The organism is Sphingomonas montana (assembly GCF_001956315.1).
GTDB classification, from domain to species: Bacteria; Pseudomonadota; Alphaproteobacteria; order Sphingomonadales; family Sphingomonadaceae; genus Sphingomonas_R; species Sphingomonas_R montana.
Window position 1 is genome coordinate 342,104 of the sequence record NZ_MOLY01000046.1, and the last position, 55,379, is coordinate 397,482.

51 protein-coding genes and 4 tRNA genes (2 of these 55 running past the window's edge) are annotated in these 55,379 nt (G+C 67.9%); 27 read left to right on the forward strand and 28 right to left on the reverse strand.

Annotation, left to right across the window (positions count from 1 at the left end; all coding sequences use genetic code 11):
• A protein-coding gene (locus BKY59_RS16685; RefSeq protein ID WP_129586445.1) for an amidase crosses the window boundary here: on the reverse strand, nt 1–1,476 show its 5' portion. The gene continues 69 nt to the left of window position 1, outside the view; 1,476 of the gene's 1,545 nt are visible here — the first part of the coding sequence; the start codon lies at nt 1,474–1,476; the stop codon falls past the left edge of the window.
• A 111-nt stretch (nt 1,477–1,587) separates the two neighbouring features.
• Between BKY59_RS16685 and BKY59_RS16690 the strand changes: the two genes are divergently transcribed.
• Both BKY59_RS16690 and BKY59_RS16695 read left to right on the forward strand, forming a co-directional pair.
• On the forward strand, nt 1,588–1,797 hold the full coding sequence (locus BKY59_RS16690; protein WP_076073250.1) for a hypothetical protein: 210 nt from the start codon (nt 1,588–1,590) through the stop codon (nt 1,795–1,797).
• A gap of 172 nt (nt 1,798–1,969) precedes the next feature.
• Entirely contained in the window at nt 1,970–2,818 is an 849-nt protein-coding gene (locus BKY59_RS16695; protein ID WP_076073251.1) for a hypothetical protein, read from the forward strand.
• On the opposite strand, the gene BKY59_RS16700 is transcribed toward BKY59_RS16695, so the two are convergent.
• Nucleotides 2,737–4,830 carry a histidine kinase dimerization/phosphoacceptor domain -containing protein gene (locus BKY59_RS16700; RefSeq protein ID WP_240500158.1) on the reverse strand — a complete coding sequence of 698 codons (2,094 nt, stop codon included), beginning with the start codon at nt 4,828–4,830 and terminating at the stop codon, nt 2,737–2,739. The genes BKY59_RS16695 and BKY59_RS16700 overlap by 82 nt on opposite strands.
• Before the next feature lie 227 nt (nt 4,831–5,057).
• Between BKY59_RS16700 and BKY59_RS16705 the strand changes: the two genes are divergently transcribed.
• Nucleotides 5,058–5,594: a biliverdin-producing heme oxygenase gene (locus BKY59_RS16705; RefSeq protein WP_076073252.1), complete on the forward strand. Its 537-nt coding sequence runs from the start codon at nt 5,058–5,060 to the stop codon at nt 5,592–5,594.
• Between the two features lie 336 nt (nt 5,595–5,930).
• On the opposite strand, the gene BKY59_RS16710 is transcribed toward BKY59_RS16705, so the two are convergent.
• The 3 genes from BKY59_RS16710 to lon all read right to left on the reverse strand — a co-directional run bounded on the left by BKY59_RS16710 (nt 5,931) and on the right by lon (nt 8,913).
• Nucleotides 5,931–6,005, reverse strand: a tRNA-Val gene (locus BKY59_RS16710).
• A gap of 114 nt (nt 6,006–6,119) precedes the next feature.
• Complete coding sequence (locus BKY59_RS16715) at nt 6,120–6,395, reverse strand: HU family DNA-binding protein (protein ID WP_076073253.1); 276 nt, start codon at nt 6,393–6,395, stop codon at nt 6,120–6,122.
• 115 nt (nt 6,396–6,510) lie between these two features.
• Complete coding sequence (gene lon, locus BKY59_RS16720) at nt 6,511–8,913, reverse strand: endopeptidase La (protein WP_076073254.1); 2,403 nt, start codon at nt 8,911–8,913, stop codon at nt 6,511–6,513.
• 135 nt (nt 8,914–9,048) lie between these two features.
• Here lon and BKY59_RS16725 point away from each other — a divergent pair, with 135 nt between their 5' ends.
• The gene (locus BKY59_RS16725) at nt 9,049–9,306 is read left to right on the forward strand and encodes a hypothetical protein (protein ID WP_076073255.1); all 258 of its coding nucleotides are present in this window, start codon (nt 9,049–9,051) and stop codon (nt 9,304–9,306) included.
• A 128-nt stretch (nt 9,307–9,434) separates the two neighbouring features.
• On the opposite strand, the gene clpX is transcribed toward BKY59_RS16725, so the two are convergent.
• The 5 genes from clpX to BKY59_RS16750 form a co-directional block, all read right to left on the reverse strand.
• Nucleotides 9,435–10,703 (reverse strand): ATP-dependent Clp protease ATP-binding subunit ClpX, encoded by a 1,269-nt coding sequence (gene clpX, locus BKY59_RS16730; protein ID WP_076073256.1) that lies wholly within the window; start codon nt 10,701–10,703, stop codon nt 9,435–9,437.
• 538 nt (nt 10,704–11,241) lie between these two features.
• Nucleotides 11,242–11,889: an ATP-dependent Clp protease proteolytic subunit gene (locus tag BKY59_RS16735; RefSeq protein WP_076073257.1), complete on the reverse strand. Its 648-nt coding sequence runs from the start codon at nt 11,887–11,889 to the stop codon at nt 11,242–11,244.
• 60 nt (nt 11,890–11,949) lie between these two features.
• The gene (locus BKY59_RS16740) at nt 11,950–12,924 is read right to left on the reverse strand and encodes a glycosyltransferase family 2 protein (RefSeq protein WP_076073351.1); all 975 of its coding nucleotides are present in this window, start codon (nt 12,922–12,924) and stop codon (nt 11,950–11,952) included.
• A gap of 125 nt (nt 12,925–13,049) precedes the next feature.
• Nucleotides 13,050–14,660, reverse strand: coding sequence for a trigger factor (gene tig / locus BKY59_RS16745; protein ID WP_076073258.1), 1,611 nt, complete (start codon nt 14,658–14,660; stop codon nt 13,050–13,052).
• A 63-nt stretch (nt 14,661–14,723) separates the two neighbouring features.
• A tRNA-Leu gene (locus tag BKY59_RS16750) sits at nt 14,724–14,808 on the reverse strand.
• Nucleotides 14,809–14,943: 135 nt separating this feature from the next.
• Between BKY59_RS16750 and BKY59_RS16755 the strand changes: the two genes are divergently transcribed.
• Together BKY59_RS16755 and BKY59_RS16760 are read left to right on the forward strand one after the other, a co-directional pair.
• Complete coding sequence (locus BKY59_RS16755; protein WP_076073259.1) at nt 14,944–15,144, forward strand: hypothetical protein; 201 nt, start codon at nt 14,944–14,946, stop codon at nt 15,142–15,144.
• Nucleotides 15,141–16,055, forward strand: coding sequence for an aldose 1-epimerase family protein (locus tag BKY59_RS16760; protein WP_240500159.1), 915 nt, complete (start codon nt 15,141–15,143; stop codon nt 16,053–16,055). Before BKY59_RS16755 ends, BKY59_RS16760 begins: the two co-directional genes overlap by 4 nt.
• 169 nt (nt 16,056–16,224) lie before the next feature.
• On the opposite strand, the gene BKY59_RS16765 is transcribed toward BKY59_RS16760, so the two are convergent.
• The 6 genes from BKY59_RS16765 to BKY59_RS16790 form a co-directional block, all read right to left on the reverse strand.
• On the reverse strand, nt 16,225–16,704 hold the full coding sequence (locus BKY59_RS16765; RefSeq protein ID WP_076073260.1) for a YaiI/YqxD family protein: 480 nt from the start codon (nt 16,702–16,704) through the stop codon (nt 16,225–16,227).
• Between the two features lie 26 nt (nt 16,705–16,730).
• Complete coding sequence (locus tag BKY59_RS16770; protein ID WP_076073261.1) at nt 16,731–17,747, reverse strand: sulfate/molybdate ABC transporter ATP-binding protein; 1,017 nt, start codon at nt 17,745–17,747, stop codon at nt 16,731–16,733.
• Nucleotides 17,747–18,556 (reverse strand): sulfate ABC transporter permease subunit CysW, encoded by an 810-nt coding sequence (gene cysW, locus BKY59_RS16775; protein WP_076073262.1) that lies wholly within the window; start codon nt 18,554–18,556, stop codon nt 17,747–17,749. Before cysW ends, BKY59_RS16770 begins: the two co-directional genes overlap by 1 nt.
• The gene (gene cysT, locus BKY59_RS16780; RefSeq protein ID WP_076073263.1) at nt 18,556–19,383 is read right to left on the reverse strand and encodes a sulfate ABC transporter permease subunit CysT; all 828 of its coding nucleotides are present in this window, start codon (nt 19,381–19,383) and stop codon (nt 18,556–18,558) included. The genes cysW and cysT overlap by 1 nt, the downstream gene beginning before the upstream one ends.
• A gap of 148 nt (nt 19,384–19,531) precedes the next feature.
• Entirely contained in the window at nt 19,532–20,557 is a 1,026-nt protein-coding gene (locus tag BKY59_RS16785) for a sulfate ABC transporter substrate-binding protein (protein WP_083672213.1), read from the reverse strand.
• 71 nt (nt 20,558–20,628) lie between these two features.
• Nucleotides 20,629–21,102, reverse strand: a complete 474-nt coding sequence (locus BKY59_RS16790) for an RrF2 family transcriptional regulator (RefSeq protein ID WP_076073264.1) — start codon at nt 21,100–21,102, stop codon at nt 20,629–20,631.
• Between the two features lie 120 nt (nt 21,103–21,222).
• Here BKY59_RS16790 and BKY59_RS16795 point away from each other — a divergent pair.
• Both BKY59_RS16795 and BKY59_RS16800 read left to right on the forward strand, forming a co-directional pair.
• Nucleotides 21,223–21,299: transfer RNA gene (locus BKY59_RS16795), tRNA-His, on the forward strand.
• Nucleotides 21,300–21,419: 120 nt separating this feature from the next.
• Nucleotides 21,420–22,469 (forward strand): Leu/Phe/Val dehydrogenase, encoded by a 1,050-nt coding sequence (locus tag BKY59_RS16800; protein WP_076073265.1) that lies wholly within the window; start codon nt 21,420–21,422, stop codon nt 22,467–22,469.
• 228 nt (nt 22,470–22,697) lie between these two features.
• On the opposite strand, the gene BKY59_RS16805 is transcribed toward BKY59_RS16800, so the two are convergent.
• The gene (locus BKY59_RS16805; RefSeq protein ID WP_083672214.1) at nt 22,698–23,639 is read right to left on the reverse strand and encodes a DMT family transporter; all 942 of its coding nucleotides are present in this window, start codon (nt 23,637–23,639) and stop codon (nt 22,698–22,700) included.
• Nucleotides 23,640–23,730: 91 nt separating this feature from the next.
• Here BKY59_RS16805 and ccmC point away from each other — a divergent pair, with 91 nt between their 5' ends.
• The 8 genes from ccmC (at nt 23,731) to BKY59_RS16845 (ending at nt 30,416) form a co-directional block, all read left to right on the forward strand.
• The gene (gene ccmC / locus BKY59_RS16810; RefSeq protein ID WP_076073267.1) at nt 23,731–24,450 is read left to right on the forward strand and encodes a heme ABC transporter permease CcmC; all 720 of its coding nucleotides are present in this window, start codon (nt 23,731–23,733) and stop codon (nt 24,448–24,450) included.
• Nucleotides 24,447–24,629 (forward strand): heme exporter protein CcmD, encoded by a 183-nt coding sequence (locus BKY59_RS16815; RefSeq protein WP_076073268.1) that lies wholly within the window; start codon nt 24,447–24,449, stop codon nt 24,627–24,629. Before ccmC ends, BKY59_RS16815 begins: the two co-directional genes overlap by 4 nt.
• Nucleotides 24,626–25,081 carry a cytochrome c maturation protein CcmE gene (gene ccmE / locus BKY59_RS16820; RefSeq protein WP_076073269.1) on the forward strand — a complete coding sequence of 152 codons (456 nt, stop codon included), beginning with the start codon at nt 24,626–24,628 and terminating at the stop codon, nt 25,079–25,081. Before BKY59_RS16815 ends, ccmE begins: the two co-directional genes overlap by 4 nt.
• Nucleotides 25,078–27,003, forward strand: coding sequence for a heme lyase CcmF/NrfE family subunit (locus BKY59_RS16825; protein WP_076073270.1), 1,926 nt, complete (start codon nt 25,078–25,080; stop codon nt 27,001–27,003). Before ccmE ends, BKY59_RS16825 begins: the two co-directional genes overlap by 4 nt.
• Entirely contained in the window at nt 27,000–27,530 is a 531-nt protein-coding gene (locus BKY59_RS16830; RefSeq protein WP_076073271.1) for a redoxin family protein, read from the forward strand. Before BKY59_RS16825 ends, BKY59_RS16830 begins: the two co-directional genes overlap by 4 nt.
• Entirely contained in the window at nt 27,527–27,937 is a 411-nt protein-coding gene (locus BKY59_RS16835; protein ID WP_076073272.1) for a cytochrome c-type biogenesis protein, read from the forward strand. Before BKY59_RS16830 ends, BKY59_RS16835 begins: the two co-directional genes overlap by 4 nt.
• Nucleotides 27,934–28,563: a tetratricopeptide repeat protein gene (locus BKY59_RS16840; protein WP_076073273.1), complete on the forward strand. Its 630-nt coding sequence runs from the start codon at nt 27,934–27,936 to the stop codon at nt 28,561–28,563. The genes BKY59_RS16835 and BKY59_RS16840 overlap by 4 nt, the downstream gene beginning before the upstream one ends.
• A 605-nt stretch (nt 28,564–29,168) precedes the next feature.
• Nucleotides 29,169–30,416 (forward strand): S41 family peptidase, encoded by a 1,248-nt coding sequence (locus tag BKY59_RS16845; RefSeq protein ID WP_076073274.1) that lies wholly within the window; start codon nt 29,169–29,171, stop codon nt 30,414–30,416.
• A gap of 158 nt (nt 30,417–30,574) precedes the next feature.
• On the opposite strand, the gene BKY59_RS16850 is transcribed toward BKY59_RS16845, so the two are convergent.
• Complete coding sequence (locus BKY59_RS16850; protein WP_076073354.1) at nt 30,575–30,790, reverse strand: DUF3072 domain-containing protein; 216 nt, start codon at nt 30,788–30,790, stop codon at nt 30,575–30,577.
• A gap of 242 nt (nt 30,791–31,032) precedes the next feature.
• On the opposite strand from BKY59_RS16850, the gene BKY59_RS16855 reads away from it, so the two are divergent.
• From BKY59_RS16855 to BKY59_RS16870, 4 genes are all read left to right on the forward strand, one after another.
• Complete coding sequence (locus BKY59_RS16855) at nt 31,033–32,976, forward strand: potassium transporter Kup (RefSeq protein WP_076073275.1); 1,944 nt, start codon at nt 31,033–31,035, stop codon at nt 32,974–32,976.
• 175 nt (nt 32,977–33,151) lie between these two features.
• Nucleotides 33,152–33,721, forward strand: a complete 570-nt coding sequence (locus BKY59_RS16860) for a nucleotidyltransferase family protein (RefSeq protein WP_076073276.1) — start codon at nt 33,152–33,154, stop codon at nt 33,719–33,721.
• Between the two features lie 24 nt (nt 33,722–33,745).
• Nucleotides 33,746–34,300 (forward strand): PRC-barrel domain-containing protein, encoded by a 555-nt coding sequence (locus tag BKY59_RS16865; protein WP_240500160.1) that lies wholly within the window; start codon nt 33,746–33,748, stop codon nt 34,298–34,300.
• Nucleotides 34,297–34,806 (forward strand): 2'-5' RNA ligase family protein, encoded by a 510-nt coding sequence (locus BKY59_RS16870; protein ID WP_076073277.1) that lies wholly within the window; start codon nt 34,297–34,299, stop codon nt 34,804–34,806. The genes BKY59_RS16865 and BKY59_RS16870 overlap by 4 nt, the downstream gene beginning before the upstream one ends.
• Before the next feature lie 223 nt (nt 34,807–35,029).
• Here BKY59_RS16870 and BKY59_RS16875 read toward each other — a convergent pair whose 3' ends face one another.
• Both BKY59_RS16875 and BKY59_RS16880 read right to left on the reverse strand, forming a co-directional pair.
• Complete coding sequence (locus BKY59_RS16875) at nt 35,030–35,437, reverse strand: DUF3775 domain-containing protein (protein WP_076073278.1); 408 nt, start codon at nt 35,435–35,437, stop codon at nt 35,030–35,032.
• Between the two features lie 123 nt (nt 35,438–35,560).
• A tRNA-Met gene (locus tag BKY59_RS16880) sits at nt 35,561–35,637 on the reverse strand.
• Nucleotides 35,638–35,792: 155 nt separating this feature from the next.
• Here BKY59_RS16880 and BKY59_RS16885 point away from each other — a divergent pair.
• Together BKY59_RS16885 and BKY59_RS16890 are read left to right on the forward strand one after the other, a co-directional pair.
• A complete protein-coding gene (locus tag BKY59_RS16885; RefSeq protein ID WP_083672215.1) occupies nt 35,793–38,045 on the forward strand; it encodes a S9 family peptidase in 2,253 nt (750 codons plus the stop codon).
• 190 nt (nt 38,046–38,235) lie between these two features.
• Complete coding sequence (locus BKY59_RS16890) at nt 38,236–38,907, forward strand: DUF1013 domain-containing protein (protein WP_076073279.1); 672 nt, start codon at nt 38,236–38,238, stop codon at nt 38,905–38,907.
• Here the strand turns inward: BKY59_RS16890 and BKY59_RS16895 are convergent.
• Complete coding sequence (locus BKY59_RS16895) at nt 38,891–39,247, reverse strand: hypothetical protein (RefSeq protein ID WP_076073280.1); 357 nt, start codon at nt 39,245–39,247, stop codon at nt 38,891–38,893. The two genes, BKY59_RS16890 and BKY59_RS16895, sit on opposite strands and share 17 nt — an antisense overlap.
• A gap of 60 nt (nt 39,248–39,307) precedes the next feature.
• On the opposite strand from BKY59_RS16895, the gene BKY59_RS16900 reads away from it, so the two are divergent.
• Entirely contained in the window at nt 39,308–40,090 is a 783-nt protein-coding gene (locus BKY59_RS16900; RefSeq protein WP_076073357.1) for a transglutaminase-like domain-containing protein, read from the forward strand.
• 125 nt (nt 40,091–40,215) lie between these two features.
• On the opposite strand, the gene BKY59_RS16905 is transcribed toward BKY59_RS16900, so the two are convergent.
• Both BKY59_RS16905 and BKY59_RS16910 read right to left on the reverse strand, forming a co-directional pair.
• Nucleotides 40,216–41,016, reverse strand: coding sequence for a DUF1206 domain-containing protein (locus BKY59_RS16905; protein WP_076073281.1), 801 nt, complete (start codon nt 41,014–41,016; stop codon nt 40,216–40,218).
• Between the two features lie 61 nt (nt 41,017–41,077).
• Entirely contained in the window at nt 41,078–41,677 is a 600-nt protein-coding gene (locus BKY59_RS16910; RefSeq protein WP_240500166.1) for an arylesterase, read from the reverse strand.
• A gap of 71 nt (nt 41,678–41,748) precedes the next feature.
• Between BKY59_RS16910 and BKY59_RS16915 the strand changes: the two genes are divergently transcribed.
• Together BKY59_RS16915 and BKY59_RS16920 are read left to right on the forward strand one after the other, a co-directional pair.
• A complete protein-coding gene (locus BKY59_RS16915; protein WP_076073283.1) occupies nt 41,749–42,441 on the forward strand; it encodes an ABC transporter ATP-binding protein in 693 nt (230 codons plus the stop codon).
• Between the two features lie 142 nt (nt 42,442–42,583).
• Nucleotides 42,584–45,079: an ABC transporter permease gene (locus BKY59_RS16920; protein WP_076073284.1), complete on the forward strand. Its 2,496-nt coding sequence runs from the start codon at nt 42,584–42,586 to the stop codon at nt 45,077–45,079.
• 214 nt (nt 45,080–45,293) lie between these two features.
• Here BKY59_RS16920 and BKY59_RS16925 read toward each other — a convergent pair whose 3' ends face one another.
• The 3 genes from BKY59_RS16925 to BKY59_RS16935 form a co-directional block, all read right to left on the reverse strand.
• Complete coding sequence (locus BKY59_RS16925) at nt 45,294–46,829, reverse strand: efflux transporter outer membrane subunit (RefSeq protein ID WP_076073285.1); 1,536 nt, start codon at nt 46,827–46,829, stop codon at nt 45,294–45,296.
• Nucleotides 46,822–50,001, reverse strand: a complete 3,180-nt coding sequence (locus tag BKY59_RS16930; protein ID WP_076073286.1) for an efflux RND transporter permease subunit — start codon at nt 49,999–50,001, stop codon at nt 46,822–46,824. Before BKY59_RS16930 ends, BKY59_RS16925 begins: the two co-directional genes overlap by 8 nt.
• Before the next feature lie 101 nt (nt 50,002–50,102).
• Entirely contained in the window at nt 50,103–51,263 is a 1,161-nt protein-coding gene (locus BKY59_RS16935) for an efflux RND transporter periplasmic adaptor subunit (RefSeq protein ID WP_076073287.1), read from the reverse strand.
• Nucleotides 51,264–51,420: 157 nt separating this feature from the next.
• Here BKY59_RS16935 and BKY59_RS16940 point away from each other — a divergent pair, with 157 nt between their 5' ends.
• Complete coding sequence (locus tag BKY59_RS16940) at nt 51,421–52,062, forward strand: TetR/AcrR family transcriptional regulator (protein WP_076073288.1); 642 nt, start codon at nt 51,421–51,423, stop codon at nt 52,060–52,062.
• Between the two features lie 127 nt (nt 52,063–52,189).
• Here the strand turns inward: BKY59_RS16940 and BKY59_RS16945 are convergent, their stop codons facing one another.
• The gene (locus BKY59_RS16945) at nt 52,190–52,675 is read right to left on the reverse strand and encodes a Ros/MucR family transcriptional regulator (protein ID WP_076073289.1); all 486 of its coding nucleotides are present in this window, start codon (nt 52,673–52,675) and stop codon (nt 52,190–52,192) included.
• A 455-nt stretch (nt 52,676–53,130) separates the two neighbouring features.
• Here BKY59_RS16945 and dgcA point away from each other — a divergent pair, with 455 nt between their 5' ends.
• The gene (gene dgcA, locus BKY59_RS16950) at nt 53,131–54,114 is read left to right on the forward strand and encodes an N-acetyl-D-Glu racemase DgcA (protein WP_076073290.1); all 984 of its coding nucleotides are present in this window, start codon (nt 53,131–53,133) and stop codon (nt 54,112–54,114) included.
• A 274-nt stretch (nt 54,115–54,388) separates the two neighbouring features.
• Here the strand turns inward: dgcA and BKY59_RS16955 are convergent, their stop codons facing one another.
• Nucleotides 54,389–55,379, reverse strand: the 3' portion of a protein-coding gene (locus BKY59_RS16955; protein ID WP_076073291.1) for a D-amino acid dehydrogenase. It continues 284 nt past the right edge of the window; only the last 991 of its 1,275 coding nucleotides appear in the window; the start codon falls outside the window, past its right edge; the stop codon is at nt 54,389–54,391.

Consider the following 55,379-nt stretch of genomic DNA (forward strand, 5'->3'; position numbering starts at 1 on the left):
GTCGCGGAAACTGGGCGTGACCCGGAGCCGGCTGGCCTGTTCGTAGGCGTAGCCATAGCCGATCAGCCGGGCTTCCGACCAGGCGGGGCCGATGAAGGAGAGGCCGACGGGCAGGCCGCGGACCGCGCCCATCGGGACGGTGAGGTGCGGGTAGCCCGCAACCGCCGCCAGACCGCCGGCACCACCGCCGGAAATCTGATCGCCGTTGACCGTATCGATCAGCCAGGCCGGCGGCATGGTCGGGGCGACGAGCGCGGTGACGCGGTTGGCGGCGAGCAGCGCGTCGATCCCGTCGCGGCCCGCGATCCGCAGCGACAGCGCGCGCGCCGCGACATAGGCGGGGTCGGCCAGGCCCCGCGTCTTCTGCGCTTCCAGGAAGCTTTCCTGACCGAACAGCGCCATTTCCTGGGGCGCATGTGCGGTGTTGAATGCGATGACGTCGGCCAGCGTGCGGGTCTTCACCGCGGCCGGCGTGGTGGCGAGATAGGCGTTCAGGTCGACCTTCAGCTCCGTCATCAGGACGCGGTTTTCGGCCGGGCCGATCTTTTCGCGATCCTTAAGCGCGGCGATGTCGACCAGCGTCGCACCCTGCGCGCGCAGCAGGGCGAGCGCGGCGTCGAACAGCCGATCGACCGGTACGGACCAACCGGTGGCAAAGCGCAGCACGCCGATCCGCACGCCCTTCAACGCCGCCGGGTCCAGCGCGGTGGTGTAGTCGGCGCGGCGACGGTCGGCCTGCGCGGTGGCGGGGTCGGCCGGGTCGCTGCCGGCGATGGCGGTCAGCACGCGCGCGGCGGTGGCGACATCGCGGGTCATCGGACCGGGGGTATCCTGGCTGTGGCTGATCGGCACGATGTGCGTGCGGCTGACCAGCCCGACGGTGGGTTTCAGGCCGACGATGCCGTTGATCGCGGCGGGGCAGGTGATCGATCCGTCCGTTTCGGTGCCGATCGCGGCATCGACCATGCCGGCCGCGACGGCGGCGCCGCTGCCCGATGACGATCCGCAGGTATTACGATCAAGCGCGTGTGGGTTGCGCGTCTGGCCGCCGACCGCGCTCCACCCCGAAATCGACGCGTTGGACCTGATGTTCGCCCATTCGGACAGGTTGGTCTTCCCCAGGATCACCGCACCGGCGGCGCGCAGCGCGGCGGTGACGGGGGCGTCGCGGTTCGTGACGTTGTCGATCAGGGCCAGGCTGCCGGCGGTGGTCGGCAGCGGGCCTTTCGCCTCGATATTGTCCTTCAGCAGGATCGGCATGCCGAACAGCGGGCCGCGCGCACGGCGCATCCGATCCAGCGCGCGGGCCTGATCGCGGGCGGTGGGATCGATCGCGAGCACCGCGCCGATCCGTGGGTTGAGCCGTTCGATCCGGGCGATCGCGGCGCGGACATTGTCCTCCGCCGATTGCGCGGCGGCGGGGCCGAATACGAGGGATGCGGCCGCGATCAGCAGCATCGGCAGCACATGGTTCATTGGGTCCCCCGCCAGGATGGTCGTCGCGGCGCATCATGACGCGGCGATCGGCGGAAAGCGAGCGGAACGGCGGGCGCGTGGCGGCGTTGGCGGCGGGACAGGAGAATGGCCATGGAAGATCCCCGCCCCGCGCAGACCCCCGAGCGCGAACTGGCCAGGCCGGCCGACGCGACCGCCGCGCGCACCCGGCCGATCGACGCCGCCGAACCGCGGGCCGGCGATGCCGAGGATGCCCGCCGCGCCGCGCGCGAGGCCGACGACGCGACCCGCGAGATGGCGAGGCGCGGCTTTGGCAGCCACAAGGGTACGGAAGCAGATTGATCGCTCGACGGAGGCGATGAGCGGGTCCCCGGTGTCGCCTGTTCAACCTGCCGGGGTTTGTCGACAGGCTTCAAGGAATGATGCGTGGCGGGACGTGCTGGACGTTCGGGTAACAGCGCGCCAACATGGGCTGGCGGACGGTAGTCATCGTCCGCGTCAAAAGGGTGCGGGAATGGAAGCAGTCGACTGGCGGGTGGTCATGCCCGGAATGCGCGCGCTGGTCCGTGCGCCGGACGCGATCCGCACGATCCAGGTCTATGGCCAGCGGTGCAGCGGCACCAACGCACTGATCCGGCTGATCGAATCCAACCTGCCGGCCGACACCTTTACCGAAGCCTATGGGTTCAAGCACTGGTTCGTGCCGCCGCAGACGCTGTTCCAGCCGTCCACCCTGGTCCTGGTGATCGCGCGCGATGCGGTGACATGGTTGCAGAGCGTGCACCGGCAGCCGTGGCACCTGGACCCGGCGACCAAGGACATGCCGTTCAGCGACTTCATCCGCGCGGAATGGGCCAGCTACTGGTACACCGATTTCTGGGGCGTGGACGCCGCCCACCCGATCCACGCGACCGAGATGATGCACGAGCGCGATCCAGAAACGGGGGCGCGGTTCGGCAATGCGATGCGCAAGCGGACGGCCAAGCTGGCGCACTGGGCCGGGCTGCACCGCAGGACGCACAACCTCTGCCTGATCGACCAGCACCGGTTGCAGGCCGAGCCGGAACGCGTGATCCGCGCGCTGGCCGCGATGACCGGATTGACGATGGCCGCCGGGTTCGTGCCGGTGGACAGTTACAAGGGCAACGGCATCCGGCCGTACCGCCCGCATGCCTACCCCCCGGTATCGGCCGCAGACCGGGCGTTCATCGCCGACAATCTGGATGCCGGGGTGGAGGCGCTGTATGGCCTCGAACTGCCGTCGGTAGCCGAAGACTGCGTCTATGGTTCGCCGATGGGGGCGGAGACGACGACGCGGAGCCCGGGGGCGTTGTCGGTTTCCTCGATGGTGCCCGAAAGCTGATCGACCATCGCGGTCAGCATGCGGGTGCCGAACCCCTTGCCGGACAGCGTCTTGCCGCGCCCCTGATCGGCGACGACCAGGCGGAAGCGGCTGCCATGCTGTTCCAGCCCGATCATGATCGGGCCGGCTTCGCCGCCATAGGCATATTTGTTGGCGTTGATGATCAGTTCGGTCAGGATCAGCCCGACCGTCACCGCCCGGTCGGTCGCGACCAGCACGGGCGCAAGGTCCAGCCGGATCCGGTTCGCATCGCCGTCACCGCCCATCGATCCGCTGATTTCGCCGCACAGATCCTCGACATAACGCGCCAGATCGACGGTTTCGATCCGGTCGTCACTGTAGAGCCGGCGGTGGACCAGCGCGACCGCGGACAGCCGGCGCTGCGCCTCTTCCAGATGACCGCTCAGCACAGGATCACCGACCGCGCGCCCCTGCAACCGCAGGAAGGCGGAGACCAGTTGCAGGCTGTTCTGGACGCGGTGGTTCACTTCCTTGAGCAGATAGTCCTTCTGCAGGAGCAGCATGTCCTTTTCCGCGACGGTGGCGACCAGATCGGCGTTCAGATCGCGCAGCCGGCGGTTCTGGCGCGATTCGGTGAGCAGGCGGCGCAGCCGACCGGCTGATTCGACCTCCGCGAAGGTCCACGGGCGGGCGCGGCCGCGGACCGCTTCGCGCCATGCGGCGAAGGAGGCGCGCGGGGCCAGGATGCCGCTGCCGTCCGTGCCGACCGCCTTGTGCGGGTTGCCGGCCCAGTTCACGACCTCCACCTTTTCCGCGCGGAACCATAGCAGCATGATCGGGTGTTCGGTGGCGATGGTGATGGCCAGCAGCCCGCTTACCCCGTCCGCCCCCGGGACGCCGGGTAGCTGGTTCGCCAGATGATGGGTGGCGAAGGTGGCCGCGGCCGCCCGATCGCGCACATGGTGGGCGAGCGTGCGGACCGTGTCGGCCGGCGGGCAATGGCCGGACCGGACGATGTCGGGCCCCTGGACGAGGGCGAACCCGTCCGCATCCAGCATGCGGCACAGGTCCGGAGCGGCGGATGCGAGCATGGCGTCGATCGCGCCGTCACCGCCCAGCCGCGCGGCGATCAGATCCTCCACCGACCGCAGCCGGATCCGCTCGCGGTAGGTTTCGGCTTCTTCCTTCGCGGTGATCTGCCGCGCCAGGCCGCTGGCAAGGGCCTTGCAGGACAGCCGGATGTCGCGCGCGATATGCTTGGGCGCGCGATCATGGCAGGCGATCAGGCCCCACAATTGCCCGTCGCGCACGATCGACACCGATGCCGAGGCGCGCACGCCCATGTTGCGCAGATATTGCAGGTGGATCGGCGAGACGGAGCGCAGCGCGGAATCGCTCAGGTCCAGCCCGGCGGCGGTTGCCGGGCGGAGCGGCGCGGGGTGATATTCGATGTCCGGGATCACCCGCACGCGGTTGCGGACGTACAGGGCGCGGGCCTGCCGCGGGATGTCGCTGGCCGGAAAATGATGGTTGAGAAAACTGTCGAGCGCGGGATCGCGGTCCTCGGCGATCACCACGCCGGTATCGTCATCCAGGAAACGGTAGACCATGACCCGTTCGAACCCGGTCATTTCCCGGAATGCGGTGGCGGCGCGGTCGGCCAGATCGTGCAGGCTGGCGGCCCGTTCGAACGCCGCGCCGGCGGTATCGAGCGCGCTCAGCAGGTCGGCCGCGGTCTGTGGCCGGTCGGGGGCATGTTCCAGTTCGACGACCAGATAGTTGCCCGCATGATGGGCGCAGACGTCGAAACTTTCGGTCATGCCCGCGCGCGGCGGTACGATCAGCGGCGTGCCGGCCGACTGGATGGTGGCGGCGGCATCCGTCCCCAGCAGGTCCGCGATGGTGCAGCCGAGCCAGTCGCCGGCCAGCCGCCCTTCGATATCGCCCGCGCCGGCCACGATCGTGAACGTCTCAGGCTCGGCCAGCAGCAGCAGGCCGTGCGGCTGGATCGATCCCGGGATATGGATCGGTTCACGTTCACATGCCGTCACGTCGCTGCCAAGGGTCGACGCGGGGGCCGTCGTCGTCAGATCTTGGTCGGTCGTGGGCAATGCGGTCTCCCCGTCGTTTGTGCGTCTTCCTGCCGCCAAAAGCGGAGGAATCCAAGGGAAAAGGCGCGAAGTGACCGGTCCGCGGCGCGGGGCGGCCATGGCCCCGCCCGGCGAAGCTGTTAGGAGGCGACTTTCCACCGACTGCGATCCGCGAGCGCCCGAACCCCATGCCGACCCTCCACCCTGTCCGGCTCTTCCTGCGCGCCGAGACCGCCGCCTGCCACGAACGGGTGGACCGCGCGTTTTCGCGCTTCGACCTGACCGACAGGGGTGCCTATGCGGCGTTCCTGACGGCGCATGCTCGCGTGCTGCTGCCGCTGGAAGCGGTGCTGGATGCCGCGGCGCTGTGGCCGGCCTGGACGGGGCGGGGCGATCTGCTGCGTGGCGATCTCGCCACGCTAGGTCATGTGGTTCCGGCGGGGGAGACGGTGATTGCGGGCGGCGCGGCGGCCCGGTGGGGGATGCTGTACGTGCTGGAGGGATCGCGGCTGGGCGGCGCGATGCTGGCCCGGCAGGTCGGCCCCGGACTGCCGGCGGCCTATCTGGCGGCGGCGCATCGCGGGGGCAGCTGGGCGCGGTTCGGCGATGCGATCGAACAGGCGGGCGTTGCGGCGGAAGTCCGCGGCGATGCGGGATGGCGCGCGGACCTGCTGTCCGGGGCGGAACGGGCGTTCGCGCTGTTCGAGGGGGCGGTTCGGGACTGAGGCGCGCAGGGTTGGCGCGACATAGCTTTGGCCTGAGCCGCTGCGGAAGTGTCGATCCGGGGGCGCTGTTGGCTGTCTCGGCTGGGCTCGACGGGGTCCCTCGACTGCGCGCGGGATAGGCGGTGCTGAAGCATAACGCATCAGGCGGATTTACTTGCCCCACAATTCCGTCCGGTGCGAGCCGGTCGGGAACCTCGCGCAGGGTTTTCGACAGGCTCGAACCAAACGGGGCGGGGAAGGGGTGATCGAGGGGTTGTGGGTGGTGGCCTGGCCGCGTCGGGTATAGCCGTGCGGAACGGGGCTGGCAGTTAGGTTACATCCGATGCGGTAGGGGCGTGGTGGGCGCGGCAGGGATTGAACCTGCGACCCCACCCGTGTGAAGGGTGTGCTCTACCACTGAGCTACGCGCCCACGCCCGGTACCGGCGGCACTGCTTGGCCGGTGGAGCGCGATTAGGGGGTCGATCGCGGCTTGTCCAGCCCCTGTGCCGGGTGGACGGCGATCGCGGCGCGGCCGACCGACGGTTCAGGCGTTGACGGCGTCTTTCAGGCCCTTGCCGGGCTTGAACTTCGGCTGGCTGGACGCGGCGATCTTCATCGGTTCGCCGGTCCGCGGATTGCGGCCGGTGGACGCCTTGCGCTTCGACACCAGGAAGGTGCCGAACCCGACAAGGCGGACCTCGTCGCCGCGCGCCAGCACGGCGCTCATGGTGTCGAACACCGCGTCGACCGCCTTGACCGCGTCGCCGCGGGTCAGGCCGGATGCCTCGGCAACGGCACCGATCAAGTCTTGCTTGTTCATCGCTTACATGTCCCCCTGGGAGCCGCGGTGCGTTGAGTCGCGCACCGCGATCAATCCACTATCTAACAGACGCATGACGATGGCTGTCAAACCACCGCCGTACGATTTGCGGCGATCAGTGACGGACGGACGGTTCGGGCGTTACGCCCGGCACCGGGGTGGGTGGCAAGGCGGCCAGTTCGTCCGCCTCGGTCCATTCGATCGGCACCAGCTGTTCGGTCAGCGCGAGCGCCAGCACCTCGTCGACATGCGACACCGGAATGATCTTCAGCGACGTCGTGATGTTCGCCGGCATCTCGGCCAGGTCCTTCTCGTTTTCGGCCGGGATCAGGACGGTGGTGATCCCGCCGCGCAAGGCCGCGAGCAGTTTCTCCTTCAGCCCGCCGATCGGCAGGACGCGACCGCGGAGCGTCACCTCACCCGTCATCGCCACGTCGCGGCGGACCGGAACGCCGGTCAGGGTGGAGACCATGGCCGTCACCATTCCGATGCCGGCGGACGGACCGTCCTTCGGCACTGCGCCCTCGGGCAGATGGATGTGGATGTCCTTGCGGTTGAACAGCGATGGCTTGACCCCGTAGCTGGGCGCGCGGGCGCGGACGAACGACCACGCGGCCTGGACGGACTCGTTCATGACCTCGCCCAGCTTGCCGGTCGTCTTGATGAGGCCCTTGCCCGGCGTGGTGACCGATTCGATCGTCAGCAGCTCGCCGCCCACCTCGGTCCAGGCGAGACCGGTGACCGCACCGATCTGGTCCTCTTCCTCGCCAATGCCGAAGCGGTATTTCCGGATGCCGGAGAATTCGGCAAGATTGTCGACCGTGACCTCGATCCGCCCGTCCTTCTTCTCGAGGATGCGGCGGAGCGCCTTGCGGGCCACCTTGGCAATCTCGCGCTCCAGCGTGCGGACGCCGGCTTCGCGCGTATAGTAGCGGATGATATCGCGCAGCGCGGGTTCGGTCAGGACGAACTCGCTGGCTTTCAGGCCATGCGCATCGATCTGCTTTTCGAGCAGATGCGCCTTGGCGATCTCGACCTTCTCGTCCTCGGTATACCCTTCGAGCCGGATGATCTCCATCCGGTCGAGCAGCGGCTGCGGCAGGTTGAGCGAGTTCGCCGTGCAGACGAACATCACGTCCGACAGATCGATGTCGATTTCCAGATAATGATCCTGGAACTTGGCGTTCTGTTCCGGGTCGAGCACCTCCAGCAGCGCGGAGGCGGGATCGCCGCGGAAATCCTGGCCGAGCTTGTCGATCTCGTCGAGCAGGAACAGCGGGTTGGACGCGCCGGCCTTTTTCAGGTTCGTGACGATCTTGCCGGGCAGCGAGCCGATATAGGTACGGCGGTGACCACGGATCTCGGCCTCGTCCCGCACGCCGCCGAGCGACTGGCGGATGAACTCACGCCCGGTCGCCTTGGCGATCGAACGGCCGAGCGACGTCTTGCCGACGCCGGGCGGGCCGACGAGGCAGAGAATCGGCCCCTTGAGCTTGTTGGTACGGGCCTGGACAGCAAGATATTCGACGATCCGGTCCTTGACCTTTTCAAGGCCGAAATGATCGTTGTCGAGGACGGCCTGCGCCGCTTCGATATCCTTCTTCAGCTTCGACTTCTTGCCCCATGGAAGCCCCAGCAGCACGTCGAGATAGTTGCGGACGACGGTCGCCTCGGCCGACATGGGGGCCATGCCGCGCAGCTTCTTCAGCTCCGCAGTCGCCTTGGTCTTGGCTTCCTTCGACATCTTCATGCCGGCGATCTTGGCGGCCAGTTCGGCAACCTCGTCGCCGCCATCCTCGCCGTCGCCATTACCCAGCTCGCGCTGGATCGCCTTCAGCTGTTCGTTCAGATAATATTCGCGCTGGGTCTTCTCCATCTGCCGCTTCACGCGGCTGCGGATCTTCTTTTCGACCTGAAGGACGCCCAGTTCACCTTCCATGAAGGCGAAACCCATCTCGAGCCGCTTCGTCGGATCCATCTCGACCAGCATCGCCTGCTTGTCGGCGACCTTGATCGTGACGTTCGCGGCAACCGCATCGGCGAGGCGGAACGCATCTTCGATCTGTCCAAGCTGGACGGCGGTCTCGGCCGGGGTCTTCTTGTTGAGCTTTGCGTAATTTTCGAACTGGTCGACCACCGATCGCATCAGCGCGGTGACCTCCGCACCCGTCGCCTCGACATCGGCAAGCGTTTCGACCGTCGCGGTCAGATGATCGCCGCTGTCGTCCAGATTCGTGATCGTCGCACGTTGGCGCCCCTCCACCAGCACGCGGACGGTGCCGTCGGGAAGCTTCAGCAGCTGAAGCACGGTGGCGGTGACGCCCAGATCATAAAGCTGCGAACGGTCCGGATCGTTCTCGGCGGGATCGAGCTGGGCCACGAGGAAGATCGCCTTGTCGGCGGCCATGGCGGTTTCGAGCGCAGCTACCGACTTGTCGCGGCCGACGAACAGCGGGACGATCATGTGCGGAAAAACGACGATATCACGAAGGGGGAGGACGGGAAGGGTCTCGGTCATGAAAGCTCCGGTGGCCACGCGGGACTGCGGCCTGTTGAGCAAGATATGGGCATATGCGATTGCACAATCAATGAATGCTACGGATGCGCAACGACGCGATGCGACGACTTTCGTCGGTCACGCGTTGGGGGGCGCATGGACAAGAACACACAGGATATCGTCGCCCTCGCCGCCGCGCGGACCGGGGAGATGTGCGCCGTCTTCATGATCGGGGACGGGGTGCTGGGGATGCTGCAACCCGATCGACACCTAGCGCTGTGGGAGTCCGACGTGGGTATCGTCGACGGGCTGACGCGGCCGTTCCAGGGACGGCCGGGGCGGCGGCGAGTCTATGGTGCGGTGCAATTGCTTGCGGGCGTCTGGCTGGCCTCGCGGATGCGGGTTTCGCGGTAGCGGGTAGAAGGTTTGTCGGTTTCGCTCGGGATGGATGCCAGTATCCCGACGTATGCCGGGGCCCAGGTGAAGCGGTCTTACCCAGGCCCCGGCTTGCGCCGGGATACTGACAGCGGTTGAAGCGCGGCTCAGGCTGCTGGCTGGGCTTCCTTGCCCTTCTTGGCGAAGACGCGGACCGGCTCCTTGCGGCCCTCGACCACGTCCTTGTCGACGCGGATCTCATCGACGCCGTCCATGCTGGGTAGGTCGAACATCGTGTCGAGCAGAATGCCCTCCAGGATCGAGCGAAGGCCGCGTGCGCCGGTCTTGCGTTCGATCGCCTTCTTGGCGATCGACACCATCGCGTCGTCGGAGAAGCCGAGCCGGACATCCTCCATGTCGAACAGCTTCTGATACTGCTTTACCAGCGCGTTCTTCGGTTCACCCAGGATCTTGATGAGCGCGGGCTCGTCCAGATCCTCAAGTGTCGCGATGACGGGCAGACGGCCGACGAACTCCGGGATCAGCCCGAACTTCAGCAGATCCTCGGGCTCGCACTGCTTGAGTGTCTCGCCGACACGGCGTTCCTCCGGCGTGGCGACATAGGCTCCGAAGCCGATCGACTTGCCCTGCAGGCGGTCGCCGATGATCCGTTCCAGGCCGGAGAAGGCCCCGCCGCAGATGAACAGGATGTTCGTCGTGTCCACCTGCAGGAATTCCTGCTGCGGATGCTTGCGGCCACCCTGCGGCGGCACCGAGGCGGTGGTGCCCTCCATCAGCTTGAGCAGCGCCTGCTGGACGCCTTCGCCCGACACGTCGCGCGTGATCGACGGGTTGTCGGCCTTGCGACTGATCTTGTCGATCTCGTCGATGTAGACGATCCCGCGCTGCGCCCGCTCGACGTTGTAGTCGGATGCCTGGAGCAGCTTCAGGATGATGTTCTCGACATCCTCGCCAACATAGCCGGCCTCGGTCAGCGTCGTCGCATCGGCCATGGTGAACGGCACGTCGAGGATCCGGGCGAGCGTCTGGGCAAGCAGCGTCTTGCCGCAGCCCGTCGGGCCGACGAGCAGGATGTTCGACTTCGACAGTTCGACGTCGGCACCCTTGCCGCCGTGGTTCAGCCGCTTGTAGTGATTGTGGACCGCGACCGACAGGACCCGCTTGGCGCGCTTCTGTCCGATGACATAATCGTCCAGCACGTTGCAGATTTCCTGCGGGCTGGGGACGCCGCCGTCCTTCTTGCTCACCAGTGCCGACTTCGTCTCCTCGCGGATGATGTCGTTGCACAGTTCCACGCACTCGTCGCAGATGAAGACGGTGGGGCCGGCGATGAGCTTGCGCACCTCATGCTGCGACTTCCCGCAGAACGAGCAGTACAGGGTGCTCTTCGAGTCGCCACCGCTAAGCTTGGTCATGAACACATTCCTTTGAACCCTCGCGGGCTTGAATCCAGGCAGATTAACCGGCCTCGGGGGCTCCGGGCAATCGGAAATGGGGCAAAGCCGTCGGGACAGGGATATTGGCGTGCGACGCGCCGCTTGCAAGCGGCCAAGGTTGCGCCATCCGGTGGACCCCCTGTTCCCGTCGTCGGGGCGAAGCCGGGGCACGGGGACGCACACATCCGATTGCCCCGTGAAGGCACTGACCGTGCCCGCACACATGATCCCGATGAGCCCAGCGATCGACCGTGGCGCTGGCACCTGTCGGGTGAGGCGTGACACGATCGTTCACCCAAGTTCATACCGACCAACCCGGCCGACATTTGTGCTGGTGGGTGCTGACCGAATGCTGGCGCACAGAATCCGACAGCGACTGCCCGGTCATGTCGACGGCGGTGAAGTGGCCGGTCGCCGAACGAAACAGCCTGCCGCACGTCATCGCGTGCGACAGGCTGGCTTGGACCGACGGCGGCACCGGGCTGATTGCCCTCCATGCCGCCGATCCTCCGGCGCGTCAGACGGCTGGCGGGGTTTCGCCGTCGGTGGGTATCGGGCGCTTGTCGAACACGGCGTCGATCAGGCCGAACTTCAGAGCCTCGTCCGCTTCGAGGAACTTGTCGCGATCCATGGCATGCTCGATCTCCTCGATCGGCTTGCCGGTATACTTGGCGTACAGCGTGTTGAGCGCGTGCCGCATGCGCAGGATCTCACGCGCCTGGATCTCGATATCCGCGGCCATGCCCTGTGCACCGCCCGACGGCTGATGGATCATGATCCGGCTGTTGGTCAGTGCCGAGCGCATGCCGGGTTCGCCGGCCGCGAGCAGGAAGCTGCCCATCGATGCGGCTTGGCCGATGCAGACGGTGCCCACCCGCGGGCGGATATACTGCATGGTGTCGTGGATCGCGAGACCCGCCGTCACCACGCCGCCCGGCGAGTTGATGTACATATAGATGTCCTTCTTCGGGTTTTCCGACTCGAGAAAGAGCAGCTGTGCGGTGATGAGCGAGGCCATATGGTCCTCGACACCGCCGGTGATGAAGATGATCCGCTCGCGCAGCAGGCGTGAATAGATGTCGAACGAGCGTTCGCCGCGGTTCGACTGTTCGATGACGATGGGAACGAGGCCGCCGATGATGTCGGCGTGGTCGGGATATGCCATGGGGGTATTCGGTCCTTCTGCCCTGCGCTGCGTGCAACATCGGCGTTACGCGGGGAAGGTTCAAGAGGCGGGTGCAGACCGCTTACCGGGGGGCGCTCCGTTACCCGGACCCGGAACGGCGAGGTAGGCGAGCCGCCGCATCTCGCGCCGCCCGCGCACGACGGTATCGAGGATGACGCCGCAGAAGAAGGTCAGTACCGCGACGATGCTGAGCCCGGTCGAGAGGATGGCGGTGGGCAGGCGCGGCACCAGCCCGGTTTCCATGTAAGTCAGCACGAGCGGGATCGCGAGCAGGACGGCGAGCGCGGCCAGCGACGCGCCGATGCCGCCGAAGAAGAGCACGGGCCGTTCGATCCGGAACAGCGTGAGGATGGTCGACAGGATGCGCCACCCGTCGCGGTAGGTGGCGAGTTTGGATTCGGAGCCTTCGGGCCGCGCGCCATAGGCGGTCATGACTTCCGCCACCGGCATACGCAGCTCGAGTGCGTGGACGCTGATCTCGGTTTCGATCTCGAACCCGGCGCTCAGGACGGGGAAGCTTTTCACGAACCGCCGGGAAAAGACGCGGTAGCCAGACAGGATGTCGCCGAAGCTGCGCCCGAAAAGCCGGGCGAGCATGCCGGTAAGGACCGCGTTGCCGAGCCGGTGGCCGCGGCGATAGGCGGCCTCCACCTCCGACCGGCGCGCGCCGACGACCATGTCGAGCCGTTCGTCGAGCAGGCGCTGGACCAGTGCGGGGGCGGCGGCGGCGTCGTAGGTCTCGTCACCGTCGGCCATGACGTAGATGTCGGCATCCACATCGGCGAACATGCGGCGGACGACATGGCCCTTGCCCTGCATCCGTTCAACGCGGACCTCCGCCCCCGCCGCGCGCGCCACGGCGGCGGTGCGATCGGTGCTGTTATTGTCGTAGACATAGACCGTGGCGGTGGGCAGCGCGGCGCGGAAGGCGGCAACCGTGCGGGCGATCGCCGCTTCTTCGTTGTAGCAGGGCAGGATCACAGCGATGCTGGGGGCGGAGGCCGTAGCGGACATGTCTTCACCCATAGCCGCTGTTGGTTAAGGACGCACAGTCCCGTGCGTGTGCGCGACCGGTAACTTCCGTCCCCCGCCTCGTCATCCCGGATCAAGTCCGGGATGACGGGGGATGAGGGAGTGGATCAGCCTTCGGTCGGCTCGGTGGTTTCGGTCGCTTCGGACGCTTGGGCCTTCGGCTTCTTGGCGCGCGGCTTCTTGACCGGGGCGTCGGCGGCGACGGTGCCTTCGGCGTCTTCGGCCGACTGCGGCGCAGCTTCGGTCACCTGGGTTTCGGCGGCGACCGGAGCGCCGGCGTCGTTATGGTCGTGATCGCCGTGATCGTGGCCATGGTCATGGTCATGCCCGGCGTCGTCATGGTCGTGATCGCAATCCGGGCCGTGGACGTGCGGCTGGCCAAGATTGTCGGCGTCCGCCTCGATCTCGGACTCCAGTTCGGCACGTTCGACGGTGCGGTCGGTGATCTCGGCGCGTTCGAACAGGAAGTCGACGACCTTGTCCTCGTACAGCGGGGCGCGCAGCTGGGCTGCGGCCATCGGGTCCTGCTGGACATACTGGATGAAGCGCTTCTGGTCCTCGCCGCGATACTGCTGCGCGGCCTGGGCGATCAGGCGGTTCATCTCGGGCTGGCTGACCTCGACACCGTTGCGCTGGCCGATTTCCGACAGGAGAAGCCCGAGGCGGACGCGGCGGACGGCGATGGCGCGGTAGTCCTCGCGGTCGCCTTCCAGCTCGGCGCGGGCGGCCTCCGGGTCTTCCTCGTGGCTCGCTTCATGATCGAGCTGACGCCAGATCTGCTCGAATTCGGCCTCCACCATCGATGGCGGCACGTCGAAGTCGTGAGCGTCGGCGAGCTGGTCGAGCAGCTTGCGCTTCATGTGGGTGCGGGTGAGGCCGTTCAGCTCCTGCTCGACCTGACCCTTCAGCAAGCCACGCAGCTGTTCCATGCTCTCGAGCCCGAGCGACTTGGCGAAATCCTCGTCCGCGGCGGCTTCCTTGGGGACCTGGATCTTCGTGACGGTGACGTCGAAGGTCGCGGGCTTACCCTTGAGGTAGGCGACATTATAATCGTCCGGGAAGGTGACGTTCAGCGTGCGGCTCTCGCCCGCCTTGACGCCTTCGAGGCCGGATTCGAAACCAGGGATGAGCCGGCCGGAGCCGAGTTCGACCGACATGTCGGACCCGGTGCCGCCGTCGAACGGCTCGCCATCGACCTTGCCGACGAAGTCCATGACGACCAGGTCGCCCTCGACCGCGGGGTGGCCTTCCATCGCGTCGTCGAAGCTCTTCTGCTGGCCGGCAAGGCGGCGGACCTGCGCGTCGATCTCGTCGTCGGTCGGCTCGACCGTCAGGCGTTCCAGCTTCAGCCCTTCGATCTGCGGTTCCGGCACGTCGGGCAGGATTTCGAGCGTGACGTTGAGCGCGGCATCCTTGCCGGGTTCGTAGCCATCGACCAGTTCGACCGCGGGCTGCATCGCCGGGCGAAGGCGCTGTTCGGCCATCAACGCCTGCACGCCGTCGCGAACGGCGGCGTCGAGCGCCTGCTGTTCAAGCGCCGGGCCGTGCATCTTGCGGACCAGGTTGGCGGGCACCTTGCCGGGGCGGAAGCCGGGCATGCGGATGGTGGGGGCGGCCTGCTTGATCTCCGCATCGACCCGCTTGGCGATGTCGGCGGCGGGGATGGTGAGCGTGTAGGCGCGCTTGAGGCCCTCGTTCAGCGTCTCGACAGTCTGCATCGATGTTCTCGTTCTTTCTCGGAATGTCGTCCGGGGAGGCACTCCACCCGTACGGGGCGGAGATGGTGCGGGCGAAGGGACTCGAACCCCCACATCTTGCGATACTTGGACCTAAACCAAGCGCGTCTACCAATTCCGCCACGCCCGCATGAGGCCCGGTCGGCGGGGCATATAACAGGGAAGGCCTGCCAAGCAAGCACGCAGACTCCGGTGGGTGCCGACGTGGACCCGGCGGGCGGGCGGTGCGTTCGGGTAGGGCAAGTATCCAACGAGGAGACAGACCATGGCGACCGATCCGAACCAGACGCCGGACAGCCCGCCCGCCGGCCCCGACGACGCGCCAGACCAGTTCGCGCCCGGAGCGACGCCGAAGCAGGACGATCCCGACGCGGGGCAGTCGCCGATGGAGGATCCGGGCAGCGACGGCGGTACCGGTGGTACGGGCGGCACGACCGGTCCGCAGGATCACGACGTCACATCGTGACGGCGGCAGAGCAGGCGGCCGGGCAGTCGGACGCCGGCGACGTGGTGATCGCATCGTCCGGGCTGGTCGTCACGATCAGTCCGGACGGCGCGGAGTTGCAACGCATCGTCGACGACGCCGGCCGCGACCTGTTGTGGGATGGCGACCCCGCGTTCTGGACCGGGCGCGCCCCGTTGCTGTTCCCGATCGTCGGGGGCCTGGAGGGCGGTACGTACCGGGTCGACGGCGCGCGCTACGCCTTGCCGAAGCATGGCTTTGCCCGGACGAGCCGGTTCGAAACGATGGAATGCGGGGCGGATTTCGCCCGGTTCCGGCTGACCGATTCGGATGCGACGCGGGCGGTCTATCCGTTCGCGTTCATGCTCGACATCCTGTTTACGGTGGCGGGCGACCGGCTGGACATGGTCGCGACGCTGACCAACCCTGGAAAAGTCGTGTTGCCGGCGTCGTTCGGCTTCCATCCGGCATTGCGCTGGCCGCTGCCCTATGGGGCGGGCCGGGCGGATCATGTCGTGCGGTTCGACCGGCCGGAGCCGGAACCGGTGCGCACCGTGACGCCGGCCGGGCTGATCGCGGCGGAGCCGCTATCTTCTCCGGTCGAAGGGAATCTACTGGTGCTGCGCGACGAGCTGTTCGCGGTGGATGCGGTGATCTTCGACCGGTTGCAGAGCAGGGGCCTCTGGTACGGCAGCGCGGGCGGGACGGGCGTGCGCGTGGATTTCGAAGACATGCCGGACCTGGGCATCTGGACCAAGCCGGGGGCGGGCTATCTGTGCATCGAGCCGTGGCAGGGAATGGCGGACCCGGATGGATATGCGGGGGATTTTCGCGAGAAGCCGGGGGTGGTCGAGGTCGCGCCGGGTGGATCGCGGCAGTTTGCGATGCGTATGGAGTTCGGGGTGCGTGCCTGAGCGGCGTTTAGCGGGGGCTGTTGGTTTCTCGACCTTGCTCGAAGGTCCCTAGACTTCGGTCGGGACGGGCGGGGCGGATTTTTCCGGTTTTGTTTAGTTCGAGCTTGGTGAAAACTCCGCACGGAGTTCTCGCCGGGTTCGAACCAAACGGGGTGAGGCGCAAGACGGTTTAGATTGCGGGTGGCGCGGGAATGGTCGGCGGTGCCGCTCGCTGCTGCCGCTTCAGCTTCACCACCGCGCCGTCGAGTGCCTGGAGGAAGGCGGAGCGGTCGCGGGGCGAGAAGGGGGCGGGGCCGCCGGTGACGCTGCCCATGGCACGAAGGTCCGCCATCAGCGCGCGCATCGCGACGGCGCCGCCGATGCGGGCATGGTCGAACGGGCGGCCGTCCGGCCCCATGACGACAGCGCCGGCCTTTACGCAGCGTTCGGCCAGCAGGATGTCGGAGGTGACGACGATGCTGGTCGCGTCGCTACGGTCGGCGATCCAGTCGTCCGCCGCGTCGAAGCCGTCGCCGACGATCACGCGGGCGAACCCGGGTTCGACGGGCACGCGCAGCATCTGGTTGGCGACGACGCGAACGCCGACGCCGTGACGGCGCGCGACGCGGTAGATTTCGTCCTTTACCGGGCAGGCATCGGCGTCGACCATGATGCAGGGCCGGGGCAGAGCCTCCGTCACGCCGGAAAGAGGCGGAACCGGGTGGGCGCCAAGTGGACGGTATCGCCAAGCGCGGCTGGCGAGGGCAGATCCGCCTCGAACGGCTTGTCGATACCGGCGACCTGCACCTCGACCCGCGTCAGGCCGTTCTTCGGCCGGGCGAGCAGCACGGTGGCGGGGATGCCGCCATCGGCCAAGACGACGTCATGTGGCCGGAACCAGGCGTGGGCCGCACCGTCCGCCACTGCCACGGGGCCGAGGTCGATCGTGCCGTACCAGGCGCGACCGGCGCGGACCGCGACCGGCAGGCAATTCGATTCGCCGACGAAACCGAACACGAAGGCGGAGGCCGGTCGGTCGTAGATGTCGGCGGGGGGTGCGACCTGTTCGATGACGCCATGGTCCATCACGACGACGCGGTCGGCGAGTTCGAGTGCCTCCTCCTGATCGTGCGTCACGAAGATCGACGTGAGGCCAAGCCGGTCGTGGAGGCCGCGCAGCCAGCGGCGGAGATCTTTGCGGACCTTGGCGTCGAGCGCGCCGAACGGTTCGTCGAGCAGCAGGAAGCGCGGTTCGACCGCGAGTGCGCGGGCGAGCGCGACACGCTGGCGCTGGCCGCCCGACAGTTGCGCGGGGTAGCGGCCGCCGAGGCCGGGGAGCTGGACGAGATCGAGCAGTTCGGCGACGCGGCGGGCGATCTCCGCCTTGGCCGGGCGGTCGCGACGCGGGCGAACGGTGAGGCCGAACGCGATGTTGTCGGCGATCGTCATGTGGCGGAACAGCGCATATTGCTGGAATACAAAACCGACGCCGCGTTCGGCCACCGGGCGGCCGGTGACGTCCTCGCCGTCGAAGGCGACCGTGCCCGCATCGGGAAACTCCAGCCCCGCGATGATCCGCAGCAGCGTGGTCTTGCCGGAGCCGGAGGGGCCAAGCAGCGCCAGGAACTCGCCCGGTTGCGCGTCGAGATCGATGCCGTGCAACGCGGCGAAACTGCCGAACGTCTTTCGCACGCCGGTAACGGTGATGCCCATCAGTGTCCGATCCCCTGGATCTGGTCGCCGTAGCGCCATTCGAGCAGCGTCTTCACCACCAGAGTGACGAGCGCGAGCACCGCAAGCAGCGATGCGACCGCGAAGGCGCCGACGAAATTATATTCGGTGTAGAGGATTTCGACATGGAGCGGCATCGTGTTGGTCAGCCCGCGGATATGGCCCGACACGACCGATACCGCACCGAATTCGCCCATGGCGCGCGCGTTGCAGAGCAGTACACCGTAGAGCAGGCCCCAGCGGATATTGGGCAGCGTGACATGCCAGAAGGTCTGCCAGCCGGTGGCACCCAGCGAGATGGCCGCTTCCTCGTCGTCGCGGCCCTGTTCCGCCATCAGCGGGATCAGTTCGCGTGCGACGAAGGGGAAGGTGACGAAGATCGTCGCGAGCACGATGCCGGGGACGGCGAAGATGATCTCCACCCCGTTCGCCTGAAGCCAGGGGCCGAACCAGCCGTTGATGCCGAACAGCAGCACGTAGATGAGCCCCGCTACGACCGGCGAGACGGAAAAGGGGAGGTCGATCAGCGTGATGAGCAGGCCCTTGCCGCGAAATTCGAACTTTGTGATGCACCAGGCCGCGACGATGCCGAACACGATGTTGGCCGGCACGCTGATCGCCGCGACGAGGAGGGTCAGGCGCATCGCGGCCATGGCGTCCGGTTCGGCAAGCGCGCTCAGGAAGGTCGGGACGCCCTGCCGGAACGCTTCGACGAACACGGCGACGAACGGCATCAACACGAACAGGCCGAGGAAGGCGAGCGCGGCGGCGATCAGGGCAGCGCGGGTCATCAACGCTCCATGCGGCGGCGGCGCCAGACCTGCAACAGGTTCACGGCGAGCAACATCGCGAAGGCGAGCAGCAGCATGACCGTCGCGATCGCGGTGGCGCCGGCATAGTCATATTGTTCGAGCTGCGTCACGATCAGCAGCGGGGCGATCTCGGTCTTGTACGGCAGGTTGCCGGCGATGAAGATGACCGAGCCATATTCGCCGACGCCGCGCGCGAAGGCGAGCGCGAAGCCGGTCAGGAGCGCGGGGCCGATCGCGGGCAGGATGACGCGGCGGAAGATGGTGAAGCGGCCGGCACCGAGCGAGGCGGCGGCCTCCTCCAGATCGCGTCCGACATCCTCAAGCACCGGTTCGACCGAGCGCACGACGAAGGGGAGGCCGACGAAGACGAGCGCGATCGTAACGCCGAGCGAGGTATAGGCGACCTTGATTCCGAGCGGGGCGAGATACTGGCCGATCCAGCCGTCCGTCGCCCAGAGTGCGGTGAGCGCGATGCCAGCGACCGCGGTGGGAAGCGCGAAGGGCAGGTCGACGATCGCCGACACGAACCGCCGGCCGACGAAGCGGTAGCGGACAAGCACCCAGGCGACGAGCATGCCGAACACCGCGTTGACCGCGGCGGCGGCGAGTGCCGCGCCAAAGCTCAGCCGGTAGGCGGCGACCGCGCGTTCGGAAAAGGCGACGCGCGCGAAGTCGGCGGGCCCCATGCCGGCGGATTTGAGGAACACGGTCGACAGCGGGATCAGCACGACGATCGAAAGATAGGCGAGGGTCAGGCCGAAAGTCAGGCCGAAGCCGGGCAGGACCGAGCGCTTGAGGCGGGTCATGTTGCTGGCCAGCGTCTGTGGTCGGTTCTCGACGGGCGTGTGTCGACTACGCTCGACACTGCTCGAACCGAACGGGGTGTGTGGGGTAACGCCACAAACCCAAAGCCGTTCGGTTCGAGCCTGTCGAGAATCCTGGGCATCTGGACGTTCAGCGCCCGTTCGGGCGGTAGATGGCGTCGAAGGTGCCGCCGTCGGCGAAGTGGGTCGCCTGCGCCTTGCGCCAGCCGCCGAAGTCGCCGTCGATCGTCAGCAGCTTGGTCTGCGGGAATGTGGCGGCGTAGCGCGCGGCGACGGTCGCGTCGCGCGGGCGGTAGTGTGCCTTGGCGATGAGATCCTGCGCGGCGGGGGTGTAGAGGAAGTCGAGATAGGCCTTGGACACAGCGGCGGTGCCGTGGCGCTGCGCGTTGGCATCGACCACTGCGACGGGCGGTTCGGCCAGGATCGAGACGGTGGGCACGACGATGTCGAACTTGCCGCGGCCCATTTCATCGCGCGCGAGCATCGCCTCATTCTCCCACGCGAGCAGCACGTCGCCCAGACCACGTTCCGCGAATGTGGTGGTGGAACCGCGCGCGCCGGAGTCGAGCACGGGCACGTTCTTGTAGAGCCGCGTGACATAGTCGCGTGCGGCGGCATCCGACCCACCCGTCTTACGGCCGTAACCCCAGGCAGCGAGGTAGTTCCAGCGCGCGCCGCCCGACGTCTTGGGGTTCGGCGTGATGACCGACACGCCGGGCTTCACCAGATCGGCCCAGTCGCGGATCTTCTTCGGGTTGCCCTTGCGGACAAGGAACACGATCGTCGAATAATAAGGCGCGCTGTGGTCGGGCAGTTTCGCCTGCCAGTCCTGTGCGAGCAGCTTGCGGTCGGCAAGAATGTCGATGTCATAGGCGAGCGCCAGCGTGACGACGTCGGCCTCCAGCCCGTCGGCGACCGAGCGCGCCTGCTTGCCGGAGCCGCCATGGCTCATGCGGATCGACAGCGGCTTGCCGGTCTTGGCCTTCCAGTCGGCGATGAAGGCGGCGTTGATGCCGCGGTAGAGTTCGCGCGTCGGATCGTAGCTGACGTTCAGCAGTGTCGTGCCGTCCGCAGTGCCGCCGCCGGAGCAGCCGGGCAATGCGGCGAGCGCTGCCAGCGTCAGCGCGATCGTCAGGCTGCCTTTGATCGGTCGCATCTTCGAAAATCCCTTTTCGTGCTGTTATTCCGCGCACGCGCCGCTTGGCCAACAGGCAAAACTGTCAGCGATCAAACCATAAGCTTTTCGATGGGCGTTTGATCCGCTGCCGACGGATCCCCCGCAAGCTGATCCACCGCCAGCCGATCCGACAGCCGGATGCGATCGAGGATGTTGGCGGTTTCGTCGCGCACGGTGAGCATGACGGCGCGCAGGCGGCACCCGGCCTCGTCCACGCAATTGACGCAGGGTTCGTGGTTCAGCCGGCTGGCGCAGGGGACGAGCGCCAGCGAACCGCGCGTCAACCGGACGATATCGCCATAGGTTATGTCCTGCGGCGGGCGGGCGAGCCAGTAGCCGCCGACCTTTCCGCGCATCGTTTCGACCAGACCGGCGCGTTTCATTTCCGACAGGATGACGGTCAGGAACTTGGCGGGAATATTCTGCGCCGCGACGATTTCGGTCAACTGCACCGGGCCTTCGCCATAGCGGTCGGCAAGATGCTGGAGCGCGCGGGCGGCATAGCGAGTACGTTGGGACAGCATGTGCTTGTCTATCTAGGCGGTCGGCTTTGGTAAGCCAAGCGGCCAGCTTGCGTTTCGCGAGCGGCAGATGTAGGGCGCGTGGACGGCAGGCTGCGATCATGCGGTCCTGCCGGCGATGTGGCGGCCATAGCTCAATTGGTTAGAGCGCCGGTTTGTGGTACCGGAGGTTGCGGGTTCAATCCCCGTTGGCCGCCCCATTTTCCCCGATATCGTTCCAATATCAGGCGTCCCGATCCGCGCGATTTTGGGCTGGTATCGCGTGCGTCCGAACATTATTGCCGGTGTCCGTAATAAAATGTCGCGTGAGGATATCGGCCATGACCGCCCCCTGGGATTATCTGGATTATGACGACCATGAAGGTCTGCATTTCTTCCGGGATCGCGCGAGCGGGCTGACGGCGGTCATCGCGATCCATTCCACGACGCTCGGCCCCGCGGCGGGCGGCACGCGCTACTGGCAGTATGATGACCCCGAACTGGCGGTGACCGACGTGCTGCGCCTGTCGCGCGGCATGAGTTACAAGAACGCGATGGCGGGCCTGCCGCTGGGCGGGGGCAAGGCGGTGATCCTGGCGGATGGTGCGGCGGGCGCGGGCAAGTCGCCCGAACTGCTGGCGGCGTTCGGGCGTGCGGTCGATTCGCTGGACGGACGCTATGTAACCGCGGAGGATGTCGGTATCTCGCTGGCCGACATGGTCGCGGTGCGCGGGCAGACGCGGTTCGTGTCGGGCCTGCCCGCCGAAGGCGGGGCCGCGGGCGGCGATCCGGGGCCGTTCACGGCGCAGGGCATCTTCCTGGGGATCGAGGCGGCGGTACGGCGGCGGCTGAAGCGCGACCTGGACGGCGTGCATGTCGCGATCCAGGGCGTGGGGTCGGTCGGTGGCGGGCTGGCGCGGCGGCTGGCGGCGCGTGGGGCGAAGCTGACGCTGGCCGATGTCGACGCGGGGCGTGCGGCGCGGCTGGCGGACGAACTGGGCGGGCGTACGGTGGCGGCGGCGGACATCCTGCGCGTCGAGGCCGACGTGGTGAGCCCGAACGCGCTGGGCGCGATCCTGGACGACGCGACGATCGCCGCGCTGTCCGCGCCGATCGTGGCGGGCGGTGCGAACAACCAGCTGGCGACGCCGGCGGACGGCACGCGGTTGCAGGCCCGCGGCATCCTGTATGCGCCCGACTATGTCATCAATGCCGGCGGCATCATCAGCGTGGGCGTCGAATATCTGGGGCAGGGCGACCGCGACGCGGTGGAAGCGCGGATCGCGCATATCCCGGATCGGCTGAACGCGATCTGGGACGAAAGCGATGCAAGCGGCGACAGCGCAGCGGCGGTGTCCGACCGGATGGCGCAGCGTCTGATCGGGCGGTAGTTTTTTTGCTGCTTTATCCCGGATCAAGTCCGGGATGACGGTGTGCTTTCAAATGCTGTCATCCAGCACCGTCTATCCCGAGCGCAGTCGAGGAACCCTTCGAGCGTAGTCGAGAAGCCGAAGTTGGCCCCTCGGCTGCGCTAGGGAGAGTGTGCCTCGACTGCGCTCGGCATGGACGAGGTTTGGGTTTGAGTATTATCATCCGGCGTTGCGGATTAGCAGCAGATGTTAGAGGTTTGGCCCTGCGGCAATGACCATCCGTCGCAGATAATGTTCGCGCCACGCGGTCAGCAGTCCGCCGGTCACCACCAGCGCCGCGCCCAGCAAGGTCGTCGCGACGGGCGCGTGGGCGAAGACGAGCCAGCCGAACAGCGTGGCCCAGAGAATCTGGATATAGTCGAGCGGGGCGACCACGGCAACGGGGGCGTGCTGCAGCGAGGCGGTCATCATCAGCTGTCCGCAGATGCCGACCATGCCGGCAGCGACGAGCAGTGCCCAGGTCGTGCCGTCGTGGCGTTGCCCGAACCAGGGGAGCGCCATGAGGCCGGCGACGGTCGTGGCAACGGTGAACCAGAACACGATCGCGGCGATGCCCTCGCTCTTGCCGATCTGGCGCAGCGTGGTGGCGACGCCGGCCTGGCCCACCGCGGCGGCGACCGCGACCGCGACGCCGGCGATCGGAAGCCGGTCGCCGCCCGGCTGCATCACGATCAGGACGCCGGTGAAGCCCATCGCGACCGCGACCCAGCGGTAGCGCCCGACGCGTTCGGACAGGACGAACACGGACAGGATGGTCGCGAACACCGGGGCGGCGAACGTGATGGTCGTCGCCTCCGCCAGCGGCAGCATGATGAGCGCCTGGAAGGTGAGGACCATCGAGACGAGGCCGATGGCGGAGCGGGTGAGGTGGGCCAGCGGCCGCGCGGTGCGGAGCGCGCCGAGGCCGGGGCCGAGCAGGACCCATGCCATCAGGACCGGCAGGCCGAAGCCGTTGCGGTAGAGGATCATTTCCGGCGCGGTGACGCCGCGTTCGCTCGACAGCTTGAGCGCGACCGCCATGATCGCGAAGCAGGATGCGGAGCCGAGCCGGAGCGCAATGCCGAGCAGCGGGCGATCGGCGGCGGGCGCGGTCGTCTTCGGCGTTGCGGGCAATGGGGCGGGGTTCGGCATGTCGGGCGGCGTCTAGGCGGGCGACTCCCCGCGCGGCAAGCGCGATCGGTTCTTTCGCGGGCGGCCAACAGCCTCTATGCAGGCATGAAACATGCACGCTTTCGCCAACCCGACAAAATTCCTGGCAATCGCCCGGCCGGTGACGCCGTGGGCGTTGTGGGGCGGTGTGCTGCTTTCGCTGGTCGGGCTGGCGTGCGGGCTGTGGCTGACGCCGGCGGACTATCTGCAGAAGGACAGCGTGCGGATCCTGTACGTCCATGTGCCGGCCGCGTGGCTGGGGATGGCGGGCTGGACCGGGATCGCGGCGGCCAGCCTGATGCAGCTGGTGTGGCGGCATCCGCTGGCGGCGGTCGCGGGGCGCGCGCTGGCGGTGCCGGGCGCGGTGTTCGCCGCCCTGTGCCTGGCGACGGGGTCGATCTGGGGCCGGCCGACCTGGGGGACGTGGTGGGAATGGGACGGGCGGCTGACGTCGATGCTGATCCTGTTCTTCCTGTACCTGGGCTATATCGCGCTGGCGCAGGCGAATGCCGACCGCGGGGCGGGCGGGCAGCGTGTGGTCGCGATCTTCGGCATCGTGGGAGCGGTCAACATCCCGGTCATCCGCTATTCGGTGGTGTGGTGGAACACGTTGCACCAGGGGCAGAGCATCGGGCTGACCCGCACGACGATCGACGCATCGATCCTGTGGCCGCTGCCGATCGTGGTGCTGGGGTTCACGATGCTGTTCACCGCCGTGGTGCTGATGCGGATGCGGACGATGCTGGCGGACGGCAAGGTCGAGGCGCGGTTGCGGCGGATGGCGCGGGCATGAACCACTGGCCGTTCGTGATCGCCGCCTATGCCATCGTCCTGGCCGGGACGGGCGGGCTGTGCGTGTGGGCGCATGCGGCGATGCGCCGGGCGGAACGGCGCGCGGATGCGGTGACGTCCCAGCCCAGGCAGGCCGGCCAGTCCAGGCAGGCCGATCAGTCCAGGCAGGCCGAACGATGAAGGCGAAGCATCAGCGGCTGACGCTGGCGGTGCTGGCGATCGTTGCGGTGGTCGGTGCCGCGCTGCTGGCGATGTCCGCGCTGAAGGATCAGGCGGCCTATTTCTACACGCCCACGGACGCGGTGCGCGACGGCGTGCAGCCGGGGCGCGCGGTGCGGCTGGGCGGGATGGTGGCCGACCGGTCGATCGTGCGCGAACCGGACGGGGTGACGGTTCGCTTCGTCGTGACGGACGGCGCGCAGACGGTGCCGGTACGCTACACCGGGATCGTGCCGGACCTGTTCAAGGAGAATAGCGGCGTGGTGGCGGAGGGGGCGTTCGTGCCCGGCGGCGGGTTCGTCGCGACGAACATCCTGGCCAAGCATGACGAACGCTACATGCCGCCGCAGGTGGTGGGCGAGATGCACAAGTCGGAGAGCATCGCGCCGGCCAAGCCGGGTGGGCGGACATGATCGCGGAGTTCGGGCTGGCGGCGCTGTGGATCGCGGCGGCGCTGTCCGTGCTGCAGCTGGGGCTGTCGGCGCTGGGGCTGACCGGCGCGCGCGATGCGTTGCTGCCGCCGGTGCGCGCGGTGGCGGTGGCGCAGGGGGTGATGAGCGCGGCCGCGTTCGTGGCGCTGATCTGGCTGTTCGTGCGGGTCGACCTGTCGGTCGCGCTGGTCGCGGCGAACGACCATAGCGAGAAGCCGCTGCTGTACCGGTTTTCGGGGACCTGGGGAAACCACGAAGGGTCGATGCTGCTCTGGGTGGCGGTGCTGGGCATGGCCGGGGCGGCGGTCGCGCTGATCGAGCGGCGGTTGCCGGAACGGACGCTGGTCGCGACGCTGGGCGCGCAGGCGTTCATCGCGATCGGGTTCTTCGCGTTCCTGCTTTTCGCGTCCAACCCGTTCGCACGGCTGGATCCCGCGCCGGCGGAGGGGCTGGGGCTCAATCCGTTACTGCAGGATCCGGGTTTGGCGTTCCATCCGCCGACGCTGTATTTCGGCTATGTCGGGTTGTCGGTTGCCTTCTCGTTCGCGGTCGGTGCGCTGGTGACGCGCGACGTGGGGCCGGCGTTCGCGCGCGCGATGCGGCCGTGGGTGCTGGGCGCGTGGATATTCCTGACACTGGGCATCACGGCGGGGAGTTACTGGGCCTATTACGAACTGGGCTGGGGCGGCTGGTGGTTCTGGGACCCGGTCGAAAATGCATCGCTGATGCCCTGGCTGGCGGCGACCGCGCTGCTTCATTCGGTGACGGTGCTGGCGACGCGCGACGGGTTGCGCGCTTGGACGATCATGCTGGCGGTGATCGCATTCTCGATGAGCATGGTGGGGACGTTCCTGGTACGGTCGGGCATCCTGACCAGCGTGCATGCGTTCGCGGTCGATCCGACGCGCGGCGGGTTCATCCTGGCGTTGCTGGCGATCTATATCGGCGGGGCACTGGCGCTGTTCGGCTTACGCGTCGGCACGGTGCGCGAGGGGCAGCGGTTCGACGCAGTCAGCCGGGAGGGTGCGCTGGTGGCGAACAATCTGCTGCTGTCCGCGATCCTGGGTGTGGTGCTGATCGGGACATTGTATCCGCTCGGCGTGGAGGCGCTGACAGGGGGCAAGCTGTCGGTCGGGCCGCCATATTTCAACGCGGCGGCGGGGCCGTTGGCGCTGGTGCTGGTCGCGCTGATGGGGGCGGGGCCGCTGGCGCAGTGGCGGCGGGATGACGGTTTTGCGGTGTTCAGGCGGATGGCGGTGCCGATCGTAGTCGCGGTAGTGGCGATCATTGCCGTGCGGATGAGTGCGCCGTCGATTCGGGTGTTGCCGCTGCTCGGGCTGATGGTCGCGGCGGGGGCGGCGGTGGCGAGCGTCGCGCCGTTGTGGAAGCGCAAGCTGCTTCGCACGCCGCTGTTCACTTATGGCATGGTGGTCGCGCATCTCGGCATCGCGGTGGCGCTTGCCGGCATGGCGTCGGAGGCGGCGTTCACGCAGGAGACGCTGGTCGCGGCGCGGCCGGGCGAAACGCACCGGGTCGGGCCATGGTCGCTCCGGTTCGACGGGGTGGAGCCGATCGCGGGCGAGAACTGGACCGCGATCGAGGGGACGCTGACCGTGCGGCGCGGCGGCGATGCGGCTTATGTGATGCGTCCGCAGGCGCGAGCCTTCTCCGCGCCGCCGACCGAGACGAGCGAGGCGGCGATCCGCACCGTGATCGACGGGCAACTCTACGTCGTGCTGGGCAAGGCGGACGCGCAGGGGCGCTGGCAGTTGCGGCTGTGGTGGAAACCCTATGTGACGCTGATCTGGCTGGGCGGCGGGTTGGTCGCGCTGGGCGGGGTGCTGTCACTGATCGGGCGGGTGCGGCGCGAGCGGCGGGCGCGGGTGGCGGAGGCCTACGCATGACCAAGGCGGGCGTACGCTGGCTGTTGTGGGTGCCGCTGGTGGCGTTCCTGCTGTTCCTGGGGCTGGTCGCCGGCGGGCTGCTGCGGCCGGCGGACCGGACGATCGTGTCGCGGCTGGTGGGGCAGCCGATGCCGGCGATCGCGTTGCCGGCGGCGTCGGCGTCGCGGCCGGGGCTGCATGCGAAGGCGGGCGGGGCGCGGCTGGTGAACGTATTCGCCAGCTGGTGCGTGCCGTGCGCGGCGGAGGCGCCGCAGCTGGCGGCGCTGGCCAGGGCGGGCGTCCCGATCGACGCGATCGCGATCCGCGACACGCGGGCGGACGTCGACCGGTTCCTGGCGCGCTACGGCAATCCCTATCGCGCGATCGGCAGCGATGCGGACAGCCGCGTGCAGATGGCGCTCGGGTCGTCTGGCGTGCCCGAGACGTTCGTGGTGGACGGCCGCGGCATCATCCGGGCGCAGAAGATCGGCGATATCCGGCCGGAAGACGTGGCCGGGCTGATCGCCGCGGTGCAGGCGTTGCGATGAGGCGGGTGCTGGCCATCCTGCTGCTGGTCGCGCCGGTCGCCGCAGAGGCGCAGTCGGCCGTGCCGCCCGCGGCGTTGAGCGATACGCAGCTCGCCGATCCCGCGGCGGAGGCACGCGCCAATGCGCTGATGCAGACCCTGCGCTGCCTGGTGTGCCAGGGGCAGTCGATCGCGGACAGCGATGCCGACATGGCGGGCGACATGCGCGCGCTGGTCCGGCGGCGGATCGCGGCGGGGGAACGGCCGGAGGATATCCGCGCCTGGCTGGTCGCACGCTACGGCGACTGGGTGAGTTACGACCCGCCGCTGAGTGCCGTCACCTGGCCGCTCTGGGCGTTGCCGGTGTTGCTGGTGATCGCGGGTGCGATCGTGGCGCGCGGCAGTTTCCGGCGTCGGGGGCGGCCATGACGGGGTGGCTGATCATGATCGTGCTGGCCGCGGCGGTCGGTGTCGGGCTGGCGCGGTTCGGGCGGTTTCCGCGGGGGGCGGTCGAACTGCTGGGGGCGGCGCTGCTGCTCGCGCTGGCCGGCTATGCGTGGCAGGGCAATGCGGGTCTGGCGGGGCGGCCGACGCCGCCGCGCACCCAGCCGGCGGGGCCGGACCGCGATTACGGCGCGTTGCGGGAGACGATGTTCGAACGGTTCACCGGCGACGCGCAGGTGCTGACGACGGCGGACGCGTTCCAGCGGCAGGGACTGGATCTCTACGCGATCGGTGTGCTGCGATCGGCACTGGTGCGGCGGCCGCGCAGCGCGGACCTGTGGACGGGGATGGGTAACGCGTTGGTGGCGCATGCCGACGGGCTGGTGACGCCGGCCGCGGAACTGGCGTTCGCGCGCGCGACCAAGGCATCGCCGCTCCATCCGGGGCCGCCCTTCTTCCTGGGGCTGGCCTATGCGCAGGCGGGGCAGCTGGAGGAGGCGCGGGCGGCATGGGCGGGGCTGCTCGCGCGGACGCCGCCGGACGCACCGTGGCGGGCGGACCTGGCATTGCGGGTCCGGGCGGTGGATAGGTTGCTTGGCGATGTCCGATGACGCTGATCGCACGTTCCGGTTACTCCGTCTGGATCGGTCGATTTCGGGAAAGCCTTGCCGTGAGGGCCTTTCCCGGCAGACGCTGCCCGTGCGTTGTCCGGCATAGGTTTCCGATCGGGAACGTAGCATCAGAGCCTGGGTTCTCACGGCACGCTTGACGCAGCAGTAAGTTGCCCAGCAGATCATCACAGGATAGTGATTACCCGACGAACGGGAAGCGTGGCATCGGCTATTGCCAGCGCATGCTTCGTTTTAATAGTCATCGTTTTGGGTAACGAAACGTCGGAAATATCCGGATGGATGTTTCCGGGAATGGTCATGCTGCTTTGCGCTTGGGAAGCAGTATTTAATTTTTTACCGTTTGCCGGTTAATCCAAAAACGAAGCCTTTACGGTCAATTATATCAACGATGGTGCCGAGTGATTCTAGTGTTATTCCAGATCAATGGCGCGGTTGTGGTGGCTACGGGCATCGGCTGACACCAGCATTACCGCCTCATTCATGAAACGTCGGTGGTTCTCGATGCTCGAGGCCCGATCGGGGACGTGATGGACCCAAGCGATTAGCGCCATTGTGTAATCTGTCCGACCAAGAGATGAATGCGAATGCCTGCACCCTCCCTGATCGCGCCGCTCTGCGGCTTGCTGCTGCTCTGGACCGCTTCTGCCGGCGCGCAGCAGCGGTCGGCAGCGCCCGCGGCCTTTGATGCCGGCAAGGCATGGTCCGCTTTCGAAAAGCTGCTGCGCGAAGACTATGGCTATTATGATCGGGCAGGCATCGATGGCGATGCGATCCTGTCCGCCTTTGCCGTTCGCGCGAAGGCTGCGCGATCGGACAAGGCCTTCATCGATACGCTCCAACAGGTAGCCCATAACTTTGCGGACCCGCATTTCATCGTGGGTCCGTTCGATGCCGACGACTGGGCGATCATACCCACCGCATCCGACCTGTTCGGCACCTATGACGGTTCGTCGTTCCGGATCGGCGAAGCAAGAAGCGGCGGCGATGCGCTGGGCAAGGGCGTTCGACCGGGGATGACGGTGCTGCGGATCGACGGCCAGTCTCCGCGTGCCGTCATCGAGACGATTACCGGGCGTCCGTTCGGGGCGCTAAGTCCCGTCCAGGTCGGGTTCGCCTTCAATGTCGCGCTGGCCGGGCGTCACAAACGCCTTCGCACGCTGGAACTGGCCGAGGGTCGGCAACGGCGCACCGTCGTGCTGGCGGCAACGTCGGACCAGGCCAATCGCGTCCGAACCGGGCCGCTTCTGGATGTCGAGCGGCAAGGCGCGCTCGGCATCATCCGCATCAACAACGCGCTCGGCGAACAGGCGTTGATCGGGCAATTCGCCCAGGCGCTGGCGACCCTTTCCGACACGACGACATTGCTGATCGACCTGCGCAACACGCCCAGCGGCGGCAACACCAGCGTGGCACGCGGCATCATGGGCCACTTCGTCGATCATGATCGACCCTATCAGATGCATGTCATCCCGTATGAGGCGCGGGTGCTGGGGCCGACGCGGAAGTTCATGGAATATGTCGCCCCATATGGCACGCGTTATGCCGGCAAGGTGTATGTCGCCGGTGGTCACTGGACCGGCAGCATGGGCGAGGGGCTGATGATCGGGTTCGACGCAATCGGCGCTACCACCGTCGGCACCAATCTCGCCGACCTCCTGGGTGCCCTGAGCAACGAGACGATCGAGGGATCTGCCGCGAAGGTCGATATTGGCAACGAGCAGCTTTTTACGGTGACCGGCTTGCCGCGGGAAGCCTATCGACCGCAACTTTACCTTGTCCGGGCCGAGCGGGATCAGAACCGGGACCCGGTTCTGGCGTCCATCGGAAGATAGGCGCAGTCCCGGATTAACATCGTCGTGTGACGGCAGGACCTTTGCGTCATCGTGGCGGGTCGCAAAGATTTGCCATGTTGGCTTTGGCGGCCTCTGGCCAGTGATCATGCATCGCCGGGACGTGGTGACCGGAGCGGGTTGTCGCTCCGGTCCCGGTTTTACTTGCCGCGGCCGGTCTTGGCCTGCAGTTCGTCGATTTTCTTCGAGGCGTCGGCCTTGGTCAGGCTGTCGTCGAATTCCTCACCGGCTTCCTCGCTCAGCGTCTTCAGATAGGAAGCCTGCGCGCCGGTCATGGCTTCGTCGCCCGTGGTCCAATCCGCCGGATCCTTTTCGGCGTTGGAGGTCGGGTGCGTCTTGGGGTTCTCGGTGGTCATGGACGTCCTTTCATCATGCGGAAGGAGAACGTCGATGTTCGCTTTGCGTTCCGGTATTGGGATGCCCGACCGGACGAACGGTGCCGCGCGCGTAGCGATCCCATATGTTTTCGGGCACGCCATATAATGATCGTATGGTGCCGGCGCGTTGCGGCGCGGAAATGCGGGTGCTAGGGCGGCGGCGACGCAGCCGGACGGCGGCGAAGGGGCCAGTACGACATCATGCGGATTATGGTCGGTCGATGAGCGTTTCCGACGCCGGTCCCGCGGGTGCGGACACCGACGCGCCGACCGAGGCGCAGCATGGCCATGGGCAGCAGAGCCTGCTGAAACTGTCGGTCGGTGCGATCGGCATCGTGTTCGGCGATATCGGTACGAGTCCGCTCTATGCGTTTCGCGAGACGTTCGCGGGGCATCACCCGCTGACGCCGGACCGGTTGCACGTGCTGGGCGTGCTGAGCCTGATCTTCTGGTCGATGATGCTGGTCGTCACGATCAAATATGTCAGCATCATCATGCGCGCCGACAACAAGGGCGAGGGCGGCAGCCTGGCGCTGCTGGCGCTGATCAACCGCAAGGGCGGCGGCAAGCGGCGCTGGAACAAGGGAATCGTGCTGCTGGGCGTGTTCGCCACCGCGCTGTTCTACGGCGACAGCATGATCACGCCGGCGATTTCGGTGCTGTCGGCGGTGGAGGGCCTGGCCGTGGTGGAGACCGCGTTCGCGCCGCTGGTGCTGCCGATCGCGATCACGATCCTGGTCGGGCTGTTCTTCATCCAGGCGCGCGGCACCGCGAAGGTCGGCATGCTGTTCGGCCCGATCATGCTGGTGTATTTCACCGTGCTGGCGGGGCTGGGACTGCTGCATATCGTGCAGACGCCGACGATCTTCGAGGCGCTGAACCCGGTGCATGCCGCGCGGTTCTTCGTCGCCGAAGGGGTGAGTGCGTTCCTGGCGATGGGATCGGTCGTGCTGGCGGTGACCGGGGCGGAGGCGCTGTACGCCGACATGGGGCATTTCGGGCGGAACCCGATCCGCGTGTCCTGGATGTTCTTCGTCCTGCCCGCGCTGATGCTGAACTATCTGGGGCAGGGCGCGATGCTGCTGTCGTTGAGCCCGGCCGAGGCGATGCAGGCGATCCATAACCCGTTCTTCCTGCTGGCCCCGGAGAATTTCCGGCTGCCGCTGGTCATTCTGGCCACGATGGCGACGGTGATCGCCAGCCAGGCGGTTATATCCGGCGCGTTCTCGGTGACGCAGCAGGCGATCCAGCTGGGCTTCATGCCGCGGCTGCGCATCGTCCATACGAGCAGCCAGGCGGCGGGGCAGATCTACATCCCGGCGATCAACTGGGCGTTGATGGTGATGGTGATCCTGCTGGTGCTGACGTTCCGGTCGTCGAGCAATCTGGCGGCGGCGTACGGGATCGCGGTGACGGGCGCGATGCTGATCGATACCGCGCTGATCGCGGTGGTGCTGGTCAGCCTGTGGCACTGGAACAAGCTGTGGGCCGGGTTCCTGGTGGCCGTATTCGGCATCATCGACGTCGCCTATTTCGGGGCGAACCTGACCAAGGTGCCGGACGGCGGCTGGTTCCCGCTGCTGATCGGGTTCCTCGCGTTCACGCTGCTGACGACCTGGGCGCGCGGGCGGCAGCTGATGATCGACCGGATGCGCGAATCCGCGATGCCGGTGCAGGTGTTCGTGAAATCCGCGGCGAGCAGCGCGACGCGCGTGGCGGGCACGGCGGTGTTCATGACATCCAGCGCGGAAGGTGTGCCGCATGCGCTGCTCCATAATCTAAAACACAACAAGGTGCTGCACGAGCGGGTGATCCTGCTGACCGTCAAGATCGAGGACGTGCCCTATGTCATCACCGGGCGGCGGACGGTGATGGAGGATCTGGGGCAGGGCTTCTTCCGGCTGGTCATCCGGTTCGGGTTCATGGAGGAACCCGACGTGCCGGGCGCATTGAAGGATGTCGAGAATTGCGGGCAGGGGTTCCGGATGATGGACACCAGCTTCTTCCTGGCGCGGCAGACGCTGATCGCATCGTCCCGGCCGGGGATGGCGATCTGGCGCGAGAAGCTGTTCGCATGGATGCTGCGCAACGCGGAAAGCGCGATGGAATTCTTCAAGCTGCCCACCAACCGCGTCGTGGAATTGGGCAGTCAGGTCGAGATCTGAGGGCGGATGGCGGAGGTTTGACCAACGATTCGTCATCCAGACGGAAGTCAGGATCCATTATCGCTACGGTCGGATCAGCCTTGAGCGTAGTGACAAGGGATCCCAGCGTCCGCTGGGGTGACGGCGAAGAGGTTGCGCAGTTGGGCGAAGTGGCAATCTCCTCGATGGCCGACCGATGCGCGTAGCGATCCTGCTGGCGGCGGGGCGGTCGCGGCGGTTCGGGCGGGCGAACAAGCTGCTGGTGCAGAGCGGCGGGCTTCGGCTGATCGACCGCACGCTGGCGATCGCGCGCGCGGCACCGGTGGCGCGGGTGGTGGTGGTGACCGGGCATGACGCGCCCGCCGTGACGCGGGCCGCGCGCGGGGTGCGGACGACGATCGTCCACGCGCGGGACCATGAAGCGGGGATGGGCGCGAGCCTGGCCGCCGGGCTGGCTGTGTTGCGCCCGCGCGAGCGGGAGGTGATCGTGCTGCTGGCCGACATGCCGGGGGTGCCGGGCGGACTGGCGGCGCGTCTGTGGCGGGCCTTGCGGCCGGGGGACGCCGGCGTCCGGCCGGTATGGCGGGGGCTGCCGGGGCATCCGGTGCTGCTGCGCCTGCCACTGGTGCAGATGCCGACGGGCGATGCCGGGCCGGGGCGGGGCGCGCGGTTGCGGCCGGTGCCGGGACCGCGGGGTTGCGTGCAGGACGTCGACACGCGCGGGATGCTGGCGCGCGCCGTAACCAAGCGCCGCCCCGCGCGTTAGAGGCTCCGTTCAAGCAGGGGCGACATGGTGGAAGACATAGCAGGATGGATCGCGCCGATCGCGACGATGGTGGCGGCGATGATGACCGCCGCCAATCTGGGCACGCGGACGACGGGCTGGGGCTTCGTGGTGTTCACGGTCGGGTCGATCGCCTGGATCGTCGTCGCCACCGCATCCGGGCAATCCAACCTGCTCCTTTCGAACGCGTTCCTGACCGCGGTCAACCTGGTCGGCATCTGGCGCTGGCTGGGGCACCGGGCGCGTGTGGAGGACAGTGCGTCCGCCGCCATCGCGCGCAGCCGCGCGGACGGGGCGGTCCCGGTACTGTTGGCGGCGACCACGTTGCAGGGTCGGGCGGTCAAGGGGCAGGACGGGGCGGTCGTGGCGACCGCGGTGGAGGCGATGGCGGACTGTCGCGACGGGCGGATTGACTATCTGATCGTCAGCGTCGGCGGGCTGGCCGGGGTGGGCGAGACGCTGCACCGCCTGCCGTGGCGGCGCGTGACGGTGCATGACGACGGGCTGGCGACGGACCTGACGCCGGACGATGCGCGCGCGCTGGCGGGTGCGGAGGCATGATGGCGCCGCTGATCCTGTCCGCCCTGTTCGGGCCGGCGGACTTCGACTATCTCGACGGGCTGCGGCGCGCGCATTTCCCGCCGGACCGCAATGTCATCGCAGCGCATCTGACCTTGTTTCACCACCTGCCGCCATCGGTGGCGGACGAGGTGGAGCGGCGCGTCGCCGAACTGTGCCGGGCCGCGCCGCCGGCGGCGGTGATATCGGAACCGGTCAATCTGGGGCGCGGCGTCGCGTTGCGGGTACGCAGCCCCGAACTGGCGGCGATGCGCGCGGACCTGGCCGAGGCGTTCGCGACGATGCTGACCCCGCAGGACGGACAGGGCTGGCGCGCGCATGTGACGATCCAGAACAAGGTCCGGCCCGAGGAGGCGCGGGCGCTGCTGACGACGATGCGGGCGGGGTGGCGCGAAAGGCCGCTGGCGATCGTCGGGCTGGCGGGCTGGTGGTATCGCGACGGGCCTTGGGAGGTGGCGTTCCGGCGGAGTTTCCGCGGGGTAGAGTAAGAGGGGAAAATTGCTTCCGGCCGTGGCCGCGGCGGAGGTGAACTCCGACCTGTTTCAACTCGCGAGAAGAAGCGGGATCCCGGATCAAGTCCGGGATGACGGCTCTCGAGGGTGTCGCTTCATTTGTCGTCAAATGCTGCGCCGCCGCTGTAGTCATCCCGGCTTCCGCCGGGATGACGGTCTCGGGGCGATGACAGGGTGGACCCCCGCTTCCGCTGTCTGCTCAGTCGATCTGGCCGATGCCGGTGCAGCTGAGGTCGAAGGCCGCGAGACCGGCGTCGAGGTAGCCGGCGAGCATCGGCATTTCCATCAGCTGTTCCGCCGGGGTTTCGCCGCCGCGGTCGTTGGCTTCCTCAAGCGCCTCTTCCCACTCGGTCGATTCGTAGGTGCCGCGACCGATCCAGGCGAGTGCCAGCACCTCGGCGATCTGATCGTCGGCCAGGTCATCGAGTGCGGCGGCCATTTCCTCTTCGACCACGGTGTTGGTCTCGTCGTCCATGACGGCGAAGGCATCGTCGGCGTCGAGCGGATCCTCGTCCTCGTCGGCGGTCAGCCCCGGGACCTGCGCTTCCATCTCACGCGCGCGGATGATGAGGCGGCAGACCGTCTCGAGCGATACCGTAAGTTCCATTGCCGTCTCCTGTCGAGCCTATCGACCCCCCGAACGACACGCGCGACCGCTGGTTCCGCAGCGTCGAGCGACGGCAATGCTTTGTCGAAAAAGGAAATCGCAGAGCAGACTGGTCTGTTGTGGTGGTAGCGAAGGAGGGACTTGAACCCCCGACCCCAGGATTATGATTCCCGTGCTCTAACCAGCTGAGCTACTTCGCCATACCCGGCAGTCCGCTCTGCGATGGCGGGGCCTATAGCAGCGCGGGCGGCGCGGTCAACCGCTTGTCGCGTCAGCGGTCGGCACGGCGGAGGCTCGACGGCGGGGCGGGGTGCGCGCTAACAGCATGTCGTCCGTCCCTGTCCGAAAGACCGCCATGTCGCGTGTGCCCATCGTTCTTGCCGCCCTCCTGTCCTCGGCCGCCGGCGCGCAGGTGCCCGCCCAGCCGCCTGTCCAGGCCGCTGCGCCGCAGGCGTTGACGCTTGACCGGGTGTTCGCCAGCCCGTCGCTGAACGGCGCGGTGCCGCGCAGCCCGAAACTGTCACCCGACGGAAAGCTGGCCACGCTGCTGCGCGCGCGCGCGGACGACCGCGACCGTTACGACCTGTGGGCGGTGGACACCACGACCGGGCAGTCGCGGATGCTGGTGGACAGCCGCAAGGTCGGGAGCGGCGCGGAGATATCGGAAGCGGAAAAGATGCGGCGTGAGCGGGCCCGCGTCGGCGGAACGCGCGGCATCGTGGACTATGACTGGGCGCCGGACGGCAAGGCGCTCCTGGTCCCGATCGACGGCGACCTGTATCTGGCCGGGCTGGACGGTGCGGTCCGCCGGCTGACCGCGACGCCCACGTCGGAAGTGGACGCCGCGGTATCGACCGGCGGGCGCTACGTCAGTTTCGTGCGCGATCAGGACCTGTACGTCGTCGATACGGGGTCGGGCGTGGAACGGCGGCTGACCAGCGGCGGGGGTGGCACGGTGACCTGGGGATCGGCCGAATTCGTCGCGCAGGAGGAAATGGACCGCCATACCGGCCATTGGTGGGCACCGAACGACGCGCGGATCGCGGTCGCGCGGGTGGACGAGGCTAAGGTGAAGGTCGTGACGCGCGCGGCGATCGGCGCGGAAGGGACGCGGTTGTTCGAACAGCGTTACCCGGCGGCCGGCACCCCTAATGCCGATGTGCAGCTCTATATCATGGCACCGGACGGGACGGGGCGGGTGAAGGTGGACCTTGGGACCGATCCGGACATCTACCTGGCGCGGGTCGACTGGTCGAAGGATGGCGGGTCGCTCTACGTCCAGCGCGAGAGCCGGGACCAGCACAGGCTCGACCTGCTGGAGGTGGACCCCGACACGGGCAAGTCGAAGCTGCTGTTCAGCGAGACGGCCAAGACCTGGATCAACCTGAACGACGGGCTGCATTCGTTGAGCGACGGCAGCCTGATCTGGATGTCGGAGCGCAGCGGCTATGCGCATATCTATCGCTATGCGCGGGGCAAATGGTCCGCGCTGACCAAGGGCGACTGGGCGGTGAAGGACGTGGTCGGCGTCGACGAGACGGGAGGCAAGGTGTATTTCCTGGCCAATCGCGACAGCCCGATCGAGCAGCAGCTCTATTCGGTCGACCTGACGAAGCCGAAGGCGCCGGTGCAGTTGACCGAGACCGGCTGGTTCAACGGCGCGACGATGGACCGGACCGCGACCAAGGCGCTGGTGTTCCGATCGAACCCGTCGCAGCCGCCGCAGGTGTATCTGGCCGATGCGGCGGGCGCGCGGGTCGCGTGGATCGAGGAGAACCGGCTGGATGCCGCGCACCCCTATGCGCCGTATCTGCCCGGCCATGCGGTGCCGGTGTTCGGGACGCTGAAGGCCAGGGACGGCAGCGAATTGCAATATAAGCTGCTGTCGCCGCCGCGCGAGCCGGGCAGGCGCTATCCGGTGTTCGTGCAGGTGTATGGCGGGCCGGGGGCGGGGCGGCAGGTGACGCGCAGCTGGGGACCGGCGATCCAGCAATATCTGGTCGATCGCGGGTGGATCGTGTTCTCGGTCGACGGGCGCGGGACGCCGGATCGCGGCGCGGCGTTCGAGAACCAGATCTACAAGGCGATGGGGACCGTGGAGGTCGAGGACCAGCTGACGGGCGTTGCCTGGCTGAAGGCGCAGCCGTTCGTCGATCCGGGCAAGATCGCGGTCAATGGCTGGTCCTATGGCGGGTACATGGCGCTGAAGCTGCTGGAGAAGGCACCGGGCGTGTTCGCGGCCGGTGTGTCGGGCGCGCCCGTGACGCGGTGGGAACTGTACGACACCCATTATACCGAACGCTACATGGGCAACCCGGCGACCGATGCGAAACCCTATGCCGCGTCCGATGCTCTGCCGTTCGCCACGCAGATCCGCGATCCGTTGCTGATGCTGCACGGCATGGCGGACGACAATGTGGTGTTCGAGAATTCGACCGCATTCTACGCCAAGCTGCAGGAGGCCAAGCTGCCGTTCGAGATGATGGCGTATCCCGGAAAGACGCACGGCGTGTCGGGCGAGGGCGCGCAGACCCATGTGTGGCGAACGATCACCGATTTCCTGGACCGGCAGGTCGTGGGGGCGGTGAACGAGAGGGTCGCCAAGTAGCGGTGGTCGTATTCCGGCGAAGGCCGGGACCCAGACTCGGCCGTTCCATCTAGACCTCGGCCTTTGCCGGGGTACGGGATGTTTCGGATATCTCGACTTGCTCTCGCCCGCCGTGGCGCTTACATCCAGGGCATAATGCGGCCGCTCCCCAAAAACCGGGGGGCGGCCCTTTCTTTATCCGGAGTGTTTCATGTCCCAGCCCCTCATGCCCCATGCGACCGCGTCGTGGCTGGTCGACAACAGCGCGCTGAGTTTCGAGCAGATCGCCGCCTTCTGCGGGCTGCACATCCTGGAGGTGCAGGCGATCGCGGACGACATGGCGGCGACCAAGCTGACCGGGCGTGACCCGATCCGCGCGGGCGAGCTAAGCCAGGCGGAGATCGACAAGGGCCAGGCGGACCCGGACTATCGCCTCGTCATGCTGAAGGGGCCGGACCAGGTCCGCCGGACTAAGGGGCCGCGCTATACCCCCGTGTCCAAGCGGCAGGACAAGCCGGATGGCATCAGCTGGATCATCCGCAACCATCCGGAAGTGACCGACGGCCAGATCGGCAAGCTGATCGGCACGACGCGCGACACGATTTCCAAGATCCGCGACCGCAGCCACTGGAACATCGCGAACATCACGCCGAAGGATCCGGTGACGCTGGGCCTGTGTTCGCAGCGCGAGCTGGACGCGTTGGTCGCCAAGGCGGCGAAGGCGGCTGGCATCGAAGCACCGACCGACACGCGGCTGGACGGCGACCGCAGCGCGTTGATCGAGGAACTGCGCGCCCAGCGCGAGGCCGCGGCGAACGCGCCAGAAGGGGCCGCCCCGCTGTTGCCGGGCGGCATCGTCGATCCGTTCAAGCGTCGCGACTGACAGGCGCAGTGACGGGGGCAGCGGCGGCGCGTTTCGCCGCGCGCCGCCACGCCAGCGACCGGGCGTTGAGCGCGTGGAGATCGGCACCGGCCAAGACGGCTTCACCCAGCCGGACCGCGGCGATCAGCTCGGTATCCGAGATATGGGCATAGGCCGGGCGGCCGGCGACATGATCGTACCAGCAGCCGCCCAGCGCATTGTCCAGCAGGATGCGCTGGAAACAATGATCGGCCGAAACAGGCCAGTCGCGCGCCGCCGCGGATCGTGGCAGAACATGTCGGGTAAGATCCAGCCAGCGCGCCTGAAGCGTCGCGCGGTCGGCAAGCGGGAGCGGTGTCATCGAACAGGAACGCGCGGGCGGCCAGCCCGTTGCGGCATGTACCAAGGGAACGGTGACGCGATGCGGCTGAGAATCGATGCGACGTTGGATTACCAGCTGCCGGAACCCTATGACGTCCTGCTCGCGATCGAGGCGGCACCGACGGCCGACCAGCGGCTGATCGAGGACGGTCTGACGGTGCAGGGCGCGGGGCCGCTGCGCACCGTGCCGGGCGAGGACGGCGTCGGGCGGCGCACGCTGATGCGCGCGTCGGGCGGGCGTTTGCTGGCGACCTATCACGGGGTGTTCGACGTGGAGCGGCCGGCACCGCAGCTGGCGGGTCTGGCCCGCGTGGCGACGCGCGACCTGCCGGGCGACGTGCTGCCGTTCCTGTGGCCCAGCCGATATTGCGAGTCCGACAAGTTTTCGGGTTTCGTCCACCGCGAGTTTCCGGGGCTGGACGGCGGCACCAAGGTCGCGGCGATGGCGGACTGGGTACACCGTCATGTCGACTATGTCATGGGATCGAGCGACGGGACGACGACTGCGGTCGATTGCTTCGTGCATCGGGCGGGCGTGTGCCGCGATTTCGCCCATCTGATGGCCAGCCTGGCGCGGGCTGACGGTATTCCGGCACGGGTGGTGTCGGCCTATGCCTGGGGGCTGGAACCGGAGGATTTCCACGCGGTGGTGGAGGTCTGGCTGGACGGCGGCTGGCATCTGGTGGACGCGACGCGGCTGGCCAAGACGGAGGGCATGGTGCGGACCGCGGTGGGACGCGACGCCACCGACATCGCGTTCATGACGGTGTTCGGTAGTGCGCGACTGAACAATCAGCAGGTGCGGGTGACCCGGCTGGATTAAGGGACGGACGGTTGGCCGTCAGACGCAGCGCCGTTTGGTTCGAGCTTGTCGAGAACGCTGCGCCCGGTTCTCGACAGGCCGAAGCAAACGGGTTCCGGAGATTGCCTGGACCGGAGGCGAAGCCCCTACGAAGTCACCACCCGGACATGGCGGTAGCGGGCTTCGACCAAGCTGTAGAGACCGAAGCAGAAGAGGCCGGCGGCGACGATGCCGAGCAGGACGGGGCCATAGGCCTGTTGCTGCAGTTCGGAAAGCGCCTGGCCCATGCCGCCGGCGCGGGCGGCCTCGCTCGTCCAGCCGGCCATGACGAAGAACCAGCCGGTTATGACGAACACGACCGCGCGGGCCGCATAGCCCAGCCGGCCGATCGTGCGGACATAGGCGGGGGCGGGGGTGACGCCGTCGAGGTTCTTCAGGAAACTGGCCTTGTACGCCCTAACCGCCTGGATGCCGGCGACGACGAACAGGATGAGACCGACCACGCCGATCAGCAGCGGCCCGGCGGGTTGTTCGAGCAGCCAGCGGGTCCAGTCCTGGGCCTTGGCATCGCCCGGCGCGCTGCCGCCGGTGACGGGCGTGCGCGTGGCCAGCTTGACCGCGGTCCAGGCGAGCAGGACGTGCGCGATCCCGCTGATCGCGAAGCCGAGCCGTTTGAACGCGCCCTTCGCATCGATGCCGACCCGTTCGGGATCGAACGCCGCCTGCGTCAGCCGCCAGAAGGCATAGCCCGCCAGCCCGACCGCGACGACGCCGAGCAGCACGCGACCGAACGGTTCGTCGATTAGGCTGGCCATCGCCGCCTGGTTGTCGGTCGGTGCCCCGCCGGTGCGGGCCGCGTCGATCGCGAACCAGCCGACGAGAATATAGACCAGCCCGCGGGCCGCGAAACCCAGTCGCGCCAGCCAGTTCGCACCTTGTTCCGTCATGTCAGCCAACCCCCCATAAATCGTTCCGGCTGCATAATGGCCGGCGGCGGATACCGTTCCGTCAGCGCAGTGCGGTGCGGACGCCGGGCAGGATGCGGCGGACCACCACGGCCACGCCGCGCGGGTTCGGGTGCATGCCGTCGGCCTGCAACAGCGCGCGGTTGCCCGCCACGCCGTCCAGAAAGAACGGATAGAGCGCGGCGCGATATTTGCGTGCCAGTTGCGGGAAGATCGGTTCGAAGGCGGCGGCATAGCGGCGGCCGAGGTTCGGGGCGGCGCGCATGCCGGCGAGCAGCACCGGGATGCGCCGGCGGCTGAATTCCGCCAGGATCGCGTCCAGATTCGCGCGGGTCTGCACCGGGTTCAGCCCGCGCAGCATGTCGTTCGCGCCCAGTTCGACGATGGCGAGATCGGGTTTGGCCTTCAGCCCGCGCAGCACCCAGGCGAGCCGTGCGCGTCCGGCGGCCGTGGTGTCCCCCGACACGCCGGCGTTGTAGACGCGCACCGGTGTTCCGCCGGCGCGCAACGCGGCCTCCAGCCGGGTCGGGAACGCCTGTGCGGGGGCAAGGCCGTAGCCGGCGGTCAGGCTGTCGCCGAACGCCAGGATCAGGCGGTCCGCCGCCGCCGCGGGGGTCGCGGCCAAAACGCAGAGCGCCGCCATGATCGCTTGGAGAAGCCGTCTGGCCCGTCCATAGGGATTCGTCCCGTCAGTCATCGGATGTCCTCATCGCCATGTCGATCGACCCTATCGCGATCCGCGCGCGCAATGTCACCCTCGCGCTCGGCCGGGGGGCGGCGCGGGTGGAGATATTGCGCGGAATCGACCTGGATATCGCGACCGGCGACAGCGTGGCGCTGCTGGGGGCCAGCGGATCGGGCAAGTCGTCGCTGATGGCCGTCCTGTCCGGGCTGGAACGCGCGACGGGCGGCGAGATACTGGTGGCCGGCGCGGATTTCGGCGCGCTGGACGAGGATGCGCTGGCGCTTGCCCGGCGGGGGCGGATCGGCATCGTGTTGCAGGCGTTCCACCTGTTGCCGACGATGACCGCGCTCGAAAATGTGGCGGTGCCGCTGGAGCTGGACGGGGTGGACGATGCGTTCGCGCGTGCCGCGGCGGAGCTGGCGGCGGTCGGACTGGGCCATCGGACGGGGCATTATCCGGCGCAACTGTCGGGCGGGGAACAGCAGCGCGCGGCAATCGCGCGGGCGATCGTATCCGGCCCGGCGATCCTGTTCGCGGACGAACCGACCGGCAACCTGGACGAGACGACGGGCGCGGCGATCCTGGACCTGCTGTTCGCGCGGCGGGCGGAGACAGGCGCGACGCTGCTGATGATTACGCACGACCGGGCGCTGGCCGAGCGATGCGACCGCGTGCTGGAGATGCGCGACGGGCGGATCGTCGGCGACAGGCGGACGGCGTGAGGGTTTCGGGCGTGGTCCGCCTCGACTTCGGCCGTCATCCCAGCAGACGCTGGTATTCCTTATCACTCCGGTCGGGGCTGGATTCCGGCGGAGCGATAATGGATCCTGACTTCCGTCAGGATGACGGTGAAGGGCACGGCGCGTGAGCATCGCGTGGCGGCTGGCGTTGCGCGATCTGCGGGGCGGACTGGTCGGCCTGCGGTTGCTGGCGGTGTGTCTGTTCCTGGGGGTCGCGGCGATTGCGGGCGTCGGGTCGCTGTCGTCGGCGATCGTGGGCGAGCTGCGCGCGCAGGGCCGCGTCATACTGGGCGGGGACCTGTCGCTGTCGCTGTCGCAACGGCAGGCGACGCCGGCCGAGCGTGCCGGGATCGCCCGGCTGGGCCGCATAGCAGAGAGCGCGTCGTTGCGCGCCATGGCGGCGCGCCGCGACAATGGCGAGGCGGTGCTGGCCGAACTGAAGGCGGTCGACGCGGCCTATCCGCTCTACGGCCGGCTGACCGTCGCGCCCGGTGCGGAGACCCCAAGGCCGGGCGGCGGACGGGTGCTGATCGCCCCGGCGCTGGCCGATCGGTTGCGGATCGGGGTGGGCGACCCGATCCGGCTGGGCGAGGCGATGCTGCGCGTGGGCGGGATCATCGCAGAGGAGCCGGACCGCGTCGGCGACGGGTTCGTGCTGGGACCCGCCGTGCTGATCGGGATGGCGGACCTTGGCCGGACGGGCCTGATCCAGCCGGGCAGCCTGTACAACTGGCGGTACAAGGTGGCGATGCCGGCCGGCACCGATGCGGCGGCGGCGGGAGTCGCGCTGAATCGCGCCTTTCCGGAAGCGGGGTGGCGGGTGCGCGACAGCAGCGACGGCGCACCGAGCACGCGGCGCTTCATCGAACGGATCGGCCAGTTCCTGACGCTGGTCGGGCTGACCGCGCTGCTGATCGCCGGGATCGGCGTGGGGAACGGGGTGGGGGCCTATCTGGGCGGCAAGCGCCCGGGGATCGCGACGCTGAAGACGCTGGGCGCGTCGTCGGGCACGATCTTCCGGATCTACCTGATCCAGGTCGGGCTGGTCGCGGTGGGGGCGGTCGTGCTGGCGCTGGTGGCGGGCGCCCTGGTGCCGTCGCTGGTGGTGGCGCTGGCGGGGGCGGCGTTGCCGGTCGCGCCGGGGTTCGCGATCCAGCCGCGGCCATTGGCGTTGGCGGCGGCGTACGGCCTGCTCGTGACGTTCGCATTTGCGCTGGCACCCTTGGCGCGTGCGCGGGCGGTGGGCGCGGCGTCGCTGTTTCGTGGTGGCGTGGAGCGGGCGGCCCGACCGGCGTGGCGCGTGGTCGTCGGGGTGGTGGCTGCAATCGGGACGGCGGCGGCGCTGGCGGTCGGGACCGCGCGGGAACCGCTGTTCGCGGCGGGGTTCCTCGGGGCGGCGGCGGTGCTGCTGGGCCTGCTCGCGCTGATCGGCTGGGGGGTCAGGGTAGCGGCGGCGCGGCTGCCGCGGTCGCGCCGGCCATTGCTGCGGCTGGCGATCGCGAACCTGCATGCGCCGGCCGCGCAGACCGACCGGCTGGTCGTCGCGCTGGGCCTGGGGCTCAGCCTGTTCGCCACGCTGGCGGTGATCCAGACCAATCTGGGCGGGCAGATCCGCAGTACGGTGCCGGACCGCGCGCCAGCGTTCTTCATGCTCGATATCCCGTCGGCGGAGGTCGACCGATTCCGCGGGCTGATCGCCGGGACCGCCCCCGGCAGCACGCTGACCATGGTTCCGTCGTTGCGCGGGCCGGTGGTGGCGGTGAAGGGCGTGCGCGTTGCGGAGATGAAGAATGTGCCGGAGGGCGCGTGGATCCTGCGCGGCGACCGTGGGCTGACGTTCGCGCAGGACCTGCCGGCGGGTAACCGCATCACCGAAGGGCGCTGGTGGCCGGCGGGCTATGCGGGGCCGCCGCTGGTGTCGATGGATGCGGAGGCGGGCCGGTTGCTGGGGCTGAAGATCGGCGATGCGATCACGGTATCCGCGCTGGGCGTCGAGGTGCCGGCGACGATCGCGTCGTTCCGCGAAATCAAGTGGGACAGCCTGGGGTTCAATTTCGTGCTGATCTTTTCGCCCGACACGTTCGCGGGGGCGCCGTTCAACTATATGGCGACGCTGGACCTAGCCCCGGGGCGCGAGACGGCGGTCAACCGCGCGGTGACGGCGGCGTTCCCGTCGGTCAGCCTGATCCGGGTCAAGGACGTGATCGACCAGGTCGGCACGCTGCTGGGCCAACTGGCGACGGCCGTGGCGGCGGCCTCCGCCGTCGCGATCGCGGCGGGGATCGCGGTGCTAGTCGGCGCGATCACCGCATCGCGCGCGGCGCGGGTCTATGATGCGGTGCTGCTGAAGATGCTGGGCGCACGGCGGATCCAGATACTGGCAGTGCAGGCGATGGAATATGCGGTGCTGGCGTTGCTGGTGTCGGCGGTCGCGCTGGCGGTGGGGGCGGCGGCCGGGTGGTATGTGGTGGTGCAGGTGTTCCAGCTGGAATGGGGGCCGGACTGGTCCGTCGTGCTGGGCACGCTGGCGGGGGGCGTGCTGCTGATCCTGGCGATCGGGCTGGCGGGGGCGCTGCCGGCGCTGGCCGCGCGGCCAGCGCGGGCGTTGCGCGATATGTGACGGGTTGTCTTAGGCTTTGAGCGTATTGCTTGGTGGGCGCTGTTGGCTTCTCGGCTTCGCTCGAAGGGTCCCTCGACTTCGCTCGGGATGGGCGGGGTTTGGGGACCACTCCGTTTGGGGTTTGGGAGTAGAGACAGCCGTCCGCGTTGCGTCCAGTGACGCCCCTCTTCCCGGCCCTCTCCCCGGAGGGGAGAGGGGGCCTGTTACGCCCTTGTTAGCGGGGTTCGACCGGGGTCACGGCGGCCACCGGGGCGGCGTCGCCGGGGCGGAGCGGGGGTGGGGGGCCGAGGCCGCCGCCGAGGGCCGCATAGAGCGAGACAAGGTTCTGGAGATCGTTGCCGCGCAGCATGATGAGCGCCTGTTCTGCCGCAAACAGATTGCGCTGCGCGTCGAGCACTTCGATATATTGCGCGACGCCGTTCTGGTAGCGCGACTGCGCCAGCCGGGCGAGTGCCCGCTGGGCGGCGACGGCGCGGCCCTGCGCCGCAATCTGTTCGCGCAGGTAGCGGCGGCCGGCAAGCCCGTCGGCAACCTCGCGGAAGGCCGTCTGGACCGTGCGTTCGTAGGTCGCGACGGCGATCGTCTCACGGGCGCGGGCCACGGTGAGGTCGCCCTTGCGCGCACCCCAGTCGAAGATCGGGAGCGAGATCGACGGGCCGAAGCTCCACCCGAGCCCCTCGGATCCGACCAGATTGCCGAGCGCGGACGAGGTGAACCCGGCTTGCCCGGTAAGCGTGATCGACGGGAAGAAGGCGGCGCGCGATGCACCGACATTGGCGCGGGCGGCGCGCAGCTGTTCCTCCGCCTGCAGGATGTCCGGCCGGTTGGCGAGCAGTTCGGACGGGAGCCCCGCCGCGATGTCGCGCACGATGCCCTGGTTGGCAAGCGTGGCGGGGGGGGACAGCCGCTCCTCGTCGATCGGCTGGCCCACGAGCAGGCGGACGATGTTGCGTTGCTGGGCGCGCTGGTTGCGCAGCGATGCCGCCTCGGTTTCCGCCTGGGTCACCAGCACTTCGGCCTGGCGATAATCGAGGGCGGAGGTGACGCCCGCATCGAGCCGGAGCTTCGCGATCCGCAGCCCTTCGCGCCGCGACACCACGGTGCGATCGGCCTGATCGGCCTGTTCCGACAGCGAGCGCGAGGTGAGGTAGGCGCTTGCCAGATCACGGATCAGCGACAGCCGGAACGCGCGTTCCGCCGCGACGGTGGACAGGAAGTTCGAACGGGCCGCCTCGCTGAGATTGGCGACCCGGCCCCAGAAATCGAGTTCGAACGAGGTGACCGCGACACCGACATTATAGGTGTTGAAGGTGAAGCCGTTCGGGGTGTCGGCCGTGCCGTCGGTCGGGATGGTGGTGGCGCCGCCGGTCTGGCTCTGGATCGACGCGATGCCGACGCGCCGCCGGACGGCGCTGCCCGCCGCACCAAGCTGCGGAAGCTGGTTCGCGCGCTGGATGCGGTACTGGCCGCGCGCTTCCTCGATCCGGGCGACGGAAATGCGCAGGTCGCGATTGTTGACCAGCGCCATCGCGATCAGTTCGCGCAGGCGCGGATCCTGGAAATAATCCTGCCAGCCGATCGCGGTCGCGGCGATGCGGCCGCCCGCCGGCAACACTTCGGCCGGATATTGCACCGGGGTGCTGAGTTCGGGCGTGACATGTTTCGGCGCGAAGTTGCAGGCGGAAAGCGCGGTCGCGGCCAGGAGCGGCCAGACGAAGCGCGCGGGCGCGGTGCGGGAACGATCATGCATGGGTCGGTTCCCCATCCTTGTGGACATGGCCGGTGTCGGTGGGCGCGTTGGGCGCATGCGGCGCCTTGCGCGTCAGCCAGCGGCGGACCGCGACGTAGAAGAGCGGAATGAAGAAGATGCCGAGCAGCGTGGCGGTGATCATGCCGCCCATCACGCCGGTGCCCACCGCGCGGCGGCTGGCGGCGCCGGCCCCCGTCGAGATGAACAGCGGCACCATGCCCAGGATGAAGGCGAGGCTGGTCATGATGATCGGGCGCAGCCGCAGCTTCACCGCCTCCATCGTGGCATCGAACACGCTCTTGCCCTCGGCTTCCTGTTCGATCGCGAACTCGACGATCAGGATCGCGTTCTTCGCGGCCAGACCGATGATCGTGATGAGCCCGACGTTGAAATACACGTCCGCCGAATAGCCGCGCATCATCGTGAACAGGATCGACCCCAGCACGCCGAGCGGCACGACCAGCAGCACCGCGAGCGGCACCGTCCAGCTTTCGTACAAGGCCGCCAGCAGGAGAAAGACGACGACCAGCGACAGGCCGAGCAGCAGCCCGATCTGACCGCCGGACTGACGTTCCTCGAACGAAGTGCCGGTCCATTCGTAGGTGAAGCCACCGGGCAGCTTGGCGACCAGCGTCTCCATCTCGGTCAGCGCGTCGCCGGTCGAGTAGCCGGGCTTGGATTCGCCGGAGATCGAGGCGGACGGGTAGCCGTTATAGCGTTGCAGCTGCGGCGGGCCGACCGTCCAGGTGGCGGTGGTGAAGGCACCGAACGGCACCATGTCGCCCGCCGTGTTCCTGACCCGCAGGTTCAGGATGTCCGACGGCGTCATGCGGTACGGTGCGTCGGCCTGCAGATAGACGCGCAGGACGCGGCCGTCGCGGTTGAAGTCGTTGGCATAGGCGGAGCCGGCCGCGATCGACAGGGTGGTGTTGACGTCGCCGATCGACAGGCCGAGCGCGCGGGCGCGGACGCGGTCGATATTGACGCGCAACTGCGGCGCGGGCTCCATCCCTTCGGGACGGACGTTGGCCAGGACCGGGCTCTGCGCCGCCAGCCCGAGCAGCTGGTTGCGGGCGGCGGTCAGTTCCTCTTCGGACTGGCCTTCGCGGGCCTGGAGGCGGAAGGAGAAGCCGGTGGCATTGCCGAGCTGCTGGATCGGGGGCGGGGTGAGCGTGAAGATCGTCGCCTGCTTGACCTGCATCAGCACGCCGAGCGCCTTGCCCGCCAGAGTGGTGGCGCTGTTTTCCACGCCCGGACGCTCTTCCCACGGCTTGAGCGGGGCGAAGATCATCGCGGTCGACTGCCCCTGACCGAAGAAGCTGAACCCGCGCACGGTGACGACGTTGGCGACCTGCGGCTGCTTGTCGAAGAAGGCCTGCGCGGCGCGGATCGCCTCGTCCGTCCGCTGGCGCGTGGCACCGGGCGGCGCCTGGATGACCGAGATGGTGTAGCCCTGATCCTCCGATGGCAGGAAGCCACCCGGCAGCCGCGTGAACAGCAGTGCGGTGATCCCGAACAGCAGGAGGGCGATGCCCAGCCAGCGTACCGGTTTCGCCAGGATCTTGCCGACGCCGCGCTGATATTTGTCGGTCGACCGAGCGAACCGATCGTTGAAGCCGCCGAAGAAGCGCTGGACGAACGGGAAGCGCGACTGCTTCGGCGTCTCCTCATGCGGTTTCAGCAGCGTGGCGCACAGGGCGGGGGTGAGGGTGAGCGCGAGCAGCGCGGAGAAGGCGATCGAGATGGCGAGCGTGACGGAGAACTGGCGGTAGATGCCGCCGGTCGACCCCGGGAAGAACGCCATCGGGATGAACACCGCGATCAGGACGAGCGTGATGCCGATGATGGCGGTCGTGATCTGGCCCATCGCCTTGATCGTGGCATCGCGCGGGGACAGATGTTCCTCCGCCATGATGCGTTCGACATTCTCGATCACGACGATAGCGTCATCGACCAGGATGCCGATGGCCAGCACCATGCCGAACAGGGTCAGCACGTTGATGGAGAAACCGAACAGCCAGAGGCCCAGGCAGGCACCGGCGAGCGCGATCGGCACGACCAGCGTCGGGATGACCGTGGCGCGCCAGTTCTGGAGGAACAGGAACATGACGAGGAAGACGAGGATCATCGCTTCGACCAGCGTCTTGATGACCTCTTCCACCGACACGGTGATGAAGGGCGTCGTGTCGTAGGGGATCGACCACTGGACGTCGGCGGGCAGCGACTTGGCCAGTTCGTCCATCCGCGTCTTGATGCCGTCGGCGGTGGCCAGCGCGTTCGCGCCGGTGCGCAGCTGGATACCCAGACCGGCCATCGGCTTGCCGTTCAGTTCGGCGCCGGTGCTGTAGTCCTGGGCGCCAAGTTCGACGCGGGCGACATCCTTGAGCGTGACGGTCGATCCGTCGGGATTGGCGCGCAGGATGATGTTTTCGAACTGCTGCGGGTTGGTGAAGCGGTTCTGGGTGATGATCGTGGCGTTCAGTTCGCTGCCCTTGGCGACGGGCTGATCGCCGAGCGAACCGCCCGCGGTCTGGCTGTTCTGTTCCTGCACGGCGGCGAGCGCCTCCGCCGAGGAAAGCCGGAACGAGGCGAGCTTGTCCGGATCGAGCCAGATGCGCATCGCATAGGGGCTGCCGAACAGCCGGATGTCGCCGACGCCGGGAACGCGGCGCAGTTCGTCGATGACATCGTTCGATGCGATGTTGCTGAGTTCGGTGCTGTCGGTCTCGCCGCTCTTCGACGTCAGCGTGACGAACTGGAGGAAGCCGGCATTGGCCTCGCTGACCAGCACGCCCTGTCGCCGCACTTCCTCGGGCAACCGGGCCTCGACCCGGCGCAGGCGGTTCTGGACATCCATCTGCGCGGTGTCGATGTTGGTGCCGGATTCGAAGTTCACTGTGATCGATGCGGTGCCGTTCGAAAGGCTGGTCGACGCCATGTAGAGGAACCCCTCCACGCCGTTCAGCTCCTGTTCGATCACCTGCGTCACATTCTGTTCGAGCGTGGCGGCGTCGGCACCGGGATAGGTAACCGAGATCTGGAGCGAGGGCGGGGCGACGTCCGGATATTGTTCGATCGGCAGCGCGCGCAGCGCCAGGATGCCGCCAAGCAGGATGCCGAGCGCGATGACCCAGGCGAAGATCGGGCGACCGATGAAGAAGCGGGAAAACATGGGGAGCCTAGCCTTCGTGAAGCTGGGAACAGGGGATGGGCCGCTTGGCCCCGCGGTCGCGCGTCGGCGCGATGCGGCGCGGGGAGGGCGGCGTCATCGGATCAGCGTGCGGCAGGCGCGGGGGCGGGGCGCGCAGCGGCGGGCGGCGCGCCGGCCACGCGGACCGGAGACCCGGGCTGCGCCTTTTGCCCGCCGTTCACGATGACGCGGTCGCCGGGGCGCAGGCCGTCGGTGACGACCCAGTTGCTGCCCTGGAGATCGCCCAGCCGAATTTCACGGAGCGTGGCGACGTTGTTCTGCCCCACGACCAGCACGCTGGCACCCTTCGGCCCGATCTGCACTGCGCGTTGCGGCACGGTGATGCCGCGGCTGTCGATACCGCCGCGGACCTTGGCCCGCACGAATTGGCCGGGCAGCAGATAGCGGTTGGGGTTCGGGAATTCGGCACGCAGCGATACGGTGCCGGTGGATTCATCGACCGCCATGTCGAGGAAGTCGAGCCGCCCGGTCGGGCCGTAGGGCGTACCGTCCTCGAGCGACAGGTTGACCCGGATGCTGTTCAGGTTGGGTGTCTTGATCAGGCCCGCCGCAATATCGCGGCGCAGCTGCATCAGTTCGCTGCTCGACTGCGAGAAATTGACGTAGATCGGATCGAGCTGTTCGATGCGGGTCAGCAACGTGGCGCCGGACGCGCTGACCAGCGCGCCTTCGGTCACTTCGGCGCGGCCGGCGCGGCCCGAAATGGGTGCGACGACATTGGTATAGTTGAGCGTCAGGCGGGCACGGTCGGCCTGTGCCCGCGCGTTGGCGACGTCGGCCTGGCCGGTACGCTGCTGCGCCACGGCGGCGTCATATTCCTGCTTGCTGATCGCCTGTTGCCCGACCAGCGGCTGGTAGCGCGCGACGACCTGCGCGGCGTTGCGCGCGGCAGCTTCGCTGCGGCGGAGCGTGGCGGTGGCGGCTTCATAGTCGGCGCGGCGTTCGCGCGGATCGACGCGGAACAGCAGCTGGCCGGCGCGGACATCGGTGCCTTCCTCGTAGGTGCGGCGTTCGACGATGCCGTCGACCCGGGCGCGCACCTCCGCCGTGCGGACCGCGGCGACGCGACCGGGCAGTTCGACGACATGCGCGACCGCGGCCGGGCGGATGACCATCACCTCGACCTCCGGCGGGGGCGGGGCGGGGGGTGCCTCCTGCGTGCAGGCGACGAGAAGAAACGCGAGCGCGGCGCCCGATGCACCCGCCTTCAAACCGGTGAACATGAGCAACGAGCCCCTCTTGTTCCAAGATATTTCGGCAGATCGAGTCGGCGGCGCGAGCCGGGACTCCATCCCCCCTTCCGTCGGCGGTGTAATGTATGATACACTACGCGTCAAATGCATATTGCGGTGCAGCAAGACGGTAGGAATTGCGGAAGATATGGCAGGCCTATGTGACGAACCCGACGTAGGGCGTAGGGAGCGCCGCGCGGCAGCGATGATCGCGGCGGCGCGCGAACTCTTCGTGGAACGCGGGTTCGATTCCGTCAGCCTGACTCAGATCGTCCGGCGATCGGGCGGATCGCTGTCCACGCTGTACGACCTGTTCGGCAACAAGCTGGGCCTGCTGGGCGCAGTGGTGGAAGCCGCGCGATATGACGGGATCGAGCAGTTGCGCGCGATCCTGTCGCGGGACGGCGTGCCGGCGGAGATCCTGACCGCAGCCGCGAACTACCTGATGGACGTGATGGACGATCCGGAGTTCGTCGGCCTGATCCGGCTGGTCATGAGCGAGGCGCTGACGTCCCCGGAGTTTGCGAACCGGCTCTATATGGGCAGCAATCAGCCGCTGATGGACGAATTCGTCGCCCTGTTCACGCGCTGGAACGCGGAAGGCCGGGTGGTACTGCCCGATCCGGAAATGTGCGCGCACATCTATAACAGCCTGTTCTTCCAGGCGCCGCAGCTGCGCGCGATCTTCAAGGACGGCCAGGCCCCCGAACGGTGCGACCGGCACCATACGTTGCGACAGGCGATCGACATGTTCCTGGCCGGCGCGGCGTTGCAGCGGTCACGCCCCTGAACCGGAGGCGGGTCCAGCCGGCGATTACACCGAATGAGGTTAGCCGGCAGATGTCGTGCAGGCGGATCGTCAGGTGCGGCCGGGGCCATCGTCGCGCATGGCGACGATGGCCCCGGTGCAGAACGGATCAGGCGTCCGTGGTCTGGTCGGTTTCGGCTGCGGCCTTCTTGGCGCGTGGCTTGCGCTCCGGCTTGGCCGGTGCGGCGGCGGCAGGCTCGACCTTCTTGCGGCCCAGGCCGAAGGAGTGCGCCAGTTCACGGCGACGCTCGCTATAGGCCTTCGCGGTCATCGGATAGTCGGCCGGCAGGTCGAAGCGCTCGCGATACTCGGCGGGGGTCATGCCGTTCTGCGCAAGGTGACGCTTGAGCATCGTGTACGGCTTGCCGTCGATCATCGACAGGATGTGGTTCGGGTTGGACAGCGACTTGCGCGCCGATACGGCCGGTTCCGGCTTTTCGGCAGGTTCGGGTGCCTGCGGTTCACCCAGGCTGGCCATCGCAGCGTAGGTCGCGCGGATAAGGCCGGGGACATCGCCGGTAGCGACGTTGTTGTTCGATACATGGGCAGAAACGATATCGGCGACGAGGCCGAGAAGATCTTCGTTAGCGGGCATGGAAAAGCGTGTCCTTCGTATCATCACGATCTGTCGGCGCAGCAACGCCGGTCTCCAGATTCGATTTCGGCTACTTAGGGACATTCCCCGCTTAATCCAAGTTATTCCAGATACTTTTTAGTCGCATGACTTAAGTGGGCCGTCGGGCAGTCTGATCGGGGTGCATCGCGGACCGGCCGGGTCTGTGCCGGCACGGCGCTAGACTGTCGTCGATCGCGGCCCTTCTGCCACCGGTGTCCGTAGCGTCGACGGGATGTTTGCAATGTCTGCCGCATCATTCCGCCGGGGTCGATCAACCGCCCGAAACGCCGACCGTGACCCCACGAACAAATATCCGGCATGTCAGGATGACAGGCCGATACGGTGCCGATATCCGGGCGCAAAGCAGGAGCGATCGATGAATAGTGTGACCGCAGGCAGGCATGTGGCGCGGATCGTCGGCCGGAGGGGCGGGGATGCGGCGTAGCCTGACCATCACGCCGCACAGCTTCGCGCTGGCGCGGCCGTTCCGCATTTCGCGGGGCACCAAGTCTGCGGCGGACGTCGTCCATGTCGTGATCGGCGAGAACGGCGTCGCGGGCCGCGGGGAGGGCGTGCCCTATCCACGGTACGGCGAAAGCGTGGGCGGGGCGATCGCCGCGATAGAGGCGGTGCGCGCCGCCATCGAGGCCGGCGCGGGCCGCGATGCGATCGCCGCGCTGATGCCGGCCGGCGCGGCGCGCAATGCGGTGGACTGCGCATTGTGGGACCTGGAGGCGCGACTGGCCGGGCGGCGCGTGGCCGAGCTGGCGGAGGTGCCCGCACCGGGCCGGATGGCGACCGCGCTGACGGTCGGGCTCGATACGCCCGACGCGATGGCGGCGGCGGCCGCGTTGCTGGCGCATGTCCCGCTGTTGAAGGTGAAGGTGGATGCGGCGGACCCGGCGGCGCAGGTTCGCGCGGTGCGGCGGGCGGCACCGGGACCGCGCCTTATCGTCGATCCGAACGAAAGCTGGACGATTGCGGTGCTGGACCGGATGCAGGACGTGCTGGCCGAGGCGCGGGTCGCCCTGCTGGAACAGCCGTTGCCGGCGGAGGCGGACGATGCGCTGGTGGGCTATGCCGGCGCGGTGCCGATCGCGGCGGACGAGGCGCTGCACGGGGTCGACGACCTGGACCGGATCGCCGGGCGGTACGGTGTGGTGAACATCAAGCTGGACAAGACCGGCGGGCTGACCGCGGCGCTGGCGCTGGCCGATGCGGCGCGGGCGCGTGGCCTGGGCGTGATGACCGGGTGCATGATCTGTTCGTCGCTGTCGATCGCGCCCGCGCTGCTGATCGCCGGGCGGTCGGCGTTCGTCGACCTGGACGGGCCGTTCTGGCTGTCCCACGACCTGGACGGCGGAGGGACCGAGGATGGCGGGATGCTGGTGCCACCGGGCGAGGGGTTCTGGGGGTAGTATCGTTCGCTTCGGGTCCCACAGATCAATCGGGTGGTTCGAGCCTGTCGCTGAGTTCTCGACAGGATCGGACCAAACGGGGTTTTTGTTTCGAAGCAGGATCGGACCGGACAGTAATTGAGCCAATTTGAACCGACCGTCAGAGCGAAGACGAACGCAGTCCAAACAAGCAACAGCGCCCTTCGGCTACGCTTGACATGGGCGGGTTTTGTTTTCGTTTGAAACTAGGTCATCATATTTCGTTCTTGGCGGGTGGGATAGGATCGAACCGCCATCATATCTCGACCGGCGCGTAGCGTGCGTAGGACAGGTCGCCATATTCGATCTCCGGCGCGGCACCGGTGATGAGGTCGGCGATCAGCCGACCCGATCCGCAGGCCATCGTCCAACCCAGCGTGCCGTGGCCGCAGTTCAGCCACAGGTTTGCGAACGGCGACGCGCCGACGATGGGTGGGCCGTCCGGTGTGGCGGGGCGCAGGCCGGTCCAGTAGCGGACGGCGTCGAGGTCCGCCGCGCGCGGGAACAGGTCGGTCAGGCTGAGGCGCAGCACCTCGGTCCGTTTCGACGGCAGGCGCGTGTCGAACCCGGCCAGTTCGGCGGTGCCGCCGACGCGGATGCGGTCGCCCAGCCGGGTGATGCCGATCTTGTAGCTTTCGTCCATGACGGTCGACAGCGGCGCGCCGGACGGGTCGGCGACGGGGGCGGTCAGCGAATAGCCCTTGAGCGGATAGACGGGCAGGTCGAGCCCGAGCGGCCGGGCGGCCTGTGCCGAGTAACTGCCGAGTGCGAGCACCACATCGTCCGCCCGATGGATGCGGCCGCCGGCGACGACATGGGCGATCCGGCCACCGTCGGCGACGATCGCCTCCACATTGCTGTCATGCACGAAGGTCACGCCCGCGTCCGCCGCCATCCGGGCCAGTTCGCGCGTGAAGAGATGCGCGTCGCCGGTCTCGTCACCGGGCAGCAGCAGCCCGCCCGCGATCGGCGCCGTGGCGGCGGACAGCCCGGGTTCCTGCGCCAGCACGCCGTCCCGGTCGAGCATCCGGTGGTCGACGCCCAGATCGCGCAAGACGGCGACGTCCTTTGCGGCAGCCTCGACCTGCTTGGGCGTGCGGAACAGTTGTAGCGTCCCGCCCTGGCCATGATCATAGGCGATGCCGGTTTCGGCGCGCAGCAGGCCAAGCTGGTCGCGACTGTAGTTCGCTAGCCGCATCATCCGCGACTTGCCGGTGGCATAGGCATCCGCCGTGCAGGCGGCGTTG

What these genes read in the sequence shown, in the direction of transcription:
- ccmE (WP_076073269.1), top strand. Translation starts at nt 24,626, where the DNA reads ATGAAGGCGAAGCATCAGCGGCTGACGCTGGCGGTGCTGGCGATCGTT.
- BKY59_RS16915 (WP_076073283.1), top strand. Translation starts at nt 41,749, where the DNA reads ATGTCGATCGACCCTATCGCGATCCGCGCGCGCAATGTCACCCTCGCG.
- BKY59_RS16715 (WP_076073253.1), bottom strand. Translation starts at nt 6,395, where the DNA reads ATGAACAAGCAAGACTTGATCGGTGCCGTTGCCGAGGCATCCGGCCTG.
- BKY59_RS16840 (WP_076073273.1), top strand. Translation starts at nt 27,934, where the DNA reads ATGACGGGGTGGCTGATCATGATCGTGCTGGCCGCGGCGGTCGGTGTC.
- cysW (WP_076073262.1), bottom strand. Translation starts at nt 18,556, where the DNA reads ATGACCCGCGCTGCCCTGATCGCCGCCGCGCTCGCCTTCCTCGGCCTG.
- BKY59_RS16865 (WP_240500160.1), top strand. Translation starts at nt 33,746, where the DNA reads ATGGTGGAAGACATAGCAGGATGGATCGCGCCGATCGCGACGATGGTG.
- BKY59_RS16935 (WP_076073287.1), bottom strand. Translation starts at nt 51,263, where the DNA reads ATGTTCACCGGTTTGAAGGCGGGTGCATCGGGCGCCGCGCTCGCGTTT.
- BKY59_RS16930 (WP_076073286.1), bottom strand. Translation starts at nt 50,001, where the DNA reads ATGTTTTCCCGCTTCTTCATCGGTCGCCCGATCTTCGCCTGGGTCATC.
- BKY59_RS16945 (WP_076073289.1), bottom strand. Translation starts at nt 52,675, where the DNA reads ATGCCCGCTAACGAAGATCTTCTCGGCCTCGTCGCCGATATCGTTTCT.
- ccmC (WP_076073267.1), top strand. Translation starts at nt 23,731, where the DNA reads ATGCACGCTTTCGCCAACCCGACAAAATTCCTGGCAATCGCCCGGCCG.
- BKY59_RS16815 (WP_076073268.1), top strand. Translation starts at nt 24,447, where the DNA reads ATGAACCACTGGCCGTTCGTGATCGCCGCCTATGCCATCGTCCTGGCC.
- BKY59_RS16845 (WP_076073274.1), top strand. Translation starts at nt 29,169, where the DNA reads ATGCCTGCACCCTCCCTGATCGCGCCGCTCTGCGGCTTGCTGCTGCTC.
- BKY59_RS16925 (WP_076073285.1), bottom strand. Translation starts at nt 46,829, where the DNA reads ATGCATGATCGTTCCCGCACCGCGCCCGCGCGCTTCGTCTGGCCGCTC.
- BKY59_RS16800 (WP_076073265.1), top strand. Translation starts at nt 21,420, where the DNA reads ATGACCGCCCCCTGGGATTATCTGGATTATGACGACCATGAAGGTCTG.
- BKY59_RS16725 (WP_076073255.1), top strand. Translation starts at nt 9,049, where the DNA reads ATGGACAAGAACACACAGGATATCGTCGCCCTCGCCGCCGCGCGGACC.
- BKY59_RS16855 (WP_076073275.1), top strand. Translation starts at nt 31,033, where the DNA reads ATGAGCGTTTCCGACGCCGGTCCCGCGGGTGCGGACACCGACGCGCCG.
- BKY59_RS16875 (WP_076073278.1), bottom strand. Translation starts at nt 35,437, where the DNA reads ATGGAACTTACGGTATCGCTCGAGACGGTCTGCCGCCTCATCATCCGC.
- BKY59_RS16765 (WP_076073260.1), bottom strand. Translation starts at nt 16,704, where the DNA reads ATGGTCGACGCCGATGCCTGCCCGGTAAAGGACGAAATCTACCGCGTC.
- tig (WP_076073258.1), bottom strand. Translation starts at nt 14,660, where the DNA reads ATGCAGACTGTCGAGACGCTGAACGAGGGCCTCAAGCGCGCCTACACG.
- BKY59_RS16690 (WP_076073250.1), top strand. Translation starts at nt 1,588, where the DNA reads ATGGAAGATCCCCGCCCCGCGCAGACCCCCGAGCGCGAACTGGCCAGG.
- BKY59_RS16705 (WP_076073252.1), top strand. Translation starts at nt 5,058, where the DNA reads ATGCCGACCCTCCACCCTGTCCGGCTCTTCCTGCGCGCCGAGACCGCC.
- BKY59_RS16805 (WP_083672214.1), bottom strand. Translation starts at nt 23,639, where the DNA reads ATGCCGAACCCCGCCCCATTGCCCGCAACGCCGAAGACGACCGCGCCC.
- dgcA (WP_076073290.1), top strand. Translation starts at nt 53,131, where the DNA reads ATGCGGCGTAGCCTGACCATCACGCCGCACAGCTTCGCGCTGGCGCGG.
- BKY59_RS16895 (WP_076073280.1), bottom strand. Translation starts at nt 39,247, where the DNA reads ATGACACCGCTCCCGCTTGCCGACCGCGCGACGCTTCAGGCGCGCTGG.
- BKY59_RS16860 (WP_076073276.1), top strand. Translation starts at nt 33,152, where the DNA reads ATGCGCGTAGCGATCCTGCTGGCGGCGGGGCGGTCGCGGCGGTTCGGG.
- BKY59_RS16770 (WP_076073261.1), bottom strand. Translation starts at nt 17,747, where the DNA reads ATGGGCATCACCGTTACCGGCGTGCGAAAGACGTTCGGCAGTTTCGCC.
- BKY59_RS16695 (WP_076073251.1), top strand. Translation starts at nt 1,970, where the DNA reads ATGGAAGCAGTCGACTGGCGGGTGGTCATGCCCGGAATGCGCGCGCTG.
- BKY59_RS16735 (WP_076073257.1), bottom strand. Translation starts at nt 11,889, where the DNA reads ATGGCATATCCCGACCACGCCGACATCATCGGCGGCCTCGTTCCCATC.
- BKY59_RS16885 (WP_083672215.1), top strand. Translation starts at nt 35,793, where the DNA reads ATGTCGCGTGTGCCCATCGTTCTTGCCGCCCTCCTGTCCTCGGCCGCC.
- clpX (WP_076073256.1), bottom strand. Translation starts at nt 10,703, where the DNA reads ATGACCAAGCTTAGCGGTGGCGACTCGAAGAGCACCCTGTACTGCTCG.
- BKY59_RS16755 (WP_076073259.1), top strand. Translation starts at nt 14,944, where the DNA reads ATGGCGACCGATCCGAACCAGACGCCGGACAGCCCGCCCGCCGGCCCC.
- lon (WP_076073254.1), bottom strand. Translation starts at nt 8,913, where the DNA reads ATGACCGAGACCCTTCCCGTCCTCCCCCTTCGTGATATCGTCGTTTTT.
- BKY59_RS16910 (WP_240500166.1), bottom strand. Translation starts at nt 41,677, where the DNA reads ATGGCGGCGCTCTGCGTTTTGGCCGCGACCCCCGCGGCGGCGGCGGAC.
- BKY59_RS16785 (WP_083672213.1), bottom strand. Translation starts at nt 20,557, where the DNA reads ATGCGACCGATCAAAGGCAGCCTGACGATCGCGCTGACGCTGGCAGCG.
- cysT (WP_076073263.1), bottom strand. Translation starts at nt 19,383, where the DNA reads ATGACCCGCCTCAAGCGCTCGGTCCTGCCCGGCTTCGGCCTGACTTTC.
- BKY59_RS16825 (WP_076073270.1), top strand. Translation starts at nt 25,078, where the DNA reads ATGATCGCGGAGTTCGGGCTGGCGGCGCTGTGGATCGCGGCGGCGCTG.
- BKY59_RS16905 (WP_076073281.1), bottom strand. Translation starts at nt 41,016, where the DNA reads ATGACGGAACAAGGTGCGAACTGGCTGGCGCGACTGGGTTTCGCGGCC.
- BKY59_RS16890 (WP_076073279.1), top strand. Translation starts at nt 38,236, where the DNA reads ATGTCCCAGCCCCTCATGCCCCATGCGACCGCGTCGTGGCTGGTCGAC.
- BKY59_RS16740 (WP_076073351.1), bottom strand. Translation starts at nt 12,924, where the DNA reads ATGTCCGCTACGGCCTCCGCCCCCAGCATCGCTGTGATCCTGCCCTGC.
- BKY59_RS16835 (WP_076073272.1), top strand. Translation starts at nt 27,527, where the DNA reads ATGAGGCGGGTGCTGGCCATCCTGCTGCTGGTCGCGCCGGTCGCCGCA.
- BKY59_RS16900 (WP_076073357.1), top strand. Translation starts at nt 39,308, where the DNA reads ATGCGGCTGAGAATCGATGCGACGTTGGATTACCAGCTGCCGGAACCC.
- BKY59_RS16940 (WP_076073288.1), top strand. Translation starts at nt 51,421, where the DNA reads ATGGCAGGCCTATGTGACGAACCCGACGTAGGGCGTAGGGAGCGCCGC.
- BKY59_RS16790 (WP_076073264.1), bottom strand. Translation starts at nt 21,102, where the DNA reads ATGCTGTCCCAACGTACTCGCTATGCCGCCCGCGCGCTCCAGCATCTT.
- BKY59_RS16870 (WP_076073277.1), top strand. Translation starts at nt 34,297, where the DNA reads ATGATGGCGCCGCTGATCCTGTCCGCCCTGTTCGGGCCGGCGGACTTC.
- BKY59_RS16830 (WP_076073271.1), top strand. Translation starts at nt 27,000, where the DNA reads ATGACCAAGGCGGGCGTACGCTGGCTGTTGTGGGTGCCGCTGGTGGCG.
- BKY59_RS16850 (WP_076073354.1), bottom strand. Translation starts at nt 30,790, where the DNA reads ATGACCACCGAGAACCCCAAGACGCACCCGACCTCCAACGCCGAAAAG.